Consider the following 57,671-nt stretch of genomic DNA (forward strand, 5'->3'; position numbering starts at 1 on the left):
CGTCCTCGGTGAGGGCGGTGGTCAGGCGATCGCGAAGCGACTCAATGGATTCCGGTGTCGCGGGGGGTGCTTGTTGTGGCTGTTCGGTGGTCAAGAAGTAGAGATCGAAGAGTTGGTCGAAGACGGCGCGTTGGCCGTTGCGGCGCAGGAGGCATGCGGCCAGCCCGGAGCGTAGGCGATTTCGGTCGGATAGACCGAGGGCGAGCATTGTTTCGGCGGCGTCGATGGTTTCGCTGGGGCCTGCGGTGATTCCGTGGTCGCGGAGTAGGCCGACGAATTCGACGAGGCGGTCGGTGATCGTGTCAGGGGGCTGGTGGGCAACAGAGGAGCGGCGCGCAGGTGTCATGCCGCAGTCTCCTTTGGGGGCAGGGTGTTCGGCTCGGATAGCAAGAGGTCCTCGGTGACCATGGCGAAAAGCTCTTGCGGAGCAGTCGGGTCACAGCGCATCGACGTCATGCCGCTGTCCCCTGCCTGGCCGAGGTATTCGGAGCGGACAGCACGCGGCGGTCGGCGATCGTGTCGGATGGATGCGGTGGCGGCGTCGAGCTGCTAAGCGTCGGCGTCATGCCGCTGTCCCGTCCCGGGCCATGGCGTGCTGAACGGAGAACACGAGGTGGTCGCTGATCGTGTCGAAAGTTGTGGCGAAGCAGTTGAGCCACGACGCGTGGGTGGCACGCCGGTGCTTCTTCCCGTGCCGCAGAAGTCAGCATGGAACGCTGAGGCGGCAGACAGGCGCCTCCCCGACAAGGGCGACGCCCACAACCCGACGCCAGGGATCCAAGCCGAACCCGGTGATTCACTGATGCCCCGGTAGAGCGACGGATGTGCGCATAACCATGCAGATCCACGAGGCGGAGGGCGGGCCGCGGGACACGCCGGCCGTTCACTTCGCTGGCCCTTCGTCGGCATCCAAAGACAGACGCTCAGCCGCAATGCGATGGTCCGCTTGATATTTCAGCAGTACGCCGAGAGTGGAGCGGACAACACCGCCGGTCAGGGAGCGAGTGCCCAGCGCAACGAGAGTTCTTGCCCAGTCGACGGTTTCGGCGATGGACGGTGGCTTACGAAGGGACAGTTCGCGTAACGCGCCCACCACGCGGACCACGGGTTCGCCCAACGCCTCGTCCAGCTCCGGGACCCTCATGCGCACGATGGCACGCTCCAATTCGGCTGTGGGGTAGTCGATGTGGAGGTAGAGGCAGCGGCGCTTCAGGGCGTCGGAGAGGTCGCGGCTGGCGTTGGAGGTGACGAGGACGAACGGTTCGCGGGCGGCGGTGATGGTGCCGAGTTCGGGGATGCTGACCTGGTAGTCGCCGAGCACCTCGAGCAGTAGACCTTCCAGCTCCACGTCGGCCTTGTCGAGTTCGTCGATGAGCAGCACGGTGGGGTTGGGGTTGCGGATGGCGGCCAGGAGGGGGCGGGCGAGGAGGAACTCCTCGGTGAAGACGTGGTCGCGGGTGCTGTCCCAGCCTTCGCGCTCGGAGGTGATGCGGAGCAGTTGTTTGGCGTGGTTCCACTCGTAGAGGGCGCGGGCCTCGTCGATGCCTTCGTAGCACTGCAGCCGGACCAGGTCGGCGGTGGTCGCGGTGGCGACGGCTTTGGCGAGCTCGGTTTTGCCGACGCCGGCCGGCCCCTCGATCAGGAGGGGCTTGCCGAGGTGCCCGGCGAGGAAGACGGCGGTGGCGATATCGAGGGACGGGAGGTACCCGGCCTCGGTGAGCCGCTGCGTGACTTCGTCGACGGAGCCGAAGAACTTACTCATCAGTAGACAGTGTAGATCGCCCGGCTACCAGGCCCTCGTCTCGCGACCCGCCGGCGCGACTTGAACTGCACCGCACTCGAGGTTTTATGGTCTGCTCATGATCTTCACCGACGTCGAACGCGCTTACCTCAACGGCCAGGGGCTCGCCCGGCTTGCCACCGTATCCCCCAGCGGTGCACCGCAACTCGTCCCGCTGGCTTTTCGCCTCAACCCGGACGACACGATCGATATCAGCGGGCCGAATCACGCGGCGACACAGCGCTATCGGAACATCTTGAAGAACCCGAAGGTGAGCCTGCTGATCGACGACATGACGCCGGACGAACCCGGGGCGGTCAAACCAGGCTGGGGCCGCGGCGTCGAGATCCGCGGCGTGGTGGAGACGCTTACGTTGGACTCTCCACCGGTGGCCGAGTGGTTCTCCAACGATGTCATCCGGATCCACCCGCGCCGCATCAAAAGCTGGCACATCGACCCGGCAAACCCTGACGGCAGCACCCGCACCGTCGAGTAGCGGCCGAGCTCGGCCAACCCTGATGGTGGCCCGCGAAGCAGCGAGGCTCCCCCCGTACGGAAGGCGGCACCCGCACCGCCAAGTAGCAGCAAGGTTCGACCAATCCTGTTGGCCGCACCCACATCGCCGAGTCGCAGCAAGACTCGGCCAACCTAGTGGCGCACCCGCACCGTCGGGTAGCGGCAAGACTCGGCCAACCTCGCGGCGGCACCCACACCATCGGGTAGCGGCAAGACTCGGCCAACCTCGCGGCGGCACCCACACCATCGGGTAGCAACGAGGCTCCGCCAGCCTCGTCGTGGCATCCACACCACCGGATAACGGCGGGACTCCCCTGACCTCGCGCCGACACCCCATACCTCCGGGTACCGCCGAGACTCCGCCAACCTCATGGTGACACCCGCACCATCGCTAGCGGCAACGCGACAAGGCGGCCCTTGTCGCGTTGATCATGAACTCCTGAGCTGAACCGCCCACGACGCGTCGCCCCGAGTAAGCTCTCCGTTTGCTGTCAGCATGCCGGACAGCAATACATGGAGTTCGAGGGCCACCAGGGCTGTCCGAATCGGGAGACTCATGTTCACTGCGATCGCCGCGACGATGACAGTCATCCTGGTGTGGTCGTGCCTGTCGCGATCGATGGCGCGCTGGAAGGTGACCGCCCCGCTGGCCATGGTCGTGGTGGGCGCGCTGGTCAGCTGGGGCAGCGACCATTGGCTGGCCAACGCGGTCAACACCGACGCGGCGCAGCGGATCGTCGAATTCATCTTGGCGCTGTTCCTTTTCACCGACGCGACCGAGGTGCGCGACGGGCTGTCCGGTCGTCGGCACACGGGCATCTTCCGGCTGCTGTTCATCGCCTTCCCGCTGAGCCTCGCCGCCGCCTATCTGCTGGGATTCGCGCTGCTGCCGGGCGTTTCGTGGGCGGTGCTGCTGTTGATCGCATGCATCGTGATACCCATCGATCTGGTGCCCGCCCAGGCGATCGTGCGGGATCTGCGTGTGCCGGAACGGGTTCGGCATGCGCTCAATGTGGAGAGCGGGTTCAACGACGGGCTCGTCGCGCCGATCTTCCTGTTCGCGCTGGCGGCGGCGGAGGCAAGCGCCGAGTCGGATCAGGCGGTGCACGCGCTCGGGCAGGCGGTGCCCGCGGTGCTGAAATCGATAGTGATCGGCCTGGCGGTGGGCGCGTTGGCCGGGTACTGCATGTCGTTCGCCATCCGTAAACGGTGGACCGACGCGCGGGCGGTGCGCATCGGCACGATCGCGATCCCCGTGCTCACCTACAGCGTCGCGGTGTGGGTGGACGGCAACGGATTCGTTGCGGCGTTCCTCGCGGGCATCGCCTACAGCACCACCCGGCGCGAATTGCCTGGTGAGCCGCTGCAATCGACCGAGGACGTCGCCGAATTCTGTGGTCTGGCGATGTGGTTCGTGGTCGGCAATGTCGCGGCGGCCAGCTTCGGCTGGCTCAGTTGGCAAGTGTTCGTCTACGGTCTGCTCGCGTTGACGGTGGTGCGGTGCGTTCCGGTAGCGATCTCGTTGCTGGGCTCGCCTTTCACGCAGCGCGAACGGCTCATGCTTGGTCTGCTCGGGCCGCGAGGCGTGGCGTCGATCGTGTTCGCGCTGCTCGCCTTCAACGGACTGCACAAGGACGACGATGCGTACCTTGTGATCGGCGTGACCCTGGTGGTCGTCGTCGGCAGCGTCGTCCTGCACGGCATCGGCGCGCCGCTCACCGCGGAATACCTCGGAAAACGCCGCCGCGATAAAGCCATAGGCGACGTTTAGCATCTGTCGAAACTGCTGCCACCAGCACTCGGGCGCCGTTGTGTCAGTGGGGGTTAACCCCTAGTACCAAGGGTGGAAATCTTCGGCAGACCTGCCAACACCCGTGACCTTTCGGGCGAAATGCGTAAGAGTGAGACCGTGCAGTCGGTGCTGCGCCGGGCGGGTGCCCGCAAAGCAGCGGCGACACAGTCGATCCCGACCTGCCGACGAGGTGCGCTACGCCGCGTGGGCAGACCACAGCGGGGGATGGTGAACGAGCAGTTCACCGCAGAGTGAAAGGATCCACGTTGTTCTCCACAACCAAGTCCACGACTTCGCGCCGCATGCTGGCCCGAGTGGCTGTCGCCGGTGCGATCGTCGCGGTTCCGTTGACCGCCTTGGCCATTCCCGCATCGGCAGGCCCGAGCGTCGGCGTGCCCGGCGTCACCGACGTCCGGCATCCACACCACGATCGCAACTGCGACTTCGGCCCGTTCAAGAACTGGAGCTGCAACAACGGCCCGTTCGACCGCGGCCACCACGACGATCCGTTCTGGCAGTTCCGGCAGAACCGGCCGCACGGACTCTTCGGCAGCAGCTAACGCAGCGCGCCCGGCATCGCTGTGGTGCCGGGCCGTTCCCTACCCACCGGCAGCCGCACACTTCCTGACCTCCCGCGCCGGCAACCGCATGCGATTTCGTATGCGTGACATCAGAAGGTTGACGCGGTGGCCATGCGAACTGCAACTCGGACCGCGTGGACGATCGCAACGCCGAGCCTGCGGCACCTACCGACGACAGCGGTCCGGCACCAACGGGTGCCGGACCGCTGTCGGTTGAAACTCAGGCGGTTTCGGTGATCGGCCGGTCGACCCAGCTCATCAGCCCGCGCAGCTTGGCGCCGGTGACCTCGATCGGGTGCTCGGCGTTGGCCTTGCGCAGACCCTCGAGCTCCTTGTTGCCACCCTCGACGTTGGCGACGAGTCGCTTGACGAAGCTGCCGTCCTGGATGTCCTTGAGGATGTCCTGCATGCGCTTCTTGGTGTCGGCGTCGATGACCCGCGGGCCCGACAGGTAGCCACCGAATTCGGCGGTGTCGGAGACCGAGTAGTTCATCCGGGCGATGCCACCCTCGTACATCAGGTCGACGATGAGCTTGAGCTCGTGCAGCACCTCGAAGTACGCCATCTCGGGCGCGTAGCCCGCCTCGACCATGACCTCGAAGCCGGTCTTGACCAGCTCTTCGGTACCGCCGCAGAGCACGGCCTGCTCGCCGAACAGGTCGGTCTCGGTCTCTTCCTTGAAGGTGGTCTTGATGACGCCGGCGCGGGCACCACCGATCGCCTTCGCGTAGGACAGGGCGAGCGCCTGGCCCTCACCCTTCGGGTCCTGGTCGACGGCGATCAGGGCGGGCACGCCCTTGCCGTCGACGAACTGACGGCGCACCAGGTGGCCGGGGCCCTTCGGGGCGACCATCGCGACGGTGATGAACTCCGGCGCCTTGATCAGGCCGAAGTGGATGTTGAGGCCGTGGCCGAAGAACAGCGCGTCGCCGTCCTTCAGGTTGGGCTCGATGTCGTTGGTGAAGATCGACGCCTGCGCGGTGTCGGGGGCCAGCACCATGATCACGTCGGCCCAGGCCGAAACCTCGGCCGGGGTGCCGACGGTCAGGCCCGCCTCTTCGGCCTTCGGCCGCGACTTCGAACCCTCCGCGAGGCCGACCCTGACCTCGACGCCGGAGTCGCGCAGGCTCAGCGAGTGCGCGTGGCCCTGGCTGCCGTAGCCGATGACAGCGACCTTGCGGCCCTGGATGATCGACAGGTCGGCGTCGTCGTCGTAGAACATCTCGACTGCCACTTGGTTGGTTCCCTTCTGGATTCTTCTGTGTAGGTCTGAAAGTCGCGTCCTGCCCCGGTTTTCACCAAAACGATGCGGCGCGATCCTCGCGTCGCGCCCACATCGGTTGCGGGCGCACGCTATTCAACTGTTCTGCTGCGGTCGGCCCTGGCCGGCGCTACCGCGTTGCCGTGATCGACTTCGGTCCGCGACCGACGGCCACCACACCGGACTGCACGATCTCCCGGATTCCGTACGGCTCCAGCATGCGCAGCAACGCGTCGAGCTTGGACCGGGTTCCGGTCGCCTCGACGGTGAGCGCGTCCGGCGAGACGTCGATCACTTTCGCACGGAAGAGCGTAACCGCCTCGATCACCTGGGTCCGCACGCTGGCGTCGGCGCGGACCTTCACCAGGATCAGTTCGCGGGCCACCGAGGTGTCGGAATCCTGCTCCACGATCTTGATGACGTTCACCAGCTTGTTGAGCTGCTTGGTGACCTGCTCGAGCGGCAGATCCTCGACGGTGACGACGATGGTCATCCGGGAGATCTCGGGAATCTCGGTGCCGCCGACCGCGAGCGACTCGATATTGAAGCCGCGGCGGGAGAACAGCGCCGCGACCCGCGCCAGCACGCCAGGCTTGTCCTCGACAAGCACGCTGAGCGTGTGCGTAGTACTCATTCCGTCACCTTGTTCTTCTCATGAGACATCGCTTCGTGGATGACGGCGGGCTCGGCGGCCTGCTCGTCGTCGTCGAACAGCGGGCGGATGCCGTGGGCGGCCATGATCTCGTCGTTGCTGGTGCCCGCGGCGACCATCGGCCACACCTGGGCGTCCTTGCCGACGATGAAGTCGATCACCACCGGCCGGTCGTTGATGGCCTGCGCCTCGCGGATCGCGGCCTCCACGTCTTCCTCGCGCTCGACCCGGATGCCGTGGCAGCCGAGGGCCTCGGCGAGCTTGACGAAGTCGGGGATGCGCAGGGTGTGCGTGCCGAGATCGGTGTTGGAGTAGCGCTCCTCGTAGAACAGCGTCTGCCACTGGCGGACCATGCCGAGGTTGCCGTTGTTGATCAGCGCGACCTTGATCGGCACGCCTTCCACGGCGCAGGTGGCCAACTCCTGGTTGGTCATCTGGAAGCAGCCGTCACCGTCGACCGCCCACACCTCTTTGTCCGGCGCGCCCATCTTGGCGCCCATGGCGGCCGGGACGGCGTAGCCCATGGTGCCGAGACCGCCGGAGTTCAGCCAGGTCCGCGGCTTCTCGTACTTGATGAACTGCGCGGCCCACATCTGGTGCTGGCCGACGCCCGCACAGTAGATGGCGTCGGGTCCGGCCAGGCGGCCGAGCGCGTCGATGACGAACTCGGGCGAGAGCGAGCCGTCGCTGGGGGCGGTCCAGCCGAGCGGGTAGCTCTTGCGGACACCGTCCAGGTACTTCCACCACTCGGTGAGGTCGAGCAGCGGGGACTTGGCGGCGGGATCGGCCTTGAGGGTCTCGATCAGCTCGATGATCACCTCGCGGCAGTCGCCCACGATCGGGACGTCCGCGTGCCGGTTCTTGCCGATCTCGGCCGGGTCGATGTCGGCGTGGATCACCCTGGCGTCGGGGGCGAACGAGTCGAGCTGGCCGGTCACCCGGTCGTCGAAGCGGGCGCCGAGGGTGATCAGCAGATCCGAGCGCTGCAGTGCCGCAACGGCTCCGACGGTGCCGTGCATGCCGGGCATGCCCATGTTCAGCTGGTGGCTGTCGGGGAACGCGCCGCGCGCCATCAGCGTGGTGACCACGGGGATGCCGGTCATCTCGGCCAGCTCGAGCAGCTCGGGCGAGGCGTCGGCCTTGATCACGCCGCCGCCGACGTAGAGCACGGGCGACTTGGCTTCCAAGATCATCCGGGCGGCCTCGCGCACCTGCTTGCCATGCGGCTTGGTCACCGGGCGGTAGCCGGGCAGGCGCATCTCCGGCGGCCAGCTGAAGGTCGTCTGCATCTGCAGCACGTCCTTCGGGATGTCGACCAGCACGGCGCCCGGCCGGCCGCTGGCGGCCAGGTAGAACGCCTCGGCGATGATGCGCGGGATGTCGACGCCCTCGGTGATGAGGAAGTTGTGCTTGGTGATCGGCATGGTGATGCCGGAGATGTCCGCCTCTTGGAAGGCGTCCGTGCCGATCAGTCCGCGGCCGACCTGGCCGGTGATCGCGACGATCGGCACCGAGTCCATCTGCGCGTCGGCGATCGGCGTGACGAGGTTGGTCGCGCCGGGACCCGAGGTGGCCATGCACACGCCGACCTTGCCGGTGGCCTGCGCGTAGCCGGTCGCGGCGTGCCCCGCGCCCTGCTCGTGGCGGACCAGCACGTGGCGCACCTTGGTCGAGTCGAACAGCGGGTCGTAGACCGGGAGAATCGCGCCGCCGGGAATGCCGAATACCGTGTCGACGCCGAGCTCCTCGAGCGACCGGACGACCGACTGCGCGCCGGTGACCCGCTCGGGCGGGACCTGGCGGCGGTTGGCCGACGTCGTCGAGCTGCCAGTGCTCGGCTGATTAGCCGAAGGCGCTGGCCTGCGGGCCGATGGCCCGGGCCGTGCGGTAGGTGCACTCACCGTCTTCGTTCCTAACTGCTTGTCGTTCTGACCCCGGATTTGTGTCTGACATGCGGTGTCTTGCGACTCGCCCATGCCGGACATTCGTCCGAACACAAAAAAGCCCCCGTCAGCCCATGGCTGATCGAGGGTGGCGCGTCGCAACGCGAGCTGACGTATTCGACTCAGATAGTCAGGCTCAACGCTGGACGCGCCGGCCGATTACGAGAAGCTCGTTTCGATTCACGCGCATGACGGTATGTGTGCGTGAGCCGAAGAGTCAAACAGGTCCCATTATGTGGGATAGTGCGGCTGCTTGGGTCCTTCACCAGGATGCGAGGATGGTGGTGTGTCATCACCGCATCAGTCCGTGCCACCGGCTAAATCGTCCCACACCGCGCCCGAGGGATCGGACACGGGTGGCGGCTCGGCCGCCACTGTGATCCGCATCCCACGCCTGGCCTTCCTAGGTGTGTTCATCCTGTTCATGTGCGTGTTCTTCATGTTCGTCGGCTGGCCCGCCGGGCTGTGGTGGATGCTGCTGATTCCCGTGGCGGTGACCGTGTGGGTGCTGCGGACGCAGACGACGGTCTCCGAGGGTGGGCTGGATTTGCGGACCGTGTTCGGTTCGCGGCATCTGGACTGGTCTCAGTTGAAGGGGGTGCGTATCCCGAAGCGTGGATACGTGCGGGCCGATCTGGTCGACGGGACCGAGGTGAAACTTCCTGCGGTCAGCTACGACCGGGTGCGGGATCTGGCGATCGCGTCGCAGGGGCGGATTCCGGATCCGTATGCGGTGCCGCCGGCCGATGCCGGTGCGGCGAAATCGGGCGACGCGAGTGCAGCGGACTCCGAGGCGGTAGGCGCGACGGAGACGGGCGATGCGGACGCAACCATCGCCGGTGCGGGTTCGGCGAAGACGAGCGACGCGGCGACCGCCGACTCGGGAGCGCCCCAGAATGATGACGCACACACAACCACCGCCGACGCGACGGTGACGGAGCCCGGCACCCAGGGCACGACGGACGAGGCCGGGGCAGACCGCGACAACGGCGAAGCGTCCAGCAACTCTGCCGATGACACTCGTGGCAAGGACAGCGGCAAGCAGTAGTCGTACACACAAGAGCAGGAACAATCGCCGACGCTAGGATGTTGTCGGCGATGTGTCGGCAGACCGATCGCCGACTCACACAGCGCGGCCCGACGCCTCCGGCAACTCCGGTGACACCGTCAGCGTCGACGAGAACCACTCGCGGCGACATCGGCACGCGGCACGGACTGACACCGAGAACGGACCGGGACGACGGCCACGAGCCGCGCTGACCGGCAGGTCGGCCGATACCCACGCGAGAGTACCGTGGAGCGGCCGCCGAGCTGACTCTGCGCAGTCGCATCCCAGCCCCCCGCGACCAGACCGAGGACCATCAATGCCACCGCTTCGTTCACGCACCACCACCATCGGCCGCAATGCCGCAGGCGCCCGCGCACTCTGGCGCGCCACCGGCATGACCGACTCCGACTTCGGCAAGCCGATCGTCGCCATCTCGAACTCGTACACCCAGTTCGTGCCGGGCCACGTGCACTTGAAGAACGTCGGTGACATCGTCGCCGACGCGGTGCGCGCCGCGGGTGGTGTGCCGCGCGAGTTCCACACCATCGCCGTCGACGACGGCATCGCGATGGGTCACGGCGGGATGCTCTACTCGCTGCCGTCGCGCGAGATCATCGCCGACTCCGTGGAATACATGGTGAACGCGCACACCGCCGACGCGCTGGTGTGTATCTCCAACTGCGACAAGATCACCCCCGGCATGCTGAATGCCGCTATGCGACTGAACATTCCGACGGTGTTCGTCTCCGGCGGGCCGATGGAGGCCGGTAAGGCCGTGGTCGTCGGCGGTGTCGCGCAGGCGCCGACCGACCTGATCACCGCGATCTCGGCGAGCGCGAATCAGGCTGTGTCCGAAGAGGGTTTGAGCGAGGTCGAGCGGTCCGCCTGCCCGACGTGCGGCTCCTGCTCGGGCATGTTCACCGCGAACTCGATGAACTGTCTCACCGAGGCGCTGGGACTCGCGTTGCCGGGCAACGGTTCCACGCTGGCCACCCACGCCGCGCGCCGGGCGCTGTTCGAGCGCGCGGGCACCGTGGTCGTCGACATCGCCAACCGCTGGTACCGCGAGGACGACGCGTCGGTGCTGCCCCGTAATGTCGCCAACGCCAAGGCTTTCCGCAATGCGATGGCGCTCGACGTGGCAATGGGCGGGTCGACCAATACGGTTCTGCACACCCTCGCCGCCGCGCAGGAAGGCGAGATCGACTTCGATCTGCACACCATCGAGGAGACCAGCCGCCGGGTGCCGACCCTGTCGAAGGTGTCGCCGAACTCCGATTACCACATGGAGGACGTGCACCGGGCCGGTGGCATCCCCGCCATCCTCGGCGAGCTGCGCCGCGCAGGCCTGCTGGAGACCGACGTGAGCACCGTGCACACGCGCAGCTTCGACGAGTGGCTCGACACCTGGGATATCCGCTCCGGCAAGGCCTCCGAGGAGGCGATCGAGTTGTTCCACGCCGCGCCGGGCGGGGTGCGCACGGTCGAGCCGTTCTCCACCGAGAACCGCTGGTCCTCGCTCGACACTGATGCCGCCGGTGGTTGCATTCGCGATTTCGAGCACGCCTACACCCGCGAGGGCGGGCTGGTCGTGTTGCGCGGCAACATCGCTCCCGACGGCGCCGTGCTCAAGACCGCGGGCATCGACGAGGAGCTGTTCACCTTCCAGGGGCCAGCGCTCGTCGTGGAATCCCAGGAGGAAGCCGTGTCGGCCATCCTCAATAAGCAGATCAAGCCGGGTGACGTGCTCGTTGTCCGCTACGAGGGTCCGGCGGGCGGGCCGGGCATGCAGGAAATGTTGCACCCCACCGCCTTCCTGAAGGGCGCCGGTCTGGGCAAGCAGTGCGCGCTGATCACCGACGGCCGCTTCTCCGGTGGCACCTCGGGCCTGTCCATCGGCCACATCTCCCCCGAGGCGGCCAGCGGCGGCACCATCGGCCTCATCGAAAACGGCGACCAGATCCGCATCGACGTCAGCACCCGTGCCCTCGAGGTCCTCGTCGACGACGCCGTCCTCGCCGAACGCCGCGCCAAAATGGAAGCCTCCGAACGCCCCTGGCAACCTGTCAACCGCGACCGCCCCGTCACCACCGCCCTGCGCGCCTACGCCGCCCTCGCCACCTCGGCCGACAAGGGTGCGGTCCGCTACGTGCCGTAGTGGTCGCGGTTCGCCCAATCAGCTGACCAGCCAACCCAAGCCGCACTTTTCACAGGGCACCTATCCGTCGTCAGCCGCCGCCACGTCCCGTTCGACGCGCCCAACCACCCACACCTAGCGCCGAACGGGACATCACGGCGCCCCCACACGACACTCGCCGCCACCACGTCCCATTCCACCCCTCAGGTAGCGCCGAGCGGGACATGACGGCACCCCTACTCAACATTCGCCGCCACCGTGTCCCACTCGAACCCCACTCAGCGGCACACGGGACATGGCGGCACGCCCACTCGACACCTGGCGCAACCGCGTCCTGTTCGGTAGCGCACGACAAGACTGCGCCCCTCGGAAGTCCGAGGGACGCAGGGGGTTTGGGTTAGTCGAAGGGGCCGATGCCGGTCAAGGGGTTGCCGCCGTGCAGGTACCAGTAGGTGAGGGCGGCGGCGGCTACGGCCAGCAGCAGGACTACGAAGGAGCCGGCGAAGGGGCGAGTGGCCCAGCCGCGGTTACGGTCGAGAGCCCAGCGGCCGGGGCCGGTGAGGATGATGACTGCGGATACACCGGCGAGGATGCTTTCCATTTCGACGCCGGTAGGGACGGAGGCCTTGTATTGGAAGCCGGGGATCATGCCTTGCTTCCAGGCCCAGGCGTCGAGGATGACAGCGAGGACGGCGCCTGCGGCGAGCGGGGTGGCGAAGCCGAGGACCAAAAGTGCACCGCCTCCGACTTCGCCGATGGTGACCAGGATGGCCGACACGGTCGGGTGGTCCCAGCCGCCTTTCTCCATCATGTCGCGGGTGCCGTCGAGGCCAGGGCCGTGGAACCAGCCGGTCAGCTTCTGCAGGCCGTGGTAGATGAAGGTGCCGCCGACGATCAGGCGCAGCAGGAACAGGCCGAAATCCAGGGTGCCGCGGCGGTTCTCGCCGTTGCGGCGGCGCAGCCTGCCGGTGTCGGTCGGCGCGTTCGCTGCGGGCGGGATGCTGGCGTAGGCATAGGCGGGCGGCGCGTCCGGCGCGGTGCCGCCTGCGCCGACCGACGGAACATCGGGGTCGAGGCCGAGCTCGTCGTCGGTGCGCGGCACGTCCTTGGACAACCGGGGGAACTGCTCGGTCGGCGAATCGAACGGACTGCTGACGCCTCGACCGGTGGACGACACCGCCGACTGCTCGGCCGAGGACGGCGCGGAACGCTGGGCCGCCGAGGGGTCGGATGTGTCTTTCGGCTTCTCGGTCACGGCCAATACCCTATGCTGCGCCGCCCAACAGCGGGCACCAAACACTATTGGCGTGTCAGTTCCCGACAAAATACAGGTCTGCGGCCAGAATTCGGGGGCGCACCGGACCCGGGAGCGGCGGTGTCGGACGGTTTTCCGTAACGTCTGAGCTATGAGGTTGGTTGTCGTGGGTCGCGTTGCGGCGAGCGTGATGCTCGGGTCCGTGCTGGTGTCCGGCTGCGCGCGGTTCGATGATTCGGCGTCGAGCCCGTTCACGCCGGAGCCGACGCTGCACGGAGCGAACATCGACCCGAAGAAACCGGGACAGGAGCAGACGTCGACGACGCGGCCCAGCGGGCCGTGCATCGACCCGGACCCCGCCGTCGTGGCCACCTGCCTGGACACCACGGGCGGACTGGTCGCGCTCGGCGACGGCGCACTGGTCGCCGAGCGGCGCACCGGGCGCATCCTGAAGGTCGCGCCGGAAACGCCGCCGAGCGAGTACGCGCGGGTGGAGGTGGACGGCTCCAGCGACGGCGGTCTCAGCGACCTCGTACTCTCCCCGACGTTCCGGGAAGACGGCCTGATCTACGCCTACATCACCACGCCCAGCGACAACCGGGTAGTCCGCATCGCCCAGGGCGGCGGCCCACCGAAGGACATCCTGACCGGAATCCCCAAGGGCGCCACCGGAAATCACGGCGCCATCGATTTCGTCACCCCCACCCAGATGCTGGTGCTGACCGGTGACGCGGGCAACCCGGGCGCCGCGAACTCGCCGTCCTCGCTGGCGGGCAAGCTGCTGCGCGTCAACTCCCCCGCGCCGGGCGCCACGGCGGAGATCGCGGTGTCCGGCATCGGGATCGCCGGCGATATCTGCCGGGACAGCAAGGACAGCGTCTGGATCACCGATCGCACCCCCGTCGAGGACCGGTTGCAGCGGCTCGGCGGCGACGGCGCGGTCACCACCGCGTGGACCTGGCCGGACCGCCCCGGCGTCGCGGGCTGCGCCGCCGCGACCGACGGCGTCGCGATCGCGCTGACCAAGGCCAAGGCGCTCGCCATCGCGGCGGCCGACGCCAACACCCACGAGGTCACCTCGGCGCCGACGCTGATCGCGCAGGACAAGTACGGGCAGCTCGGCGGCGCGACCGTCGGTGTGGACGGCGCCATCTGGGTGGGCACCGTCAACAAGACCGACGGCCAGCCCGGCCCGAACGACGATCGGGTAGTACGCATTCCGCCGCCGCAGGCCGGTGGGAACGGACCGGACTAACCCCTCCGGCGAACGGTAAACGGGCCGACTTCACGGAGTCGGCCCGTTTCGTTGCGAAGGTGGTTCAGCTGCAGGCCGCCAGCACGAGCTCACGCACACGCGCCGCATCGGCTTGCCCGCGAGTCGCTTTCATCACGTCGCCGACGATCTTGCCCGCGGCCTGAACCTTGCCGGAGCGGATCTTCTCGGCGATATCCGGGTTCGCCGCGAGCGCCTTCTCCACCTCGGCCTGCAGAGCGCTGTCGTCGCTGACCATGCCGAGCCCCTTGGACTCGACGATCTGGGCGGGTTCGCCCTCGCCGGCCAGCACGAAGTCGACGACCTGCTTGGCGACCTTGTTGTTCACCGTCTTGGCCTCGACCAGGTTGATCACCTCGGCGACCTGGGTGGGGGTGATCGGCAGGTCCTCCAGCGCGACCTCGCGCTCCTTGGCCTTCTCGGTCAGGTAGGCGACCCACCAGGAGCGCGCTTCGTTGGCGGGTGCGCCAGCGTCGACGGTGGCGATGATGAGGTCGAGCGCGCCCGCGTTGACGAGGTCGCGCATCACCTCGTCGGACAGGCCCCAGTCGGACTGGATGCGGGCCCGGCGCAGCCACGGGTACTCCGGGATCGTGTCGCGCAGCCGCTCGACCCATTCCGCCTCGGGCGCAACGGGTTCCAGGTCGGGCTCGGGGAAGTAGCGGTAGTCCTCGGAGGTTTCCTTGACCCGGCCCGGCGAGGTGGTGCCGTCGGTCTCGTGGAAGTGCCTGGTCTCCTGCACGATGGTGCCGCCACCGGCCAGCACGGCGGCCTGGCGGCGCATCTCGAAGCGGACGGCGACCTCGACGCTGCGCAGCGAGTTCACGTTCTTGGTCTCGGTGCGGGTGCCGAATTCCTTGGCGCCGATCGGCATCAGCGACACGTTGGCGTCGCAGCGCAGCGAACCCTGCTCCATCTTGACGTCGGAGACGTTGAGCGACCGGAGCACCTCACGCAGCGCGGTGACGTACGCGCGGGCCACCTCGGGTGCCCGCTCCCCCGCGCCGGTGATCGGCTTGGTGACGATCTCGACCAGCGGCACACCGGCCCGGTTGTAGTCGAGCAGCGAATGGCTGGCGCCGTGGATCCGACCGGTCGCACCGCCGACGTGGGTCGACTTGCCGGTGTCTTCTTCCATGTGCGCGCGCTCGATCTCCACCCGGAAGGTGCTGCCGTCGTCGAGCAGCACGTCGAGGTAGCCGTCGGTGGCGATCGGCTCGTCGTACTGGCTGATCTGATAGTTCTTCGGCTGATCCGGGTAGAAGTAGTTCTTGCGCGCGAACCGGCCCCACGGGGTGATCGAACAGTTCAACGCGAGCCCGATCCGGATCGCCGACTCGACGGCCTTCTCGTTCACCACCGGCAGCGAGCCGGGCAGACCGAGGCACACCGGGCACACCTGGGTGTTCGGGCCCGCACCGAATTCGGTCGGGCACCCGCAGAACATCTTGGTCGCGGTGGACAGCTCGACGTGGACCTCCATGCCGAGCACCGGCTCGAACCGGGCAATGACATCGGAGTAGTCCATCAAGTCGAGTGTGGGTGTACTCATGGCTGACATTCTATGTAAGCCTTCGCGCGACAACGCACGGGCTCACACCACGCCTACTTCGGTTGGACCCGCTGCGTCAACCAGCCGGTGACGTAGTTGAGCACCTCCGGCGAGACGGTCGTCTCGATCTCGCTGTACTCGTCGGGACGCCCGGTCTCGGTGGGTTGCATCAGGTGGTTGAGGCCGGGGAACACATGGACGGTCGCATCGGGGTTGGCGGCGAGGGCGGCTCGCATCGCGGGCTCGCTCTGGCTCGGCGGCACCTGCAGGTCCTTCTCGCCGAAGAACGCGAGCACCGGAACGCGCAGCGCCGACAACGCCGGAGCCGGGTCGTAGGCGACCAGCGCGGCCAGGTACGGCGTGATCCCGGCGGTGACCTCGGATTCCGGGGCACGCTGTTCGGCGGGCTTGGCCTCGTTCTGCTTGCGCACCAAGTCCTTTGCCCCCGCCAGGTCGCCAGCTTTCAACAGTGCCGCCAGCTCGGCGGTTTCCCGGACCTGTTTGTCGACGGCGTCGGCGGGTGCGCCGGTCGCGGTGGTGATCAGCCGGGTTTGCTCGACGAGCACGTCGGCGCCCGAGACGCCAGGTCCGGCCATCAGGATGACGAAGGCGACACCGCTGTCCGGCCGCGCGGCGACCATCGGCGCCAGGTAGCCGCCTTCGCTGTGCCCGAACAAACCGACGCGGGCCGGATCGATGTCCGGGCGACCGCGCAGGAAGCCGACGCCTGCCGCGGCGTCATTGGACAGGTCGGTGTAGTTCGCGTCGTCCAGCTTGCCGCCGGTACCGCCGACGCCGCGGTCGTCGACCCGGAGGACGGCGTACCCCGCCCTGGTCAACGTGTCCGCGATCAGCAGGAAAGGCTTGTGGCCGAGCAGTTCTTCGTCGCGGTCCTGTGGTCCGCTGCCGGTGATCAACAGGACCGCGGGGAACGGTCCGGTGCCCTCCGGCTTGGTCAGGGTGCCCGCAATCGTGAGGTCACCGTTGCGGTAGGTGACGTCTTCGGCCCGGTACGGGAACGGCGGCTTCGGCTCCTGCGGGCGGACCGGCGGTGGCAGTTTGCCGCGGTCAAGCACGAGCCGGAACGTCTCGCCGCCCTGGCGGAAATCGCCGGTGATCTGATCGGCGTCTTTTTCGTACTTGCCATCGAACTTCGGGTCGCCCGGGACATCCGCGATCGCGAAGGACACCGCGTTCCGATCGCTCGTGACATCCTTCAGCTCCACCGCCTTGACCCCCTGCGTCGGGATGTCGATGGTGGCGGTGCCCTTGTCGGTGAACGTCACGCCGATCTGGGTCGGCCGCCCCGGCACCTCGATCGCGCCGTGCCAGTCGCCCGTTGTCGGTTCGGGTGGATTCGAGTCCGATCCCGATGAGCAGCCTGCAACCAACACCGCAATTACGAACAGTGCCAATGCGATCAGTCGCCCAGTGCGCATGTCCCAACAGTACCGACCGGCGGTGACACCTTCGGCGTGGCGCGGGCCGACGACCAGACCCGCGCCAAGTCCAGCAGCTGCCGCAGTTCGGTGTCGAAATCCTGGGCGGGCGGAAAGGGTTGCTGCACAAGGCCTGTGTTGGATGGCGTGGCTCCGGCTTGCCGTGCACCGGCCGCCTGCGCGAGGCGGTGCGCGTAGTCCCGCAGCTGCGGCTCCGATACGTCCTGGCGAGGCGCCGGAGACCCGGTGTGCGTGGGAGGCAGGTACGGTCCGAGATGCAGTAGCGCGTCACGTATCTCGACGGTCATCCGTAAGAGACGGGCGGTCGTGTCGCGCCGGGTCAGCCCGTCACCGGCGGGGAACATCACGATCTCCGGCACGGCCGCGGTGACGTCGCGCCACAGCGGACGCAGGCGACGGCAGATCCGTCCGTCCCGATCCACACCGGCGAATTCCAGCAGATGCCCGACCACCGGACCTGCGACGAGTGCGGTGGCGAGGACGGCCGCGAAGGTGAAGGCGATCTCCGCCCGGCCGACCGGTGAATACCCCACCTCCCACCCCAGGACCGTTTCGCCGACCATGAGCACCAGCGCCACATAGGTGGGCACATAGGCCAGCAGCATGAGCGAACCGACTACCTTCGCAAGCGGTCTCCGGTTTTCCCGGCGTAGTTCTCGAAGAGCCAAACGGGTCTGCACCAGGGTTGCCGCCGCCACGGGAGTGCCCTGTGCGGCCCAGACGACGAGCCCACCCCAGTTGGGGTTCGGGTCGGGCAGTCGTTCGGCACCAGCGGCGGCCGGCCCGGCGATCAGGGTCAGCACCGCCGCTACCACGCCGACCGCACTGTAGATCCGCTGCCGCCGCCAGGCCACCGCCGGGTCGGCACCGGGTTCCCACAATCGTGCGAGCCCGTAGAGGTGCATGACGAACATGACGATGCAGCCCAGCGCGAGCTGGTTCGCCACACTGCCGATGCTCGTGGTCTGCGTGCAGCGAAACAACACCAAGCCGCTCAGCCCCCACAGGAGCGACCGATTGACCAGCTGGTCGGAGATCGTATTCCTGGTGAAAAGCAGCCTGCCCACGCCGACGATGGCGACATAGCCGATCACCGGCCACGCGATCAGCCCGGAGATCGGCGACGTCAACACTGCCCCTTACTGACCGACCAGTCCGTCGGGGGCGGAGTCTACCTATCGGGTCCGTACGGCGTCGACCGTTCGGAACGCGTCACTCCCCGCGCGCGTAGCGGACCGAGGCGGCGACGGCGTCCATGTCCAGGTTCAGGCTCGGGTCGCGATCCTGGGCTTCGCGGAACTCGAGCATGACGTCGTCGAAGGTGCTCCGGCGCGCGGACGTGATCAGCGACTGGCGGACGTAGTCGCTGAGGGGCAGGCCGGTGGCGTAGGCGCGGCGACCGAAGATGCCGAGGGCATCGGCGGGCAGGTCGTAGACGTCGATGAGGGCGACGGCGGCCGCATCGATCTCCGGAATGAGCTCGCGGCCTTCGGACTCCAGGAACTCCACGACCGTGTCGTCCGCGATGCGCTTGCGGGCCAGCGCGATGAGCTCCTCGCGCACATAACCCAGCAGCGGCAGTCCGGCGGCGTCGGCCCGACGCCGCAGCACGGCGACGTCGGCGTCCGGCAGGTCGTTCACGTGTAAGTCGGCCATGCCCGCCAGCGTAACCCGGCGGCCGCTACCGCACCGCCGAGCATCCGCTGATCGGCTGTGCGCCCGGCGAATTCGGGTCAGCCGAAGAACGCTTCGGCCTCGCGATAACGCTCGTCCGGCACCCGCTTGAGCTGCTTGGTGGCCTCGGCCAGCGGCACGAGCTCGATGGTGCTGCCGTGCAACGCCACCATCTGCCCGAACTGCCCGGCGTGCACGGCCTCGGCGGCGTGCAGGCCGAATCGCGTGGCCAGCACCCGGTCGTACGGGGTGGGGCTGCCGCCGCGCTGCACGTGGCCGAGCACCGTGGTGCGGACCTCCTTGCCGATGCGGCGTTCGATCTCCGCGCCGAGCTGCTGAGCGACACCGGTGAACCGTTCGTGCCCGAATTCGTCGATACCGCCCGCCCGCAAGGCGAAACCGGACTCCTCGGCGGGGTGCGAGCCTTCGGCGACGACGCAGATGAAGTGCTTGTCACCGCGCTGGAAGCGGCGCTTGATCATGGCGCACACCTCGTCCACGTCGAAGGGCACCTCGGGCACCAGGGTCAGGTGTGCGCCCGCCGCCATGCCCGCGTTGACCGCGATCCAGCCCGCGTGCCGCCCCATTACCTCGACCAGCATCACGCGCTGGTGCGACTCCGCGGTGGTGTGCAGCCGGTCGATCGCCTCGCTGGCGATGCTCAGCGCGGTGTCGTGGCCGAAGGTGACGTCGGTGCAGTCGATGTCGTTGTCGATGGTCTTCGGGACGCCGACGACCGGCACCCCTTCGTCGGCCAGCCAGCTGGCCGCGGTGAGCGTGCCCTCGCCGCCGATCGGGATGAGCGCGTCGATGCCGTTGTCGTCCAGGGTCCGTTTGATCCGGCCGAGCCCGGCGCGCAGCACGTCGGGATTGGTGCGGGCGGTGCCGAGGATGGTGCCGCCCTTGGTGAGCAGCCGGTCGGTGCGGTCGTCATTGTGGATCTGGATCTTGCGATCCTCCAATAGACCGCGCCAGCCATCCTCGAACCCGACGATCGCGTCTCCGTAACGTCCGTTCGCGGTGCGAACGACAGCACGGATGACCGCGTTCAGTCCGGGGCAGTCTCCGCCTCCGGTCAAGACTCCGATGCGCATGGCCGCTATCTTGCCCCGCCCGGCCCGGTTCGGCAGGCCGACCCCCGGGTTGGTCGGATAACGGTGATCATTCCAGGACAGTGGGCCAACCTCTTTCGCGAAACTCAGTAGATGTAGACGATCGCGTTTTCCCCGCCGGTGCAGGTGACCAGGCCGTCGCGGGTGACGCATTCCATGGTGAAGTGCTGCTGCCGGGGCGGGCTGAACGCGGTCACCTGGCGGGTGCCCGCGGCATCGGATCCCTCGCCGTAGGCCTTGCGGAGCTCCTCGGCGAACTCGCACGAGGTGACCTCGGTGCCGATCGCCGAGTAGAGGAAACGGCCGGCCGGCGGGTATTTCGTCTCGCAGCCCCGCGCGGTGGCCGGAACCGGAGCGAGCGTCACGGACGCGGGGCCGAAACCGAAGGAACCTCGACCCAGCCAGCCGACGACACCGGCCAGCGCGAGCACGACGAGGAGCGCGCCGACCACCGGCAGCCATCGACGCCGTGACCGGCGCTTGCGCGGCGGCGCGGCTTTCGCCGGGGCCACCACGGGTTTCGGGCCGGTATCCACGTCGGTGCTCGGCGGAAGGACTCGATGTGGTTCGCGCAGCACGACTTCGCCGCGCGGGCCCTGCCCCGGGTTCGGTGCAGGCCGGATGATCCGGTCGGCACCGAGTCGGCCGTTGACCGGCGGCCGCGCGATCGCGTCCGTCGGCACGGCGTTCGCACTCCGCTGTTCGGGGCCGACGTTCGGAAACACCACGGTGGGAGGCGCTTTCGGCAATACGGCGCCCATCTGGTCGGTCGGCAACTCGGTGACCGCGACGACCGGCCGTCCGGTGAGCGCCGACTTCGCCGCCGACGCCAGCCCGCCCGCGGTCGAGTACCGGTCCGTCGGCCGCTTGGCCATCCCCCGCGCGATCACCTCGTCCAAGGCGGCGGGCACCCCCGCCCGGACCGCACTCGGACGCGGCGGCGGCATCGAGAGATGTGAGTGGATCAGCACACTCATCGCCTCGGCCCGGAACGGTGTTGTGCCGGTGAGGCATTCGTAGAGCACGCAGGCCAGCGAGTAGACGTCGGCGGTGCCGGTGACCGGACCGTTCTCGAAGCGTTCCGGCGAGATGTAGCTGTAGGAACCGACCGCGGCCTCGCCGGTGCCGGTCATGTTGGGGTCGTTGGCGGACCTGGCGATGCCGAAATCGGCCAGATAGGCGAAGTCCGAGGCGGTGACGAGAATGTTGGCCGGCTTGACATCCCGGTGCACCAGCCCCTCCGCGTGCGCGGCGTCCAGCGCGGCGGCGATCTGCTCGATGATGTTGATCGCGCGTGCCGGCGTCAGCGGTCCTTCACCGCGCAGCACCGAGCGCAGATCATGGCCGCGCACCAGCCGCATGTCGATGTAGAGCACGCCGTCGATCTCGCCCCAGTCGTGGATCGGGATGACGTGCGGCTCGGCCACCCGCGCGGCCGCCTGCGATTCCCGGCGGAACCGCTGCTGGAACATCGGATCTTGCGCGAGCTCGGTCGGCAACAGCTTGACCGCGACGACCCGGTCCTTCACCGTGTCGTAGGCCTCGTACACCTCGCCCATGCCCCCGCGGCCAAGCAGCGAGCGCAGCTCGTAAGGACCGAATCGAGTCCCGATTCTGGCCCGCGGTCCGTCCACCCGTCACCTCCACCTCACATGCGCGCCCGGCGCACCGCAGGCCGGCGGCCTACATCCGATACGTCGGGATTTTCCGGGGTTGCCGTTACCCGGTCGAGCTCGGCTGATCAGGCAGGACATCGACCGCCGGACAGCTCGTCCAAGTGCTGGGAGATCACGGTGGACAGCTTGTCCAGCATCGTCATCCCGTCGGAGAACGCACCCGAATCCGGCTGTGCCGCGAACGCGATCGCGATCTGCCCCGACGGCGTCGAGATCAAGCCGAACTGCCGCACCAGGTACGCGCCCGAGGCGTCCGGACCCCAGCCACCCTTGAACTCGGCGCCGCTGAACGCGCCGAGACCCCAGCGCTGGGCCGATTGGACCTGCTCCATCAGATTGATCACGGTCGCCGACTGCGGCAGGCAGGGCAGCCGCGAGGCGAACCGAACCTGTTCGGCCAGTGACCACTCCGCCTGACCGAAGGCCGAATGCTCGGACCTGGCCCGGGTGGCCGGCACGGTGGTCTTGGTGTCGCCGCCCTCGCGCAGCACCGACTGCACCGCCTGTGCCGCTTCCTGATTCGAGCCGAGCGATTGCCACAGCGTGTCGGCGGCGGCGTTGTCGGAGGCGGTGATGGCGGCCGACACGGCGTAGGTGGCGTTACCCGGGTTGCGCCGCAGCGCGGCAATGGTCAACGGCACCTTCATGGTCGACCAGGCGGGGCCGGTGGTCCAGTCGCCGAAGCTGACCACTTGGTCGCCGCCGACCGGCATGATCGCCAAGCCGAGTCGTCCGCGCACCCCGGCCTGTAGTTCCGCGACGCTCGCGGCCAGGGTGCCGGGAACGGTGATGGACAGGCCCTTTTGGTCCGCGTGCGACGCGGCCGCGGTAATGCTGGTCTCGTCCGCGTCCGAACGGTCGGTGCCCGATCCGCATCCGGCCACCAGGAACACGGCTAATGCCGCACAGCTCAATGCTTTTCGAGTACGAGCCGCGCGGGATCGATCAATAGACATACACCACCGCATTTTCGCCGCCACTGCACGTGACGAGCTGGCCTTCGCTGAGGCAATTCATCGTGTAGGTCCGGCCGGTCACCGGGCTGGTCGCCACCACGGTGCGCGGTGCGTTCCGCGAGGCGGTGCTCCCCGGGCCTGCCTGGGCATACGCCCGCCGGACTTCCTCGGCGAACGCGCACGTCGTCGCGGCGGACCCGGTGGCGGACTTGGTGAACGCGCCCGAGCCCGAATCACCTTGGGTGCACGGCTTGGCACCGGCGGGCAGGGGTACCGCGGTGGTCGTCTTGGCCGGGGTGGACGAGGTGACCGGCGGTGCCGACGGACTGACCGGCGCTTGTGGTTGCGGGCTTGCCGTCGGGACCGGAGCGCCAGCCTGCTGGTCAGGCGGTGTCGCCACATTGTTGGCGGTGAACACCTGCCAGCCCACCGCGCCGACAACCGCAACCACGACGATCATCACCACCCCGATCAGGATGGGCAGCACGACTGATCGGCGCTTGCCGGTCGAGTAGGGCTCCTCCTCGGGGTCGTAGTCGTCGTATTCCGGTGCGTAGCCCTGATCCGGGTACTCGCCGCGGCTCGCGTAGTTGCTCTGCGGCGGATAGTCGGCGCGCGCGTGACCGCCGTGCTCGGAAAACCTGGCGGGGTCGTAGTAATCGTCCGGTGCGGAATAGGCTTCCGGCGGCGTGTACCCGCCCGGTGCCGCATAGACCTCGGTGGGCTGGTGATCGGAGGGATATCGGTCGGCGCCCGGAGGTCGCCCGAAGCCGGGTTCATCAGGGAAGCGCGTCGTCTCGTATTGCTGGGCAGCCGAGTAGGCTTGACCACCCACGAAGGGCTGGTCCTCCGAATACGCCTGCGCACCAGGGTGTTCCGCATAGGGCTGGCCGGGCTCGGCCGAATAGGCCTGCGCGCCTGGGTGCCCCGGATACGGCTGTCCCTGGCGATGCGCATACGGCTGATCGCCGGGCTGTTCCGTATGCGGCCCGTCATCGGCGCGATGCGGGTACTGCGGTCCATCGAACTTATCCGCGTACGCGGGCCCGGCAGAGTGATCCGAATATGCTTGTCCGCCAGGTCGATCCGAGTACGGCTCGCCGGGCTGCTCCGAATACGGCCGCCGCTCCTGCTGACCCGCGTACCCGGGCTCCTCGGAAGGAGCCGAGAAAGGCCGGTCGCCCGGCTGATCCGAGTATGGCGGACCCTCGGGTCGATCCGAGTACGACGGCCCCTCGGGCTGATCCGAATACGGTGGCCGGCCGGGCTCGGCTGAGTACCTCTGCCCCTCGGCCGGATCCGAATACGGCGACCCGCCGGGCCGACCCGAATACGGCTCTGCGCCGAGTGACTCCGAATGATTCTGCCCGGACTGTGCCGAGTACGGCTGTCCCCCAGGTTGATCCGAGTACTGCGGCCCACCGGGCGGCTCCGAGTACGCCGGTCCCCCGGCTTGCCCCTGATACGGTCCCTCGCCCTGCCCCGGATACGGCTGTTCGGGCTGATCCGGATACGGCGGTCCCCCACCATGCTCCGAATACGCCTGTCCCCCGGACTCCTCCGAGTACAGATGCGCGTCCGGGAACGGCCGCACCGGCGGCAGCCCCTGATCGGGTGTCCACCGCGGCGTCGGCCCGAGCGGCGGCACGAGTTCCTGCGCTGACGAGAGTGTGGTGAACTGGATTTCGGTCGGCCGCACCACGGTCGGCGCGCTGGGCAGGATCACGGCGGAGATCTCCCCCGTCGACTCCGGCGGCACCCCGCCCGCGCCGGGCGCGCGAACCACCAGCATCGGACCGGTCGGCGGCGGCACGTTGGGCGCCCCGACCGGCGGCGACACCTTCGGCGCGCCCGCCGAATTCGCGCCCGTCGACGGCGCGCTCGCCTGCGGCAGGCCGGTCGAGGGTGCGGTGCTGAGCGCGGCCCGCGCCGCCAAGGCCATGGCGGAAGCGGTCGGCCATCGATCGGCCGGATCCTTGGCCATGCCGCGGCTGATCACCGCGTCGAGTCCGGCCGGGATGCCCGCCTGCTGGGAGCTCGGCCGCGGCGGCGTCTCGGAGAGATGCGACCGGATCAGCACGTTCATGCTGGCGGCCGGGAAAGGCGAAGCCCCCGTCAGGCACTCGTGCAGCACGCAGGACAGCGAATAGACGTCGGCCCGGCCGGTCACCTGACCGACGTCGAATCGTTCCGGCGCCATGTAGATGTAGGAGCCGACGGCCATGCCGACCATCGTGACGGCGCTGTCGCCCTCGGTGTGCGCGATGCCGAAGTCGGCGAGGTAGGCGTGATCGGCCGCGGTGACCAGGATGTTGGCGGGTTTGACGTCGCGGTGCACCAGTCCGCCCGCGTGCGCGGCGTCCAGCGCCGAGGCGATCTGTTCGACGATGCCCACCGCGCGAGCCGGACTCAGCGGTCCTTCCTTGCGCAGCAGGGTGCGCAGATCGACGCCGGGCACCAACTGCATGTCGATGAACAGCACGCCGTCGATGACGCCCCAGTCGTGGATGGGCACGATGTGTGGCTCGGTGACCCGCGCGGCCGCCTGTGATTCACGCCGGAACCGCACCTGGTACGCGGGGTCACCGGCGAGTTCCTCGTGCAGCAGCTTGACCGCCACCACTCGGTCTTTCACCGTGTCATAGGCCTCGTAGACCTCGCCCATGCCCCCCTTGCCCAGCAGTGACCGCAAATCGTACGGCCCGAACCGTGTACCGGTTCTGGGCCCAGGTGCCTCCACCCCGTCAATCCTCCACATCCCGGGCCGGATGTGCACGCATAACTCTCGCAACACCGGCCCGTCAAAGAGTGGATTCTCCGGGTGTCACCACCCCGTGGTCAAACGCAAAGACGATCGCGGCGGCCCGATCCCGCAGCTCGAGCTTGCCGAATATGTGTCCGACATGGCTTTTCACGGTCACTTCCGAGATACCCAGTTCGCGAGCGATCTCCGCGTTCACCCGCCCGCGCCCGATCAGTTCGAGCACCTCGTACTCGCGTGCTGTGAGATCGGACAACCTGGCGCTCGTGCGTGTCGCGCTCGGCCGCACGGTGCGATACGCCGACAGCACCCGTTCGGTGACCGACGGGTCCAGCCAGGCGCCACCGCCTGCGACCATCCGCACCGCGCGAATCAGGTCCTCGGCGGGCGAATCCTTGAGAATGAACCCGGCCGCGCCCGCGCGCAGCGCACCGGACAGCAGCTGATCGTCGTCGAAGGTGGTCAGCACCAGCACCGGCGGTGCGCCGTCGCGCGAGCGAAGCAGGCGGGTGGCGTCGATGCCGCCGACGCGTTTCATCCGCAGGTCCATCAGCACCACGTCGGGTCGCGCGGCCGCGACCGCGGCGAGCACCTCGTCGCCGTCGGCGCACTCGTTGACGATGAATCCGTCCCGGCGGCGCAGGATGCGGCGCAGCCCGCCGCGAACCAGCTCCTGGTCGTCCACTACCAGGACGGTCACCGCGTCCTCGGCGCCCGCGGGTGATGCGGCTGTCACAGAGCCTCCCGTGCGTCGCGGGGAGCGCACCCCGTCTGCGAAGGGTGAACGGTCGTCATCCCGCCTCCCGGCTTTCCGCCGCGCCACCGAGCGGAAGGCCCGACAGGACACACGCACCGCGGACCGGAGCCAGCGGGATGGATGCGCGGACCGACCAGCCGCCGCCGTCCGGGCCTGCGCTGATGCGGCCGCCGAGCAGTTCGGCCCGCTGCACCATCCCGGACAGGCCCATCCCGGTGCCCGGTTGCGCGGGCAGGCCGGCGGGCAGCGTGTTGTGCACCGTCAGTGTCACCGCGGCCGCGTCCACAGTCACCTGCATCAGCGCGGACCCGCCCGGCGCGTGCTTTGCGACATTGGCCAGCGACTCCTGCCCGATCCGATACAGCGCGAGCCCGACCGCGGGCGAGACCGCGCGCAGGTCCTCGGCGCACACGTAGCGCACCTCCAGCCCGGCCCGGACAAAGCCGCCGACCAACGCCGCGATGTCCTCCACGCCCGGTTCCGGCGCGTGTTTCGACGGTCGCGCGTCGAGCAGCCCGACGGTGCGCCGGATATCGGCCATCGCCTGGCGGCCGAGTTGCTCGGCCTCGGTGAGCGACTCCACCGCCTCATCGACCTCGCGGTCGGTCTGCAGCGCGTGCCGCGCCGCGGTGAGATGCAGCAGCGTGACGCTCAGCGAGTGCGCGATCACGTCGTGCACCTCGCGGGCGATCCGGCGGCGCTCCTCGTCGGCGGCCTGGGCGGTGCGGATGTCTTGGTAGCCGCGCTCCTGATAGAGGAAGCGCCGCTGATATTGCAGCAGCAAACCGACCATCCACCCGAACGCGACGGTGACGAGATAGGTCGGCAAGCCCTCCGACAGATTCCCGTAGATGTCGAACAGGACCAGCTCGATCATCATCGCGGCGGCCACCGGCACGCTGATCCGCTTGGTGGCGATCGCCGACACCTCACCCGCCGCGGCGACGAGCACGAACGGCGCGAGATCCGGCCACACCGGCTGGACCAGGAACAGCGCCTCGGCCGCCATCGCGAACAGCCCGAGCGTCACCGGCCGTGGCATCACCCCGAGGAAGGCGTACATCGGACCGAACGCGGAGGCCAGCAGCACGGCCAGGATCGGGAGGGCTGTCGGAAAGTAGCTGTGCCGCTGGATCGCCGCGCCGATGGCGACGATGACCAACGTCAGATCGACCACGATGATCACCGACGGCGGATAGTCGAAGGGCAGTTCCTCGACCCGGCGCTGGAACGCGGCCACCGGTTGTCTGGCGAACTCGGCGATCCGTTCCCCGCAGCGGCGCAGACCGACGACCACGCGCCGGACCACGCGGGTCACCAGCCTCGGCTCGCCGGCCGGGGCGGAGACGCCGATCAGACCCATGCGGCAAGGCTAACCGCCCAGTCGTGGCCCGTACATCGTTCCTGGAGCGGGTCGCTTCTCCTACCGTGGGCGGAGAACGATTCGGGTCCACAGCACGAAGACAGGCCGACCGGCTCGTCCGTAAGGTGAGGCGCGGCGAGAAACTGACCGACCGAACAGAGTGGGGGCAGCGATGCCGGATCCGGCCATGCTCGAATTGTCCGAGGTGACCAAGGAATACCGGGTCGGCGGCCAGACGGTCCGCGCGCTGGACGGGATCGATCTGCGCATCGAGCCGGGCGAGTTCACCTCGATCGTCGGGCCGTCCGGGTCCGGCAAGAGCACGCTGCTGCATCTGCTCGGCGCGCTGGACACGCCGGACGCGGGCTCGATCCTGTTCCAGGGCACCGAGATCGGCGGGATGGACGACGAGCGTCAGTCCGAGTTCCGGCGCCATCGGGTCGGTTTCATCTTCCAGTTCTTCAACCTGTTGCCGACGCTGTCCGCGTGGGAGAACGTCGCGGTCCCGAAGCTGCTGGACGGCACCGGGTTACGCAAGGCCAAGCCGCGCGCGATGGAGCTGCTCGATCGCGTCGGGCTCGGCGATCGGGCGAGTCATCGGCCTGCCGAGCTGTCCGGCGGTCAGATGCAGCGGGTCGCGGTGGCCCGGGCGATGATCATGGATCCGCCGTTGATCCTGGCCGACGAGCCCACCGGCAACCTGGATTCCAAGACCGGCGCATCGATCCTGGAGCTGCTCGGGGAGATCGCCGGATCGGGTAATTCGGTGGTGATGGTGACCCACGATATGGGCGCGGTGAACTACTGCGACCGGGTGATCACGTTGCGCGACGGCCGGATCGGATCCAACGACGCCGCCGAGCGGTCGGTCAGCGCATGATCGGCGCCGCTTGGGATCGCTTGCGGCTGTTCAATATCGGGGAACTCCTCGCCCATCGCGGGCGTACCGTTCTTTCCCTGCTGGTGATGGGGGTATCGGCGGGGCTGCTCGTCGCGGTGCTGAGCATCTCCGGCTCGGTCACCGGGTCGGTGGACCGGCTCACACACAGCCTCGGCGGCCGGGCCGCGCTCGAGGTCACCGGCGTCACCGACGCGGGCTTCGATCAGCAACTGCTGCAACGCGTTGCGGGCACGCCCGGCGTGGACAAGGCGGTGCCGATGGTGCGCGCGCAGATCGGCGCGGGCGCGGACCGGGCGCTGCTGATCGGGGCCGACCAGCACATCGGCGCGCTGGGTGGCGAACTGGCCGCGCCGATGACCGCGCAGGTCGGCAAGCTGCTCACCGTGCCCAACGGCGTCCTGGTCGGTGCCGCCATGGGACATGCGGAGGGTGCCCGGTTCGCCCTTGGCTCCGGAACCGTCACCGTCGCAGGCGTTCTCGACGAGGAGACGTCGAAACAGCTCAACGGCGGCCATATCGTCGCCGCTCCGCTCGGGCTCGCGCAGCGGGTGACCGGACGGATCGGCCGATTGGATTCCATTCAGGTCATTGCCGCGCCGGGTGTTTCGGTCGAGGCCTTACGCGCCCGACTCACCGAGGCCGTCGATGGTCGCGCGGTCGTCGCCGACCCGAGCCTGCGCACCGCCCAGGCAGGCAGTGCGGTCCAGCTGGTGCGGTACTCCACCATGATGGCTTCGGCTGCGGCGCTGATCGTTTCGGCCTTCCTCATCTACAACGCCATGAGCATGGCGATCGCCCAGCGCCGACCGATGCTCTCGCTGTTGCGGGCCATCGGCGGCAAGCGCGGGCCGATGGTGCGGGATCTGCTCGCGGAGGCCGCGCTGCTCGGCCTGCTCGGCGGCGCCGTCGGCGCGGTGCTCGGCATCTTCATGGGGCGCCTCGCGATCGACCAGCTGCCGGCCGCCATCCTGTCGTCGGTGGAGGCGCGCACCGAGTATCTGGTGCCCGGCTACGCGATCCCGGTCGCCATTGTCGCCTGCGTGGTCGCCAGCGTGTCCGCCGCCGGGTTGGCCGCCCGCGCGGTGTACAAGGTCGAGCCCATCGAGGCGTTGGTCCCGGTCGGTGTGAACAGTGCGGATGCGACCAGCCCGTTGTTGCGCTGGGCCGCGATCGTCGCGGGTCTCGGGCTCGCCGCGCTGGCGGTCACGATCGCCGCGGTGGACCTCGGCCGCTACTCGTTGGGCGCCATCTCGACCGCGTTCGTCGCGGCCATCGCGCTCTGTTTCGCCGCGACCGGTCCGCTCGTCCGCGCTGCGGCGGCCATCGCGCGCGTGTTCGGCGCACCCGGTGCGCTCGGCGCGACCACGCTGGAACGCGCACCACGCCGGGTGTGGGCGACGGCGATGACCGTCATGATCGGTGTCGCGGCGACCGTCGCGATGAGCGGGGCGTCGAAGAACATGGTGGATTCGGCCACCGCCACATTCGACGACCTGGCCAGGACCGATCTGTACGTCAGCCCCGCGTCGATGGCACAGTTCCCGACCGGCCCGCTGCTGCCCGCCGGACTGGCCGACCGGATCGCGGCGGTTCCCGGCGTTGCCGAGATCAGCCCGGCCCAAATGGCTTTCGCCACCCTCGGCAGCGGACGGGTGATGGTGCAGGGTTTCCCGCCCAACGCACGGCAGACCAGGATGCGGATGCTGGAGGACGCGGCCGCCGCTGGGCTGTCCGCCGGTGCGGGCGTGGTGATCTCGCGGGACGTGGCGAAGTCGCTCGGCGTCGGCGTCGGCGCCCAGCTGACGCTGCCTACCCCTACGGGCCCGCGCACCGTGACTGTGCTGCAAGTGATTCCGTACTTCTCGGCGATCGCCGGCGTGGTGATGATGGATCTCGACCTGCTGCGCACCTGGTACGAGCGACCCGGCGAAACGATCATCGCGGTGAATATCGCACCCGGCGCGGACCCGGCGGCCGTGCAGGCAGCGATCCGGCAGCTGGTACCGCCCGAGATGCACGTGGACACCGGGGCCGCAACGGTCGTCGCGGCCACCTCCAGCATCGAACAGGGCTCGGCGATGAGCAACGCCATCCTCTGGATCGTGGTGCTGGTAGCCACGGTGGCCCTGCTGAACACGTTGATGTTGTCGGTGCTCGAACGCCGCAGGGAACTCGGCGTGCTGCGGGCCATGGGCACCAGCCGCACCTTTCTGACGCGTTCGGTGCTCGCCGAGGCGGCGGGCATCGGATTGATCGGCGCGGCACTCGGTCTCGTCGTCGGCATCGCCGTGCAGTACCTGGCCACCCTGGCCATGGCGCACGCGCTCACCATCGACGTCGTCTACCAGCCGAGCCCGATGCTGCTGGTCTACGGGTCCATCGCGCTCGCGCTCGCGCTGCTCGGTTCGATCCCGCCCGCACTGCGGGCGGGACGGCTGCCGATCGTGGCGGCGCTGGCGGTCGACTGAATACCGTTGGCTACAGCGGCAATCCGGTGAACCAGGCCTTGAACTTCTGCTGGGTCATGCCGAATCCGGATTCCGGCTGGCTGTCGGTGAGCGTCACCTTGGCGAAGAACAGGTAGTTCGACCGCGTCGGATCGGACTCGAAACTCACCACCAGGAACCCGTCCGGGAATCCGCTGTCGGTCTTCTGCCACCGATAGGTCGTGTAGGACTTGCCGCCGTTGCGTTCGGTCGCCTTGGTGTTGGACGGCAGGTCACGCACCGCGGCCTTGGCGTCCTCGGGCGTCTTGAACGCGACCACGATGAAGTCCGGTTCGGCGATCGGAACGCCCCAGCAGTTCCAGCCCGTCTCCCACTTCGGGAAGGCGGGCACGTCGTCGTCGCTGGAGATCTTCTCGCCCGCCTTGGCGGTGTCGAGGAAGCAGGTCTTGTCGTGATAGCCCTTGCCGGTGCCGATTCCGTACTGGGTGTCGACGCCCTGCGGGAGAATCTTCGGGAAGGCCTTGGCGACGAGCGATGGATCGGCGGACGTGTCCGCCGCGGGGGGCTTACCGACGTCCACCGGGGCCGCCGAGTCCGAATCCATCAGGTTCACCAGCACGAACCCGGCGACCACCAGCACGACCACGACGCCAAGGGCCAGCACCGCGATCAGACCGGTGTTCGAGCGCCGGGGCTGCGGGACGGGGTAGCCAGGGGCGGCACCCGACGGGCCGTAACCCATCGGCGGGAAGGCTTGCCCTGCACCGGCATTGGGCGGATAGCCACCACCGGCCTGGCCCGGAGGCGGAAAAGACTGTCCGGCAGCGGATTCAGGCGACGAGTAACCGACGCCGACCGGGGTGTACGGCTGCCCGGCCATGGAATTCTGCGGCGGCGCCGGATAGCCCGTGCTTGCGGACGGGAACTGCTGCCCGACACCAGAGCCCGACGTGTACTGCGGCGCTGCGTAGGTCGGCGCCGAGTACGAGGGCGGTACCGCCTGGTACGAACCCTGGCTCGGCGGCTGCGCGAGCACCGTCGGGGCGGGCGGCGCGGTGTACTGCACCGCGGTGGGCAACTGCGGCAACTGCCCGGCGAGCGCTTGCCGTGCGGCGGTCGCGAAGTCGAGACAGGACGCGAATCGTTGGTCTGGACGTTTCGCCATCGCCACCGCGATGACCGCGTCCAGCGCGGGCGGCAGGCCGGCCCGCAGCGCGGACGCGGACGGCGGCGGTAACTGCAGGTGCCCGCGGATGATGTCGGCCGGGGCGGGCGCGTCGAACGGCGCCACCCCGGTCAGCAACCAGTACAGCGCGCACGCCAGCGAGTACTGGTCGGAGCGGTGGTCCAGGTGCGCGCCGGTCATCTGCTCCGGCGAGGCGTAGGCCAGGGTCGCGGTGAACATGCCGGTCTGCGTCAGGTGTGTGGAGTCCTCACGCAGCCGGGCGATGCCGAAGTCGGTGAGGAACACCCGCTCGCGATGGCCGCCGCTGGACCGGGCCAGCATGATGTTGGCCGGCTTCACGTCGCGGTGCAGCACACCCATGCCGTGCGCGTAATCCAGTGCCCCGGCGACGCCTTCGATGATCTGCACCGCCCGCTCCGGCGGCAGCTTCTGCGGCGTCACCGTCGCCGCGTCGACGCCGTCGACGTACTGCATGGAGATCCACAGCTGGTCGTCCTCGGTGCCGCGGTCGTACACCGCGACGATATTCGGATGATCGAGCTGCGCGGCCAGATCGGCTTCCCGCTCGAACCGGGCCCGCACCTCGGTATCGGTGAACAGCTCACGGTTGAGCAGCTTCAGCGCGGTCTGCCGGGGCAGCCTGGGATGGCGGGCCAGATACACCGAGCCCATGCCGCCCTGCCCGAGCAGCTTCTCGATGGTGAACCCGGCGAAAACCTCACCGCTGGTCAGCAACACGTTCCCTTCAGGTCGACCGCGGCCCCCGGATGTCACGTCCGAGCGCGTCACACAGAGCTTGGAGCATAACCGGTAACCCCGTGGCCATGCCGTTTCGAATTCTTAGGGGAAATCGGTGAAACTATGGTGGAGACATCATGGTCACGTCAACGATCTATGACGCGTTCATGATGACCTCACGCCCGGTTACCGATCGGGTCGACCGGATGAGCTAATTTTTGCACCGCCGACTGACAGCGATGACACGCAAAGCGGGTGGTGGGGAGGACGCGTGGTGAAGTCGACGGGAACCGGATCCGCGCTGCGCGGATTCCTGCGCGGCGCCGCCCTGGTCACCTTGCTCGCCTCGACCTCCTGTGCCCTGCTTCCCGGCGACCGCAACCACAACGATCGCCCCGCCGTGGTCGTCGACACCGCCGGATCCTTCCGGCCCGGCCTCTCGGTGTCCATCCCCGATTCGCTGGCCGCCGACTTCACCCAGCTGCAACCGAGCCTCGGCGGGCAGGTCGGCCTGGCGATCATGCCGGTCGGCGGCGGCCGGATGACCATCTTCGGCGACTGGACCAGCGGCATCGCCTGGTCGACCATCAAGGTCCCGCTGGCCATCGCGGCCCTGCGGCACGACTCGGACCGCCGCATCCTCGAAGACGCCGAGGCCGCCATCACCGTCTCCGACAACGATGCGGCCGAGCAACTCTGGCAATCGCTCGGCGACGGCCTGGAGGCCGCCCAGGCGGTGCAGGACGTGATCGACGAGGGCGGCGACTCCACGACCGGGGTGGCCGGGCCGCGAACCAGGTTGGACTACACGGCTTTCGGGCAGACCGAGTGGACACTGGCGAACCAGGTGCGGTTCGCGTCGCGGCTGCCGTGCCTGCCGCAGACGTCCGAGGTGACCGAGCTCATGTCGGAGATCACGCCCGAACAGTCCTGGGGGCTCGGCACTTTGCCGGGTGCGGCGTTCAAGGGCGGCTGGGGTCCCGATGACGACACCGGCATCTACACGGTCCGGCAATTCGGTGTGGTGCCGACGGAGTCCGGGATGGTCGCGGTAGCCCTTGCGGCGCAGGCCGATTCGGGGACCTACGACGACGCCACCGCCATGCTGAGCCGACTGGCCGTACTGCTCGGACGGCACCTGAACGAGCTGCGCGGCGGCAGCTGCACGCCATGACCGTCAGCCGGGCGTGACCAGTCCGGATTCGTAGGCCAGCACCACGGCCTGTGCGCGGTCACGCAGGTTGAGCTTCGAGAAGACCTTGGAGACATGCGTTTTCACGGTCTGCTCGGCGACGAACAGCGACTCCGCGATCTCGGTGTTGGACATGCCCTTCGCGATCAGCTCCAGCACCTCGCGCTCGCGCGGCGTCAGCGAGCTCAGCGCGGGCGCCGGCTTCGCGCGGGCAGCGGAGCGGCGGCGGGTGACGTCGGCGATGAGCCGCCGAGTAACCGTCGGCGCCAGCAGGGCCTGGCCGTCGGCGACCACCCGGACCGCGCGCACCAGCTCTTCGGCGGGCGCGTCCTTGAGCAGGAAGCCGCTCGCGCCGATGCTCAGCGCCTCGTACACGTAGTCGTCGATGTCGAACGTGGTGAGCATCAGCACCCGCACCGGCGGCTCGAACCCGGCGGCCAGGATGAGCCGCGCCGCGTCCAGTCCGTTCATCTCCGGCATGCGCACGTCCATGAGCACCACGTCGGGGCGCAGCCGCTTGGCCTCGGCCACCGCGATCTTCCCGTCCTGCGCGTCCCCCACCACGCTGATGTCGGGCTGGGCCGCGAGCAGCGCACCGAAGCCCTGCCGCACCATTGCCTGGTCATCAGCGATCAACACCGTTATTGCCACCGCCCTACCCTAAGGGGACCTAGTGCTCGACAGCGAGACGGTTCAGTTGGCGGCTTGCTCGACCAGGACCGGGTCCAGGGTGGTCGTCGGATTGCGCGGAATCCGGGCGTGCACCTCGAAGCCGCCGTCGGGGCGCGGGCCAGCGGTCAAGTCGCCACCGACCGCGAGCGCCCTGGCCTGCATGCCCGCGATGCCGTGGCCGCCGTTGCCGACGGGGCGCGCGACGGTGGCGGTGGGGCCGTTGCCGACGGTGAGCTCCACGATCGGGCCGACGCTCAGGTGCACCTGGACCGGCGCCTCCGGTGCGTGCCGTGACGCATTCGACAGCGACTCCTGGGTAATCCGATACAGCGCCAGGCCCGCGCCGTCGGGGACGGTTTCGAGCTGGCCGTCGATCGTCCACGCGATCCGCACACCGGCGCGCAGCGCGCCCTCGAACAGGCTCGGCACATCGGTGGCCTTCGGCTGCGGGGTGTGCTCGGGCGCCTGGCCGTCGCTGCGCAGCACGCCGAGCATGCCGCGGATCTCGTTGAGCGCCTCGCGGGCGGTGGCACCGATGGACTCGAATTCGGCACGGGCGGCCGGCGTTACCCCCTCCACCCGGTACGGCGCGGTCTGCGCCTGCACCACCACCAGCGACATGTGGTGGGCGACCACGTCGTGCAGGTCGCGAGCGATGCGCGCCTTCTCCTCCAGGATCGCCCGGCGGGCCCGCTCGACCTCGTTCTCCTCTTCCTGACGCACCAACTGCTTGCGCGACTGCACCAGCCACCGCACCAGCAGGCCGAACAGCACCACCGCGCCGAGCGCGATCGGCCAGCCCCATACCGAGCTCGCCACCCCGCTCTCGTTCGACATCGTGGTGCCGAGCAGCAGCGACGTCGCGACCCAGGCGACGCCGATGATCGGCACCGTCGTCCGCACCGCCACCGCGAACAGCAGGACGAACAGCGACAGGATGTGCACGACCTGCATCGGCATGTCGTTGTTCGGCTGGTGCGGGATCGCCAGAGCGATGAGCATGCCGGAGCCCGCCGAGATCGCCCAGCCCAGCGCCGGATTGATCCGGACGAGCAGTACCGGGAACGCGGCGAGCGCCGCCATGAACGGCTGCACCGCCTCCGGCACCGCATGGGTGAGGTGCAGGGTCGGCCACGCCACCGTGAAGAAGATGAGGGCGACGACCACGGTGGTGAAGTCGAACCACATCTGGGCACTCATTTGCCGGACCCGGGCACGGCTCTGCTGCTTCATAGTGACGACCCTAGAAAGTCCAGCGTGCTACCACGTCATACCCCCGGGTGATTTCGCACCCCGTACCCAGGTGGGAGGCCATGACCGGGCTCCCCCGAGGGCACGGCCCCGGAAACCGGTCCTCGGCGTGAGGCCCGCCAGCGGGTCGGATTCCTAGCGTCTAGCTCATGAGCACACCGACCACCGCAGGGCCCGCAACGGCGCGGTCCGCACAGGCCGCAGGCGCCCCCCGTTCTTCCTCCGCCGCAACCGGTTCCGCGACGCGACGGGCGGCGGCCCTGACCGCCGCGGCACTGACCACCATGGCCGCGGCCGTGTTCCTGGCGCCCGCACCGCAAGCCGCGGCGGCGAGCGTGTCCGTACCGGTCGAAAACGCGGCGGCGGGCGCGGCGGTGGCCGACCTGACCTCGGGCGGTCCCGGCTCCCTCGCCGCCATGCCGGACGACTTCGCCGCACGGTTCGGGTATCGGCCGAGCACCGTCGACGGATTGCTGGCGAACCCGCAGGGTGACTGCTCGTCGCCGGTGACGTTGCCGGTGGAGTTCGAGAACCCGTGCAAGGCGCACGACCTGGGGTACGACCTGCTGCGCTATGCCGAGCAGCGCGGTGAACCGCTCGGGCCGTGGGCGCGGCAGGCGTTGGACAGCACGCTCGATCGGCACATGCACGAGTCGTGCGATAGCCGGGTCGATCCGTTCTCGCGGACCAGGTGCAACGCCATGGCCGCCATCGCGAGCACGTTCGTCGATCTGAATTCGCGTCGGCAGGGTTATGGGGCGCCGGTGGTGGAGTCGGCTTTCGGTGCGGCCGAGCCTGATTCGGCGACGAACTGGCAGTTGCTCGGGCTGGCCGGCGCCGGGGTGGCCGGGCTGGGCGCGGTGCTCACGGTGCGGCGGGCGACGCGGAGTGCCGGTGCTCCTCGGGTAATGAAAGCTACTGCGGTACTGGGGGTTCAGCGATGACCAGCACACTGTCGAGATCTGTCGACACCGATGATGCGCTTGCCGGTGGGGCGGTGCTCGGCTTCGACGATCTGCGGGTACGTAGCCGGCACGGCGCTGTCCGGCGGAGGTTGGGCACCGCGCTATCGACTGCGGCACAGAAGTTCTCGGTACCGCGCGCCGGGACCACGGTGGCGATCGGCGTGGGCACACTGGCCTCCCTCGCTCCGGGACTGCTGCCGCGGACGCCTGGGGCGCAGGCGATATTGACCGGATTGCTCGTGGCGCTTTCGTTGGGTGTTGCAGGGCTTGTTCGGTTCGCGGTGCGGCGCTGGGGTTTCGACGCTGATCGCAAGTCGGCGCGGGCTCGGTTGCCGTTGCTGATCGGGACCGCCGTGCTGGTTGTCGGCGCGGTCGCACTGGCCGGGGATTGGCAGAATTCGTTGCGGGCGGCCATGAGTGCGGCGCCGATCGGCGCGGGCTACTGGCTGCGGTGGCTGATCGAGTCGGTGCTGATCGTCGGCGTGCTGCTGGGAATCACCCGTGCGGTCGGGTGGGTACTACGCAAACTCGGTTGGGCGCGTGGGGTTTCGCTGGCCGTGGCCCTAGCGGCGTTCCTGTATCTCGTCGCGGTGCCCGCGGCGGTGGGCTGGCGGCAGGCGGCTTATGCCGGTGCCAACGCCGAGCTGGATCCGGCTCTGGTGCAGCCGGTCTCGGACGCCAGGTCCGGCAGTGCGGCGTCGGCGGTGAGCTGGTCGTCGCTCGGTGCCGAAGGGCGCAAGTTCGTCAGCGGTGCGCCTGCCGGGCCGCCGCGGGTGTACATCGGGGTGGAGTCGGCACCGGACCTGGATACTCGTGTCGCGCTGGCCGTTCGGGAGTTGGAACGCTCCGGCGGTTTCGAGCGGTCGAACCTGGTGGTACTGGTGCCGACCGGTTCGGGCTGGATCGACAGCAACGCGGTACGCGGCTTCGACCAACGCTTCGGCGGCGACGTCGCCCTCGTCGGCTTGCAGTACTCGTACGCACCCAGCTGGGTGACCTTCGTCTTCGGCCGCGACGATGCCGTCGACGCCGCGCGGGCATTGTTCACCGCCGTGGAGGACCGGATCCGCACGCTCGAGCACAAGCCCAACCTCTACCTGTACGGCCAGAGCCTCGGCGCGGTCGGCGGCAGCTCGGTCTTCGCCGACGACGCCGAGCAGGACGGTCGCACCTGCGCCGCGCTCTGGGCCGGACCGCCCGCCGGGCAGGTGCACCGGGCCGGCGCGACCGTGCTGGCCAACACCTCCGACCCGGTGGTCCATTGGTCACCGGCCTTGCTGTGGCGCGCACCCGACCTGACCGGCGCACGACTGGATGCGCCACTGCCCCGGTGGCTTCCCGTGGTCAGCTTCGTGCAGGCGACCGCCGACCTGCTCGCCGCCCTCGACGCCCCCGCCGGGCATGGTCACCGCTACGGCGTCGATCAAGGCACTGCGATGGGCAGTTGCTGACATAGAACGTGTTCTAATTGTCGGCATGGCCTTTGTCATCGACGCCACCGTGGACATCGACGCGCCCGCCGAGCTCGTCTGGCAGGTGATCACCGACTTCCCGCGCTACGGCGAGTGGAACCCCTTCGTCAGCGAATGCCGCAGCTCGCTGGTGCCCGGTGAGCCGATCGACATGGTCGTCCACCTCGGTCCGCGACCGCGTCGGCAGCGCGAATGGATCCGCTCGCACACCCCCGGACACGAGCTGAGCTACTCGATGAAGCCGGTGCCGCTCGGCACGCTCAACAGCCTCCGCTCGCACACGATCACGCCGATCGACGGAGAGCACACCCGGTACGAGTCCCACTTCGAGCTCAACGGCTGGTTGCGGCCGGTGGTGGTGGCGTTGCTCGGCAAGCACCTCCAGCGCGGTTTCGCCGGTATGACCGCGGGCATCAAAGAACGGGCAGAGTCCCTGCGCGCCAGCTGATCCCACCCGTCACGGCAACATGAGGGCGTTTTGCTCCGCGCCGAGGCCGCGCGCCCCGCAGAGAGCCCGCGAGTAAGCCCAGCGCTCGGCCCGGTCAGGCGCGGAGGTGGGCCATGGCCGCGGCGAGGGCGGCGTCGGCGTAGGACTCGGTGAGGCCGCCGAGGCCTAGGGACCAGCGGCTTTGGATCGGGCCGAGCAGGAGGTCGGTGGCCAGGTCGAGGTCGAGGTCGGGGCGGAGCTCGCCGGATTGCACGCCGGCGGCGAGGCGGTCGGCGATGGCGGCGCGCTGGGGAAGGAGGAGGCGTTCGCGGTAGGCGGCGCCTATCTCCGGGTCCTGCTGGATCTCGATGTACATCGCGCGGAGGAAGGATTCGAAGCCGGGGTCGGCGAGGGCGGCGATCGAGCCGTGCAGCAGGGCGCGCAGGTCGGCGCCGATGTCGCCGGTGTTCGGGAGGGCGAGACCGTCCGGGCCCGCGTCGAGTTCGAGCATCGCGTCGAAGACGACCGCGCCTTTGGACGGCCACCAGCGGTAGATGGTCTGCTTGCCGACGCCCGCGCGGGCCGCGATCGCCTCGACGGTGAGCTTCGCGTAGGGCACTTCGCGAATGAGCTCGGTGGCGGCGGCGATGATCGCGGCCCGAGCGCGTTCACTGCGGCGGGTGGCGCTGGGGGTTTCCGGCATGTGGGCAGACTAACACGGACGAGACGATACGTCTCGTATTGACAACGGCGAATCGGCGGTGCATTCTCTTCAAACGAGACGGAGCGTCTCGCGACGAAAGGATCACCTCCATGACCAGAACATGGCTCATCACCGGCGCCAACCGCGGACTCGGCCGGGCCTTCACGCTGGCCGCGCTCGCCGAGGGTGACCGCGTCGTCGCGACCGCTCGCGACCCGCGGTCCATGGCCGACCTGGCCCAGGATCGGCTCACCGTACTGCCGTTGGACGTGCGCGGTCGCGATGACGTAAACGCCACCGTGGACAAGGCTTTCGCGCTGATGGGCACGGTCGACGTGATCGTGAACAACGCGGGCTACGGCCTGGTCGGCGCGATCGAGGAGCTGAGCGAGGCGCAGATCCGCGATCAGATGGACACCAATTTCTATGGCGCCCTGTGGGTTTCCCAAGCGGCCGTCCCGCACCTGCGTGCCCAAGGTTCCGGCCACATCGTGCAGATCTCGACGGTCGGCGCGGTCGGCAGCCTGCCGCTGTTCGGCATGTACAACGCGAGCAAGTGGGCACTGGAAGGATTCAGCGCGTCACTCGCCGACGAGCTGCGACCTTTCGGCATCGCCGTAACCCTCGCGCAGATGGGTGGTTTCGACACCGACTGGGCGAAGACGAGCATGCGGTTCGGTGCCGCGCTACCCGCCTACGCGCAGGTACGCACCGCGATCCTCGGCATGCCGGACTACCCGGACCCGAGTGCCCCACCGCAGGCCACCGACGAGGAATCCGAATGGCAGGAGGCCGCACCGGAAGTCGGCGCGGCGGGGCTCATCGCACTGGTGAACATGCCCAACCCGCCGGTCCGGAAAATCATCGGGCCCGGGGCGCATCAGATGGTCTCGATGGCGTTGGATCAGCGCCGTCAGGACTATCTGACGGATCCCGAATTCACCTGGCCGGTTTAGCGTCTCGGGTTCACCGAGTACCGACAGTGCGGTTGGGCTCGAGCACCTTCCCAGGGCATCGCGCGAAGACTTCGCACACACGGCAGTTGGCCGTGTGTGCGAAGTCTTACGCGTTCGCGAAATCGGTCAGGCGATGGCGCCGCGAGCGGCTTCGTACGCGGCACCGACCCGGTACAACCGGTCGTCGGCGAGCGCGGGAGCCATGATCTGCAGGCCGACCGGCATGCCGTCGTCCTTGCTCAGCCCGGACGGCACCGACATGGCGGGGTGGCCCGCCAGGTTGGTGGGCAGGGTGCACAGGTCGGACAGGTACATGGCCAGCGGATCGTCGACCTTCTCACCCAGCTTCCACGGGGTGAACGGGCTCGTCGGGGAGACCAGGACGTCGACCTGCTCGTAGGCCTTGTCGAAGTCACGCGCGATGAGCGTGCGGACCTTGAGCGCCTGTCCGTAGTAGGCGTCGTAGTAACCCGCGGACAGCGCGTAGGTGCCGATCATGATGCGGCGCTTGACTTCCGGGCCGAACCCGGCGGCGCGCGTCGCCGCCATCACCTGCTCGGCACTGTGCTGCCCGTCGTCGTCGACCCGCATGCCGTAGCGCATCGCGTCGAACCGCGCGAGGTTCGACGACACCTCCGACGGCATCACCAGGTAGTAGGCCGACAGCGCGTACTCGAAGTTCGGGCACGACACCTCGATCACCTCGGCGCCGAGTTCTTTCAGGACCGCAACGGCGGCGTCGAACGATTCGAGCACGCCCGGCTGGTAGCTGTCGGAGTGAAGTTCCTTCACCACACCGACTTTCAGGCCACTCAGGTCGCCCTTGGCGCCCTCGCGAGCGGCGGCGACCACCCCGGGCACCGGCACGTCGCGCGAGGTGGAGTCGCGCGGATCGTGTCCCGCGATCACCTCGTGCAGCAGCGCCGTGTCCAGCACCGTGCGCCCGCAGGGGCCACCCTGGTCCAGCGAGGACGCGCACGCGACCAGGCCGTACCGGGACACCGTGCCGTAGGTCGGCTTCGTACCGACCGTGGCGGTCACCGCGGCGGGCTGCCGGATCGACCCGCCGGTGTCGGTGCCGATCGCCAACGGTGCCTGATGCGAGGCCAGCGCGGCCGCCGAACCACCACCCGAACCACCCGGAATACGGGTGACGTCCCACGGGTTGCGGGTCGGGCCGTAGGCGGAGTTCTCGGTGGACGAACCCATCGCGAACTCGTCCATGTTGGTCTTACCGAGGATCGGGATGCCCGCCGCGCGCAACCGGGTGGTCAGCGTCGCGTCGTAGGGCGAAACCCAGCCCTCCAGGATCTTCGACCCGCAGGTGGTCGGCATGTCGGTCGTGGTGAAAACGTCCTTGAGCGCCAACGGAACTCCGGCCAGCGGCGAGGCGGGCGCGGAGCCGGAGCTGATCGCGGAATCCACGGCCGCCGCGGCTTCGAGCGCCTGCTCCCCCGCCACATGCAGGAACGCGTGGTACTCGCCGTCGACCTCGGCGATCCGATCCAGGTGCGCCTGCGTGACCGCCACCGAGGACACCTCGCCGCCGTGGATCTTGTCGGCCAGTTCGGCGGCCGACAACGTAGTCAAGTCGGACCCACCCGATGCTGAACTCATTCGGCCTCTCCCAAGATCTGCGGAACCACGAACTTCTGCTCCTCCGCCGCGGGCGCACCGGACAGCGCCTCCTGCGGGGTCAGGCAGGGCACGACCACGTCGGGACGGGTCACGTTGGTCGTCGGGTTCGGCGACGCGGTGGCCGGGACATCGGCGGCGGCGACCTCGGAAATGGTCCGCACGTGGCTCAGGATCGAATCCAGCTGACCGGCGAACTGATCCAGTTCGGCTTCGGACAGCGCGAGCCGGGACAGCCGGGCGAGGTGTGCTACCTCGTCACGGGAGATGGCGGGCACCGCGGGACCCCTTTCGGCTTCGGTTTCAACAGTTCACATTGCGTTGCAGTGACGCAATCGCGTATCGGCAACGGAACCTGTACAGCTTAGAGGAGGCGGACATCGACCCACCCTCCGGCAACGCGACCGCACACCGGTCAACCCCTGTCGGAGCCCGGCGGTAGGCTGGTCGCGTCGCCCACGGCGCTGGTATCGCACGATCCGATCCGTCGACACGGTTTCCCAACTAGCTCGACACGCCGTATTGTCACGAAATCGCCGCGTGGCGTACATCACTGGCCGCACTTCCAGTCGATTACTGGGGCGCCAGGGTGTAAGGATTGCGTGACCCGGGTATCCGTTCAGAGCCTCGGCCGCTTTAGGAAAGGAACGCACGTGTCGTATCTGCTCCGCGTGCAACTTCCGGATCGACCGGGAAGCCTCGGCGCTCTCGCGCTCGCACTCGGCTCCGTCGGCGCCGACATTCTCTCGCTGGATGTGGTCGAGCGCGGCGCCGGTTTCGCCGTCGACGACCTCGTCGTCGAGGTGCCGCAGGGCGCGCTGCCCGACACCCTCATCACCGCCGCCGAGTCGATCGGCGATGTGCGGGTCGACTCCATCCGCCCGTACTCCGGCGTGCTCGACACCCACCGCGAACTCGAACTCATCGACCAGGTGGCCAGCGCCAAGGACGACCGGCTCCAGGTGCTCGTCGACGGCGTGCCGCGAGTGCTGCGCGTCGGCTGGAGCACCATCATCGACATGGGTCCGCAGGGTGCTTACCGCGTGGTCGGCAGCCCGAGTGCGCCGGAGACGCAAGCAGGTTCGGCGCCATGGATGCCGCTGGAGAAGCCCGCCATCCTCGATCCTGAATCCGAGTGGGTCCCGGAGATCTGGCGCGACATGGACACCAAACTCGCCGCCGCTCCCCTCGGCAACACCGGCAAGGTTCTGCTCCTCGGCCGCCCCGGCGGACCCGACTTCCGCCCCTCCGAGGTGGCCCGCCTCGGCTACCTCGCCGGCATCGTCGCCACCGTGCTGGGGTAGCTGCCGCGAGTTGTCAGGGCCGCAGGTCCAGGCGGAGGACGTTGAGAAGCTCGCCTGCTCCGGTGTGCCAGTCGCGGTCGGGGGTGGGGACGAAGCCGAAACGGTCGTAGATGCGGCGGGCATCGGACATGGCGGCCATGGTGGTGAGGGCGACGGCGTGGAAACCTTCCGCCTTGGCAATGTCGATCACGGTGCGTACCAAGGCGGTTCCCGCACCGAGGCCACGGGCCGACTTCGACACCGCGAGCATCCGGAACTCGAGTTCGCCGGGGCGGGCGATCTCCGCGTACGGCGTGCCGGGACGCGCGACGGTGAGCGATCCGACGATGCGGCCGGCGTGAATCGCAACCAGAATCTGCGCTGAGGCGCCGCGATGCGCGGTGTCCGCCAGGTCCGCCGCGTACGGACTCCCTTCTTGCACAAAGCCTTCGCCGACGTAGACATCCACGGTCAGCGCGCCGATCGCCGCGTACTCGTCCGGCTCGGCCGTCCGGATGACCAATCCCGTGTCCTTCGCATCCATACCCGGCATCGTGCCATTCGCCGTAGAACGGTCTACGTCACACATGCCGTGCGTACGTGCGCGATGAAGGAAACCGCTGTTCGAGACTTACCGGAGACGGAAGCGCATCACCAGAACCGAGGGCCGAAACCAGCCCGCTGCACCGAGGACCGACCCTCGCGGTCCGCCGGAGCGTCGGCGCGCAGCGTCAGGAACCGAGACCGGGACGGGCGCCGGGGTGCGCGATCTGCCAGCGTTCCGGCTTGCCCGACGGGTAGACGACGGTGATGGGATCACCGATGGACGGCCATGCGTTCACATCCCAGGCGAACCGGCCGTAGACGACGGTGCCTGGCTCCGTCGGGCCGGTCAGGTTGCCGGTGATGGTCACGTACTGTTCGCCGACGGCACCGTCGGGTGGCGGGCTCACACCCGTGACGTAAAGCGTGCCGGTTTCGCCCTGGGCGGGGCTGATCTTGCCGCGCCCGCGCAGATAGACCATGGCGAGGCCGACGGCGGCGACGATCATGATCAGCAGCATTCCGAACTCCAGCATGGCCCCATGCTATTGCGCCGGGCGGACAAACCAGGACCTACACGGTGGCGAGCTCGCTGGTGCCGTGTTCGGTTCGGCGGATCTGCCAGACCGCGCTGCGGGTGCGCGACGACCGCCCGTTACCGCGATCGATCAGGGCACGGTTGTTGGTGGTGTAGATCAGCTGAGCGCCACGGGAATTGGTTTCCGGGTTCTGGAACAGTTGGATGAGCCGGTCGGTCTCCTCGGCGGGCAGGTGCGCCCCGATGTCGTCGACGGCGAGGACACGGCCCGAGTCGAGGGCATCGAGCATGGTCGGCAGAACACGCAGCAGCGACTGTGTCGCGGTGGACTCGTCGGTGATGTCGAACGGGTTGGCGATGCCGTCGTGGACCAGGCCGAGCCCGACACCGCGCCGGGCCACCATCCGCGTGTACAGGGTGTCCCTGGCGGCTTTCAGGTTGGTCAGCTCGCGTTCCAGCAGCATCGGGGTGAAGCCGTTCTCCTGCAACAACCGATCGGCGAAGCCGGGCGAGGTGGCGCACAGGTCGATCTGCTTGCCGAGTGCGGCGATGTCGGCGTCCAGGTCGCGCAGATAGTCGGCGTACATCGGATCGTTCTCGGCGAGCAGAAGATCGGTGATGCCGAGGCCCGCGGTGCGCAACAGCAGGAGCAGCCGCCCGGCGTTGTCCGACGACCGGGAGAGGTGACTGCCGAGCCGGTGCGCGATGGCGGCCGGATCGGCCGGGCCGAGTTGCACCTCCAGCATCGACTCGAACCAGCGGTAGGCCGGCACCAGCGCGTCGGCGTACATCTGCCCGGCGAGGCTGAGCAGCAACGCATTCGGTCGCACCAGCGGCACCAGCGCGGCGATCCCGTAGCGCGCGGCCTCGAACATCGGACCGATCTTGATCTGGTCGCCGTTGCGCTCGAACACGATTCGCTTGCGCGAGCGCGGCTGGGTGTACAGCCACTCGGCCGTGACGTCGGCGTTGTCGAGCCGGAAGCCATAGGTGTAGGGCACGCCCTCGGCCACGAAGCCGACGACGAACTCCGAAGGGCGGTCGGGGAATCCGAGGTGTGGCGCGCGGACCGGTCCGGCGTAAGGATCCCAGCCGGTCACCGAATGCAGCACCGCGTCGCGCAGCTGCGCGAGCGCGTCGACCAGGTTCGTCTTGCCCGCCGCGGCGGCACCGTGGATCGCGGTCACCGGCACGGCCACCGGTCCACTCCCCTTGGTCAACCGTAGTTCCTGCCCCTCGGCCAGCGATCTGTGATTCGTCACCTGAAAACTGCGCAGCATCCCGCCATCCTTTCGTCCCGGCCGCCACACCGCGACAGCAGGGCTTATCGGGGTACCGAGCAGGACGGAAACAATTCATAGCCGATACGCATAGCGCGTGCGTCGGCCGGTGCCGCCCGCCGATCGCCCGACAACGACGCTGGTTACGGGTTAGCATGCTGGGCGCCACGACTTGTTCGTGTGCCGTTATTGCTGGAAACGTTCGAAACTGATGGGTAACGATAGGTATGACGGTTCGTCGTATTGCAGTCCGAAGCTCCGTCGCCGCCGCCATCGCCTTGGGGTCGATCGTGGTCGTCGCGCCACAGGCCGCCGCCGAGACGTGCGCCGACGGCTCCGCTCGCATCTTTTTCTCCAACAGCGAGCCCTCGTGTCAGACGGGCAGCGCGAGTTACCGCGAGCAGACGGTCGCGAAGGTGTGCTCGATGGCGGGCGCCGACGTGGTCGCCGAGGCCACCTACCTGAACACCAGGAAGAAGACCGTTACCCAGCGGCTCGAACTGAGCAATGGGCGCTGCGGGCGCTTCGAGATCGCCGGCCAGCAAAGCGCCACCGTCTCCGTCACCCCGAACTGACATACCAGACCTGACGTGCGGCTCAGGTCGGGCACGCAGTAACGGCCGGGCCGTTGAACCAACGAATCCCGTTGGCTCGCTTACTCTTCCGCGTCGTCGTCCGCGCTCGCCGTCGCCGGAGCCACCGCCTCGGGTCCCGATTCCAGCAGCAAGCGAAAGCCTGCTTCGTCGAGAATCGGCACGCCGAGCTCCTCCGCCTTCGCCGCCTTCGTCCCCGGCGAATCACCGATCACCACGAACGCGGTCTTCTTCGACACCGATCCTGCGGCCTTCCCGCCGCGCATCAAGATCGCCTCTTTGGCACCGTCGCGCGAGAAACCCTCCAGCGACCCGGTCACCACGATCGACAGACCTTCGAGCGTGCGCTCGATGGACTCGTCGCGTTCGTCGGCCATCCGCACGCCCGCGGCGCGCCACTTGTCCACAATCGCGCGGTGCCAGTCGACGGTAAACCACTCCGCCACCGCGGCCGCGATGGTGGGGCCTACCCCGTCGGCGGCGGCCAATTCCTCGGCGGAGGCGTCTTGGATCCGGTCGAGGCTGCCGAATTCGCGGGCGAGAACCCGGGCGGCGGTGGGGCCGACGTGCCGGATGGACAGCGCGACGAGCACCCGCCACAACGGCCGATTCTTGGCCGTCGCCAGGTTCTCCAACAAACGTTTGCCATTCGCCGACAGCCCGCCGTCCTTGTTGACGAACAGCGTGGTGGTGAGCAGCGTCGCCTCGTCGAGGTCGAACAGGTCACCCTCGTCGGTGATCGCGCCCGACTTCAGCAGATCGTTCGCGGCCTCGTAGCCGAGTGACTCGATATCGAAGGCACCGCGGCCCGCGACGTGATAGACCCGCTCCCGCAGCTGCGCGGGGCAGTACTGCTGGTTGGGGCAGCGGATGTCGGCGTCGCCCTCCTTCTGCGGTGCCAACTCGGTGCCGCATTCCGGACAGTGCGTCGGCATCACGAATTCGTGTTCGTCGCCGGTGCGGGCGTCGACCACCGGGCCGAGCACCTCCGGGATCACGTCGCCCGCCTTGCGGATGGTGACCGTGTCGCCGATCAGCACGCCCTTTCGTTTGACCTCCGAGGCGTTGTGCAGCGTGGCCATCGAGACCGTCGAGCCCGCGACGGAGACCGGCTCCATCACCGCGAACGGGGTGACCCGGCCGGTGCGGCCGACGTTCACCGCGATGTTCAGCAGTTTGGTCGTCGCCTCCTCGGGCGGGTACTTGTAGGCGATCGCCCAGCGCGGCGCCCGTGAGGTGGAGCCGAGGCGACGCTGCAACGCCATCTCGTCGATCTTGATCACCTGGCCGTCGATCTCGTGCTCGATATCGTGGCGGTGCTCACCCCAGTATTCGACGCGCTCGATGACGGCGTCGATGCCCTGCACCAGCTTGGTGTGCTCGGACACCGGCAGACCCCACGCGGCGAGCGCGCGGTAGGCCTCGTGCTGCGAGGACGGGGTGTAGCCCTCGATGCGGCCGAAACCGTGGCAGATCATCCGCAGCCTGCGGCGCGCGGTGACCGACGGGTCCTTCTGCCGCAGCGAGCCCGCCGCGGTGTTGCGTGGGTTGGCGTACGGCGGTTTGCCCTCGGCCACGATCGACGCGTTGAGCGTCTCGAAGTCCTCGAGCCGCATGTACGCCTCGCCGCGCACCTCGAGCAGCGTCGGGAGCGGAAACTCGTCGGTGGGGGTCAGTTCACCGGGGATGTCCTCGATGGTGCGCGCGTTGAGGGTGACGTCCTCGCCGGTGCGGCCGTCGCCGCGGGTGGCGCCCCGCACCAGCCGCCCGTTCTCGTAGACCAGGTTCAGCGCGACACCGTCGATCTTCACCTCGCACAGGTAGTGCAGGTTCGGCCCGGTCTCCGCCTCCACCCGGCTCGCCCAGGTGCGCAGCTCGTCGAAGTCGAACACGTTGTCCAGCGACAACATCCGCTCGAGGTGATCGACAGCGGTGAAATCGGTCGCGAACCCGCCGCCGACGAGCTGGGTCGGCGAATCCGGCGTCAGCAGATCGGGATGCTCCTCCTCCATCGCCTGCAACCGCCGCAGCAACGCATCGAACTCCCCATCGGAGATGATCGGTGCGTCCCGCACGTAGTAGCGGAACTGATGCTCGCGCACCTCGTCCGCCAGCCGCTGCCACTCGACGCGCTGCTCCGCCGTCGCCGGAGTTGCCTCGTTACCTACCGCACCGCTCTCACTCACCCAACGCACATTAGCGCAGCCGACCGACATCTCCCGGCACTGTTCCCGCACGTCGCCGCACCAAACGCCGCGTAGTAGGTGAGGTGGTGAAGAAAGGGGTCAGGCGGTGCTGGAGGGTTTCTCGAAGGTGAGGGATTCGGGGTCTTCGGCGTAGGCGCGGGCCACCTCGGTGGCGAGGGTGAGGGCTTTGCGGGCCCAGGTGAGGGGGGTGTTGCCGAGGCCGCAGGCGGGGGCGACGAGGACCTGGGTGGCGAGGGTGGTGCGGGGGAAGCCGAGGCGGTCGATGAGGCGGACGCCGGGTTCGGCGATGTCGCGCCAGGTGGGTGGGGTGGCGGGGGCGGTGGTGGGGACGAGGCCTAGTACCAGATGTTTGCCTGCGTCGAGGATTTCGCCGATGCTGTCGAGTTCGCGGGTGCCGATGGTGGTGATGTCGAAGCCGATGGCTGCTGCGGTGCTGCCGCGGAGGAAGGCCAGGGCGGGTGGGGCGGCGCAGCTGTGGATCAGCACCGGTGCGGACTGGCTCGCGATCACGGTGTCGAGCACGGTGAGTGCTTCGGGTTCGGGCAGCGCGCGGACGCTGTCGAGCATGCTGACCGCGTTCAGCGAACCTTCGAGCACCGCCGACAGGGACGGTTCGTCCAGTTGCAGAACGACTTCCGCGCCGAGGCGCTTACGTACTTCGGCGACGTGGTTGCGTAACCCCTCGGCGAGGGACTCCGAAAGGTCGCGCAGCGCACCGGCATCGGTGAGCGCGAGATGACCGCTGGGCAGCTCGACCTGTGCGGCGAGCGTCAGCGGACCGGCCACCTGCAGCTTGATCGGGCGGCCGGTGCCTGCCGAACCCGCTGTCTCCCAGGCTTCTTCGAGCGTGTCGAGGTCCGCGCGGAGCAGATCACGGGCCCGCCGGGACACGGCGCCGGGGCGTGCGGCGAGCCGGTATCCCCGCGTGGTGGTGTCGAATCGCATGTCGACCAGCAGCGCCGACATCCGGCCGATCAGATCCGCGCCGACGCCACGGCCGGGCAGCTCCACCAGGTGCGGCAGATCGGGCAGCTCACCGAGGATGGTCGCGGCGGACTCCCGCGGATCGGTGCCGGGCCACGAGCCGACCGCGGTCGCGGTACCACCGCGCAATAGGTCGCTGTTGTCCGTGACGACGAGATCTTTGTCCACTGTGCCGTCTTGTTTCACCGTAGTCCGCTCCGTTGGTCGATCGTCGTGCGCACCAACTGCCCGGCTGCGCGCTGACCACTATGCGCACCAGGCAGATTCACCGAGCCGGCGGAATCCGACCCGGATCACCGCGTCCGGACCGAATCGGTCCGGCTCACCCTCCCACACCGGTATCCCGGCGCGACTCACCGCGTGCCGGAACCCGCGTCGCTGGCCACCGGGGTGCTGTCGACGCCGCCGGTACCGGAGATGGTTCCGCTGCCGATCACCTCGTCCCCCAACGGATCCGGGCGATACAGCACGACCGCCTGGCCGCGCGCGACACCGGTCAGCGGCTCGCGCAGGCGAACCGCGAGCCCGTCGCCGACCGCCTCGGCGACCGCGGGAGCGGTGCCGCCGTGCGCCCGCACCTGCGCGACACACTCGATCGGCCCGTCCGGCGCGGCGCCGGATGTCCAGATCGCGCGCTCCGCTAGAACGGTCCACACCTGCAAGTCTTCGACCGAGCCGACCCGGACGGTGCCGGAGTCGGGATCGATCCCGGTCACATAGCGCGGCTTACCGTCGGCGGCGGGTCCGGGCAGCCCGAGCCCCTTGCGCTGACCGATCGTGAACCCGTGCACGCCTTCGTGATCCGCGAGCTTCCTGCCGTCGGCGTCGACCACCGCACCCGGCCGGATGCCGATCTTCGCGCCGAGGAAGGCCTGGGTGTCGCCGGACGGGATGAAGCAGATGTCGTGGCTGTCCGGCTTGTTCGCGACGGCAAGCCCACGCTCGGCGGCCTCCTCGCGAATCCGCGGCTTCGGGGTGTCGCCGACCGGGAACATGGCGCGGGAGAGCTGCTCGGCGTTCAACACGGCGAGCACGTAGGACTGGTCCTTGTCGGCGTCGACGGCCCGGCGCAGCACGCCGTCGTCGAGCCGCGCGTAATGACCGGTGACCACGGCGTCGAAGCCGAGGGCGAGGGCGCGGTCGGCGAGGGCGGAGAACTTGATCTTCTCGTTGCAGCGCAGGCAGGGGTTCGGCGTCTCACCGGCCGCGTAGGCGGCGACGAAATCGTCGATCACGTCTTCCTTGAAGCGATCGGCGAAATCCCAGACGTAGAACGGGATACCGAGCACATCGGCGGCCCGCCGGGCGTCGCCCGCGTCCTCCTTCGAGCAGCAGCCACGCGACCCGGTACGCAATGTGCCCGGCGACGCGGACAGCGCCAGATGCACGCCTACCACCTCGTGACCAGCGTCGACAGCACGTGCCGCCGCTACCGCCGAATCAACACCACCGCTCATCGCGGCAAGTACTCGCATCAAACACCTCCCTTCGCACCGGCCAGACCCGCGGCCCTGGCCCGATCAACCACCTGCGGCAAGACACCCAACAGCGCGTCCACATCGGCGCGAGTCGAGGTGTGCCCCAACGAAAATCGCAGCGACCCGCGGGCCTGCCACTGCTCGACACCCATCGCGATCAGTACGTGACTCGGCGACGCGACGCCCGCGGTGCAGGCCGACCCGGTCGAACACTCGATCCCCGCCGCGTCCAGCAGCATCAGCAGCGAATCTCCTTCGCAGCCTGGGAAAGTGAAGTGCACGTTGCCGGGGAGCCGCCGCTCGCCGGGCGCGCCGTTGAGCACGGCGTCCGGTTCGATGGCCAGCACGCCGTCGATCAGCGCGTCCCGTAACGCGGTCAATTCGGGGGTGCGCGTTGGCAATTCGGTCACCGTCTGGTGCAGCGCGGTGGCCAGGCCGACCGCCGCCGCCGTGTCCGAGGTCCCCGAACGCAGGTCGCGCTCGTGTCCGCCGCCGTGCAGCAGCGGCACGCACGGCACCTGCCTGCCCAGTAGCAGCACACCGACCCCGTGCGGCCCGCCGACCTTGTGCCCGGCGAAACTGGCCGCGGACAACCCACTCGCGGCGAAGTCGATCGGCAGCTGCGCCGCGGCCTGGACGGCGTCGCTGTGCATCGGCACACCGAATTCCTGTGCCACGGCGGCCAGTTCACCGATCGGCTGGACGGTGCCGACCTCGTTGTTGGCCCACATGACGGTCACCAGCGCGACATCGTCGGGGTTCGCCGACAGCGCGGAGCGCAGCGTGCGCGACGAGACGGTGCCCTCGGCGTCCACCGGCAACCAGGTCACCCTGGCACCCTCGTGCCGCTCCAGCCACTCGACCGCGTCGATCACCGCGTGATGCTCGACCGAGCTGGCGATGATCCTGGTCCGGCGCGGCTCGGCGTCGCGGCGCGCCCAGTAGATGCCCTTGATCGCCAGGTTGTCGCTCTCGGTCCCGCCGGAGGTGAAGATGACCTCCGAGGGCCGGGCGCCCAGATCGGCGGCGATCGACTCGCGCGCCTCCTCCAGCGTCCGCCGGGCGGCGCGACCCGACCCGTGCAGCGACGACGCGTTCCCCACGATGCCAAGCGCAGCCGTCATCGCCTCGATGGCGGCCGGGAACATCGGGGTGGTAGCCGCATGATCGAGGTAGACCGTATGGGCCGCCGCACCGTGGACCGGACCCGCAAAAGCCGCCTTCATGACCGATAAAGCCTATCCCACCGTTGACCTGCGCTTCTTTGGGGTAGCCCCCCGGTTTCTGCGAATTTTCCAGAACTTCGCTTACGAGTCGTAACTCGCTGAGCGCAGCGCGGTATTCCCGCAGCGGGGTATCGGTCGGATCAGTGTGGCGGGTAGGTCACCACCGGGGGCATTGCAACGGCCCGGATGAATTCGGCTGTGCAGGGAATTCGGCTGTGCGGGTCGTCGCGCAGTGTTCGTCGCCGGGCAGCAGGTCCCCGGCGCGTGCCGTTACGCGGGCGTCGACTTCCGGAGTACCTCGATCAGCGCCGTGATGCTGTGCTCCCGATGCCCCGCCGCGACCGCGCGCCGCAACAGGTCGTCCATCGGTGCGTGCCAGGACATGTCGACCCCGGTTTCCGCACCGAGTTCGGCTTCATTCCCGATGGCCTCGTGGAACAGACCGACCGACGACCCGAGCTTCGTGTAGTCGCCGGTGTCGATCTCGTCGGCCAAGATCGGCAGCAGCGACTCGATCATCTGCAACCATTTGGTCGCGTAGGGCACCATCGACCCGGCGGTCATGCCGCGCGCGGTCAGCACGGCGGCGCCCTCGAAGAAGCCGAGCAGGGCGGGGAGCAGCGTGGCTCCGACCGCCGACTCGTACAGTGCGGCGAGGTCGGGTTCCGGACCGAGGTGGACCGTGTCACCGCCGAGGACGCGCAGGGTCTCCAGGTGCTCGTCGAAGGTGGTCCGATCCCCGCCGTAGTAGAGCAGGGTGTCCGGCTTTCCAACGGCCGCAGGCACGTTCTTGATCGCGCCGGCGAGGTAGCGGGCGCCGTGCCCAGTGATCCACTTGGCGAATTCTCTTGCCGCCGTCGGGGTTCCGCTGTTCAACGTCACCACTGTCCGCCCGGACAACGCCGCGCCCGCCGATGCCAAGGCCGCCTGTGTGGCGGTGAATGTGGTCAAGCAGGAGATGACGAGCGGACTTTCGCGCACCGCGTCCTCGATCGCGGGCCGGTGGATCGCGCCCGCAGCAACCAAAGGTGCTGCTTTGTCCGGGCTCCGGTTCCACACCGTGGTCGGATGCCCGGCCGCCAGAAACGCTTCGGCCAGTGCCCGCCCCATGGATCCCAATCCCAGAACGGTCACCGGTACTCGTGTGCCATCGGTCATCGTGGCTGCCTTTCCTCGTTCGTCCCTGCGCGGTACAAGCCTCGGCGGCGCCCGAACAGCCAGCAAGTACGCACTTTTCGGTCGAATACGCACGTCGAGGTAAGCAACCAGCTCGTCCGCCGACCACTGCCGCGCCGCATGATCAGCGTCACTCCCGTATGCGTTGCCCGCAGGGGATGTCACACCCGCACCTGCTGCGTCGTCCATCAGGCGAACGGGCAGAAAGCCTGATGCGGAAAGGAATTCCAATGAACGTCGCCTACTACATCGTCGGTGTGCTGGCTGCCTTGTGGATCGGGTTCTCCGGGTACTCGCTGTTCTCCCAGCAGCAGTTCGTGGTCGAACCGCTCGAGCAGTACGGGGTGCCACGGTCGTGGTGGAACTGGCTGGCACTGGCCAAATCGGCTGGAGCGTCGGGTTTGATCGTCGGCTTCTTCGTACCCGCCATCGGCGTCGCGGCGGCGGTGGGCCTGATCCTGTACTTCGTCGGCGCTTCGGCTACCGCCATTCGGGCACGCTCGTACCAAACTGCAGTATTCCCGGTGTTGTACCTGGTCCCGGCGGCGGCCACGCTCGCGCTGCAATGGGCCAGCTAGTCATCGAACGACAGAGCAGCCGCAGACCACTGGCCTGCGGCTGCTCGCGTCTAGAAGGTCAGGCGCTGCTACCCGCCGATGGCATCGACCTTGCGACCGCGACCACGCAGCACGGGCCGCAGACGCCGAGACGGTCTGCGAACTTCCGGTGCGTCCGCGGTCACCGTCGGATCCTGCACCCGCGTCCGGCCTGCCTCGATCCACACCGTGGCATCGCGCACGCCGTGCCGCGACAGTTCGGTGCCACGCACCGCGTCCGCACAGCGACGCGCGAGATCCCGGCGATCGGTGCCCGGCTGCTGTACCTCTTCCAGCACGATCTCCGCGACCATGCCGCGCGAGCGGAGCACCCGGCGAGCGGACGAGCCGAACGAGTCCTCCCCGACGAACCCCGGCACTGTGCACTGAGCCCCGTGCCGATCCAAGTAACGCAACCGCACCGGCTGCACCGGCGTCGCGGTGTCGATCGCCGCTTGGAACAGCGCGGGTCGCATGCTGCCGTAGGCGCGGCCACACCACGTGGTGCCCTCCGGGAACACCGCGATCCGATCGCCCGCCGACAGCCTGGCACCCACCTGCGCCACCACGCCGGGTAGCGCGCGCAACTTCTCCCGCTCGATCGGGATGACCCGCATCAGCGTCGCCAGCTTGCCGAGCACCGGCCAGTCGACCATGTCCGCGCGGGCGACGAAGCCGAGCGGCTGCACCGCGGCGAGCGCGACGATATCGGTCCAGCCGATGTGCCCGACGACGACCATCACACCGTCTCCGGGCGCCCCGTAAACGGCGCGCGCGGTGCCGCCCTCACCGACAGCACCGCGCGTGTTCTGGTCGATCCGGCGATCGACGATCCGCAATTCCATTCCTAGACAACTCAACAACGTGCGCGCGTAGCCGCGCTGCACACTCTCCCGCTTACTCGGCGGCGTCACCAGATTCACCATCGGAAAGCTGATCAGCAGCCCGGCGACGCCGAGCAGCCTGCCGAGCATCCGGCCGGTGCCGACCTCGTCGATCGACTCGATGCAGCCGGCCCCACACGGGCTCGACGGCATCCACGCGTGTGCGGTGGCCCGTGCGGGCGGCGCGTCGAAGACCACGGTCCTCACCGTCCCCCGTCGAAGGTCGCTGCGGCGTCTTGTAATCGGTTCAGGTAGCGGGTGTTGATGGTGTCCAGGCCGAGGATGGCGACGAAGTCGGCGACCCCGAAGTCCGGATCGTGCGCGGGTTCGCCGCAGATCTCGGCGCCCAGGCGCAGGTAACCGCGCAGCAGCGGGGGCAGCTTGGGGCGCGCGGGCGGGGTCATGTCGTCGAGGGTCTTGCCGTCGACCACCACCGGGCGCAGCGGGTGCACCCGCTGTTCGGGATCCGAGGCGTGCCTGCCGAGCAGCATGTCGCGCACGCCGCGCACGTTCACGCCGGGTTCGTCGGCCGGGCTGTCCTGCATCGGCACCGAGACACAGCCCATCACCCAGTCGTAGCCGGTGAGCTGGATGTAGTGCAGGATGCCCGCCCACATCAGCGTCAGCACCGAACCGTTGCGATGATCGGGCACCACGCAGGCGCGGCCCATCTCGACGATCCGGCGGCCCGCCGGATCCAGCTGGGTCAGATCGAATTCCGTGGCCGTGTAGTAGCCGCCCGCCGCGGCGACCTTGTCCGGCGGCAGCATGCGGTAGCAGCCGACGAAGTCTTCGGTCAGGTCGTCGCGGACCAGCAGGTGGTCGCAGTGGTCGTCGAATCGGTCGGCATCGAGGCCGGTGCCGTTGTCGGGGATGTGGAATCCGGGCTCGCCGGCGAACACGCCGTAGCGCAGTCGTTGCGCCGCCGCGCGGTGCTCTGCGTCGGACGAGACGACCAGCGAGTACCGTGACCGTTCCACCCCGGAGTCCGTCGAGCGCGCCGGGGCTGTCAACACGGACGTAATAGTCATATTGCTGATGAAGCCAGCCCGAGACTGCGCTGGAGCAACCTCGAAGTGTCTCGATGATGCCGACTCGGTGAACGAGATAGCAGTCACACCGAGCGTTCATCAGACCGTCGCGACCTGTTCGCGCGGTCGCGCCGAAACCGCGTTCTTCGGCTGATCAACCTTCTCGGCGAACGTCTTTCGAGCCCATGCGACAGCGCGAAAGCCGCGTCACGAGGTTACGCGACGCGGCTTTCAGCGGACGAACGGGCGTTAAGCGGCCGTGCGTTCGGACACCGGCGAAGGCTTTGCGACCTTGTCCACCTCGGCGAACCCGGGCCGCCCGGTGCCGATGAAGGCGACCAGCCAGGACGCCACCGCGGCGAAGCGGTTACGGAACCCGACCAGGTAGAACAGGTGCACCGCGAGCCACATGACCCAGGCGATCAGGCCACGGAAGGTGATCTTGTCGTTCAGCTTGGTCACCGCGCTGAACCGGCTGATCACCGCCATGCTGCCCTTGTCCCAGTACTTGAACGCGGTGCCCGCCTGCTTCTTTCGGCGAATGATGTCGGCGGCGTGCCTGCCCTCCTGCATGGCCACCGGCGACTGGCCCGGGTAGCCGTTCAGCGAGGTCATATCGCCGATCGCGTAGATGTCGGCGTAGCCGCCGACGGTCAGGTCCGGATTGATCAACAGCCGTCCGGCCCGGTCGGTCTCGACGCCGGTGGCCTCGGCAAGCACCTTGGCGAACCCGCCCACCTGCACGCCCGCCGACCAGACGATGGTCTCAGCCGCGATGCCGCGCTCGACGCCGCTCTTGTCCTTGACGGTGACCTTGCCGTGCTCGATGTCGGTGACGAAGGTGCCGAGCAGCACGTCGACGCCGGTGCGGGTCAACGACTTCTTCGCGTACTCCGACAGCCCGCCGCCGAACGGGGGCAGCACCTCACCGGCACCCTCGACCAGGGTGACCGAAACTTCTTGGTGGTAGTACCTTTTCGCCAGTTCCTTCAGCTGACCGGCCACCTCGACGCCGGTCGCGCCCGCCCCGACGACCACGAAGCTCAGCAGCCTGCGCCTGGTCTCCTCGTCGGCGCCCGCGGCCTCGGCGAAGACCCGTTGGATCTGCGCGCGAAGCAGTTTCGCATCGTCGATGGTCTTGAGCGAGAAGGTCTTCTCGGCGAAATCGTCACGGCCGAAGTAGGACTGGCTGGCGCCGGTGGCGGCGATCAGTGAGCCGTACCGGATGCGGCGCTGCTCGCCGTCGTGCTCATAAGTGACGATCGCCTTGTCGGGATCGATGGCCACAACCTTGCCGAGTCGCACATCGGCCTCGCGGTGCCGGCGCAGAATGGAGGCGATCGGCGGCGCGATCTCCTCCGATGCCAGCACACCGGTCGCTACCTGGTACAACAACGGTTGGAACAGGTGCTCCGGCGTGCTGGAGATCAGCACGTAATCGATACCCGACTTGGCAAGTTGCTTGGCGGCGGAGAGTCCGCCGAACCCCGATCCGACGATGACGACACCCGCGGTTTCGATTCCCGCATCCACGTACTGCATGACAGCCTCCTTCTCTCATTACCAACCGTCATCGGGAAGCGAGATATTTCAGGTGTTAGGGCGCATAATGCAGATGACTCTTATCTCGATCCGTCATTAATCGGAGGCGCTGTGGAACTTCGGCAGCTCACCTACTTCGTCGCCGTCTGCGAGGAGCTCAGCTTCAGCGGTGCCGCCGCACGGTGCTTTATCTCACAGTCGGCGATCAGTCATCAA

50 protein-coding genes (2 of these 50 cut by a window edge) are annotated in these 57,671 nt (G+C 68.5%); 17 read left to right on the forward strand and 33 right to left on the reverse strand.

The features are described 5' to 3' along the window. Both ACIHA7_RS35430 and ACIHA7_RS35435 read right to left on the reverse strand, forming a co-directional pair. Positions 1–346, reverse strand: the 5' portion of a protein-coding gene (locus ACIHA7_RS35430) for a VWA domain-containing protein (protein ID WP_397295780.1). The gene continues 1,073 nt to the left of window position 1, outside the view; the window shows 346 of its 1,419 coding nt (coding positions 1–346); the start codon lies at positions 344–346; the stop codon falls past the left edge of the window. A gap of 537 nt (positions 347–883) precedes the next feature. Continuing rightward, positions 884–1,762, reverse strand: a complete 879-nt coding sequence (locus ACIHA7_RS35435) for an AAA family ATPase (protein WP_397295781.1) — start codon at positions 1,760–1,762, stop codon at positions 884–886. A 97-nt stretch (positions 1,763–1,859) separates the two neighbouring features. Between ACIHA7_RS35435 and ACIHA7_RS35440 the strand changes: the two genes are divergently transcribed. From ACIHA7_RS35440 to ACIHA7_RS35450, 3 genes are all read left to right on the forward strand, one after another. Beyond that, complete coding sequence (locus tag ACIHA7_RS35440) at positions 1,860–2,276, forward strand: PPOX class F420-dependent oxidoreductase (RefSeq protein WP_397295782.1); 417 nt, start codon at positions 1,860–1,862, stop codon at positions 2,274–2,276. A 576-nt stretch (positions 2,277–2,852) separates the two neighbouring features. Continuing rightward, complete coding sequence (locus tag ACIHA7_RS35445) at positions 2,853–4,067, forward strand: cation:proton antiporter (protein WP_397295784.1); 1,215 nt, start codon at positions 2,853–2,855, stop codon at positions 4,065–4,067. Positions 4,068–4,354: 287 nt separating this feature from the next. After that, a complete protein-coding gene (locus ACIHA7_RS35450; protein ID WP_135232572.1) occupies positions 4,355–4,648 on the forward strand; it encodes a hypothetical protein in 294 nt (97 codons plus the stop codon). Positions 4,649–4,889: 241 nt separating this feature from the next. Here ACIHA7_RS35450 and ilvC read toward each other — a convergent pair whose 3' ends face one another. Genes ilvC through ACIHA7_RS35465 form a run of 3 tightly spaced genes read right to left on the reverse strand, consistent with a single transcriptional unit; the run spans position 4,890 to position 8,483 of the window. Continuing rightward, on the reverse strand, positions 4,890–6,026 hold the full coding sequence (gene ilvC / locus ACIHA7_RS35455) for a ketol-acid reductoisomerase (RefSeq protein ID WP_397295964.1): 1,137 nt from the start codon (positions 6,024–6,026) through the stop codon (positions 4,890–4,892). Positions 6,027–6,060: 34 nt separating this feature from the next. After that, positions 6,061–6,564, reverse strand: coding sequence for an acetolactate synthase small subunit (gene ilvN, locus ACIHA7_RS35460; protein ID WP_107658505.1), 504 nt, complete (start codon positions 6,562–6,564; stop codon positions 6,061–6,063). Then, complete coding sequence (locus tag ACIHA7_RS35465) at positions 6,561–8,483, reverse strand: acetolactate synthase large subunit (RefSeq protein ID WP_397295786.1); 1,923 nt, start codon at positions 8,481–8,483, stop codon at positions 6,561–6,563. Before ACIHA7_RS35465 ends, ilvN begins: the two co-directional genes overlap by 4 nt. 328 nt (positions 8,484–8,811) lie before the next feature. Between ACIHA7_RS35465 and ACIHA7_RS35470 the strand changes: the two genes are divergently transcribed. Both ACIHA7_RS35470 and ilvD read left to right on the forward strand, forming a co-directional pair. Further along, positions 8,812–9,573, forward strand: a complete 762-nt coding sequence (locus tag ACIHA7_RS35470; RefSeq protein ID WP_397295787.1) for a PH domain-containing protein — start codon at positions 8,812–8,814, stop codon at positions 9,571–9,573. Between the two features lie 316 nt (positions 9,574–9,889). After that, positions 9,890–11,731: a dihydroxy-acid dehydratase gene (ilvD, locus tag ACIHA7_RS35475; protein WP_397295788.1), complete on the forward strand. Its 1,842-nt coding sequence runs from the start codon at positions 9,890–9,892 to the stop codon at positions 11,729–11,731. A 376-nt stretch (positions 11,732–12,107) separates the two neighbouring features. Here ilvD and ACIHA7_RS35480 read toward each other — a convergent pair whose 3' ends face one another. Next, the gene (locus tag ACIHA7_RS35480; protein WP_397295790.1) at positions 12,108–12,965 is read right to left on the reverse strand and encodes a DoxX family protein; all 858 of its coding nucleotides are present in this window, start codon (positions 12,963–12,965) and stop codon (positions 12,108–12,110) included. A gap of 151 nt (positions 12,966–13,116) precedes the next feature. Here ACIHA7_RS35480 and ACIHA7_RS35485 point away from each other — a divergent pair, with 151 nt between their 5' ends. After that, entirely contained in the window at positions 13,117–14,220 is a 1,104-nt protein-coding gene (locus tag ACIHA7_RS35485) for a PQQ-dependent sugar dehydrogenase (protein ID WP_397295792.1), read from the forward strand. Positions 14,221–14,284: 64 nt separating this feature from the next. Here ACIHA7_RS35485 and gatB read toward each other — a convergent pair whose 3' ends face one another. The 10 genes from gatB to ACIHA7_RS35535 form a co-directional block, all read right to left on the reverse strand. Continuing rightward, positions 14,285–15,790: an Asp-tRNA(Asn)/Glu-tRNA(Gln) amidotransferase subunit GatB gene (gene gatB, locus ACIHA7_RS35490; RefSeq protein WP_397295793.1), complete on the reverse strand. Its 1,506-nt coding sequence runs from the start codon at positions 15,788–15,790 to the stop codon at positions 14,285–14,287. A gap of 53 nt (positions 15,791–15,843) precedes the next feature. After that, on the reverse strand, positions 15,844–17,229 hold the full coding sequence (locus ACIHA7_RS35495) for an alpha/beta hydrolase family protein (protein WP_397295795.1): 1,386 nt from the start codon (positions 17,227–17,229) through the stop codon (positions 15,844–15,846). Beyond that, positions 17,211–18,380, reverse strand: coding sequence for an MAB_1171c family putative transporter (locus ACIHA7_RS35500; RefSeq protein WP_397295797.1), 1,170 nt, complete (start codon positions 18,378–18,380; stop codon positions 17,211–17,213). Before ACIHA7_RS35500 ends, ACIHA7_RS35495 begins: the two co-directional genes overlap by 19 nt. Before the next feature lie 82 nt (positions 18,381–18,462). Next, positions 18,463–18,906 (reverse strand): hypothetical protein, encoded by a 444-nt coding sequence (locus ACIHA7_RS35505; protein WP_397295799.1) that lies wholly within the window; start codon positions 18,904–18,906, stop codon positions 18,463–18,465. Positions 18,907–18,983: 77 nt separating this feature from the next. After that, positions 18,984–20,018, reverse strand: a complete 1,035-nt coding sequence (locus tag ACIHA7_RS35510) for an ATP-dependent 6-phosphofructokinase (protein ID WP_397295800.1) — start codon at positions 20,016–20,018, stop codon at positions 18,984–18,986. A 104-nt stretch (positions 20,019–20,122) separates the two neighbouring features. Beyond that, positions 20,123–21,670, reverse strand: a complete 1,548-nt coding sequence (locus tag ACIHA7_RS35515; RefSeq protein ID WP_397295802.1) for a protein kinase — start codon at positions 21,668–21,670, stop codon at positions 20,123–20,125. A gap of 107 nt (positions 21,671–21,777) precedes the next feature. Further along, positions 21,778–22,668 carry a hypothetical protein gene (locus ACIHA7_RS35520; protein ID WP_397295803.1) on the reverse strand — a complete coding sequence of 297 codons (891 nt, stop codon included), beginning with the start codon at positions 22,666–22,668 and terminating at the stop codon, positions 21,778–21,780. Then, complete coding sequence (locus ACIHA7_RS35525) at positions 22,658–25,426, reverse strand: protein kinase (protein ID WP_397295805.1); 2,769 nt, start codon at positions 25,424–25,426, stop codon at positions 22,658–22,660. The genes ACIHA7_RS35520 and ACIHA7_RS35525 overlap by 11 nt, the downstream gene beginning before the upstream one ends. Before the next feature lie 43 nt (positions 25,427–25,469). Next, positions 25,470–26,165: a response regulator gene (locus ACIHA7_RS35530; protein ID WP_397295807.1), complete on the reverse strand. Its 696-nt coding sequence runs from the start codon at positions 26,163–26,165 to the stop codon at positions 25,470–25,472. 55 nt (positions 26,166–26,220) lie between these two features. Beyond that, positions 26,221–27,549 carry a sensor histidine kinase gene (locus ACIHA7_RS35535; RefSeq protein WP_397295808.1) on the reverse strand — a complete coding sequence of 443 codons (1,329 nt, stop codon included), beginning with the start codon at positions 27,547–27,549 and terminating at the stop codon, positions 26,221–26,223. A 172-nt stretch (positions 27,550–27,721) separates the two neighbouring features. On the opposite strand from ACIHA7_RS35535, the gene ACIHA7_RS35540 reads away from it, so the two are divergent. After that, positions 27,722–28,429 (forward strand): ABC transporter ATP-binding protein, encoded by a 708-nt coding sequence (locus ACIHA7_RS35540; protein WP_397295809.1) that lies wholly within the window; start codon positions 27,722–27,724, stop codon positions 28,427–28,429. Beyond that, entirely contained in the window at positions 28,426–30,918 is a 2,493-nt protein-coding gene (locus ACIHA7_RS35545; protein WP_397295811.1) for an FtsX-like permease family protein, read from the forward strand. The genes ACIHA7_RS35540 and ACIHA7_RS35545 overlap by 4 nt, the downstream gene beginning before the upstream one ends. Before the next feature lie 10 nt (positions 30,919–30,928). Here the strand turns inward: ACIHA7_RS35545 and ACIHA7_RS35550 are convergent, their stop codons facing one another. Then, the gene (locus ACIHA7_RS35550) at positions 30,929–32,821 is read right to left on the reverse strand and encodes a protein kinase (protein ID WP_397295812.1); all 1,893 of its coding nucleotides are present in this window, start codon (positions 32,819–32,821) and stop codon (positions 30,929–30,931) included. 274 nt (positions 32,822–33,095) lie between these two features. On the opposite strand from ACIHA7_RS35550, the gene ACIHA7_RS35555 reads away from it, so the two are divergent. After that, on the forward strand, positions 33,096–33,995 hold the full coding sequence (locus ACIHA7_RS35555; protein WP_397295814.1) for a hypothetical protein: 900 nt from the start codon (positions 33,096–33,098) through the stop codon (positions 33,993–33,995). A gap of 3 nt (positions 33,996–33,998) precedes the next feature. Here the strand turns inward: ACIHA7_RS35555 and ACIHA7_RS35560 are convergent, their stop codons facing one another. Together ACIHA7_RS35560 and ACIHA7_RS35565 are read right to left on the reverse strand one after the other, a co-directional pair. Continuing rightward, positions 33,999–34,664, reverse strand: a complete 666-nt coding sequence (locus ACIHA7_RS35560) for a response regulator transcription factor (protein WP_107658522.1) — start codon at positions 34,662–34,664, stop codon at positions 33,999–34,001. 42 nt (positions 34,665–34,706) lie between these two features. After that, on the reverse strand, positions 34,707–35,918 hold the full coding sequence (locus ACIHA7_RS35565; protein WP_397295816.1) for a sensor histidine kinase: 1,212 nt from the start codon (positions 35,916–35,918) through the stop codon (positions 34,707–34,709). A 167-nt stretch (positions 35,919–36,085) separates the two neighbouring features. Between ACIHA7_RS35565 and ACIHA7_RS35570 the strand changes: the two genes are divergently transcribed. From ACIHA7_RS35570 to ACIHA7_RS35580, 3 genes are read left to right on the forward strand one after another with little or no spacing between them, the layout of a single operon-like run. After that, entirely contained in the window at positions 36,086–36,880 is a 795-nt protein-coding gene (locus ACIHA7_RS35570; protein WP_397295817.1) for a hypothetical protein, read from the forward strand. Beyond that, entirely contained in the window at positions 36,877–38,352 is a 1,476-nt protein-coding gene (locus ACIHA7_RS35575) for an alpha/beta-hydrolase family protein (RefSeq protein ID WP_397295818.1), read from the forward strand. Before ACIHA7_RS35570 ends, ACIHA7_RS35575 begins: the two co-directional genes overlap by 4 nt. A gap of 25 nt (positions 38,353–38,377) precedes the next feature. Then, complete coding sequence (locus tag ACIHA7_RS35580) at positions 38,378–38,821, forward strand: SRPBCC family protein (RefSeq protein ID WP_397295820.1); 444 nt, start codon at positions 38,378–38,380, stop codon at positions 38,819–38,821. Between the two features lie 94 nt (positions 38,822–38,915). On the opposite strand, the gene ACIHA7_RS35585 is transcribed toward ACIHA7_RS35580, so the two are convergent. Next, complete coding sequence (locus ACIHA7_RS35585; protein WP_397295821.1) at positions 38,916–39,503, reverse strand: TetR/AcrR family transcriptional regulator; 588 nt, start codon at positions 39,501–39,503, stop codon at positions 38,916–38,918. Between the two features lie 110 nt (positions 39,504–39,613). On the opposite strand from ACIHA7_RS35585, the gene ACIHA7_RS35590 reads away from it, so the two are divergent. Then, positions 39,614–40,459, forward strand: a complete 846-nt coding sequence (locus ACIHA7_RS35590; protein WP_397295823.1) for an SDR family NAD(P)-dependent oxidoreductase — start codon at positions 39,614–39,616, stop codon at positions 40,457–40,459. 126 nt (positions 40,460–40,585) lie between these two features. On the opposite strand, the gene gatA is transcribed toward ACIHA7_RS35590, so the two are convergent. Then, a complete protein-coding gene (gene gatA / locus ACIHA7_RS35595; RefSeq protein ID WP_397295825.1) occupies positions 40,586–42,076 on the reverse strand; it encodes an Asp-tRNA(Asn)/Glu-tRNA(Gln) amidotransferase subunit GatA in 1,491 nt (496 codons plus the stop codon). After that, positions 42,073–42,372, reverse strand: coding sequence for an Asp-tRNA(Asn)/Glu-tRNA(Gln) amidotransferase subunit GatC (gatC, locus tag ACIHA7_RS35600; RefSeq protein ID WP_135232595.1), 300 nt, complete (start codon positions 42,370–42,372; stop codon positions 42,073–42,075). Before gatC ends, gatA begins: the two co-directional genes overlap by 4 nt. A gap of 375 nt (positions 42,373–42,747) precedes the next feature. On the opposite strand from gatC, the gene ACIHA7_RS35605 reads away from it, so the two are divergent. Continuing rightward, complete coding sequence (locus tag ACIHA7_RS35605) at positions 42,748–43,398, forward strand: amino acid-binding protein (RefSeq protein ID WP_014987212.1); 651 nt, start codon at positions 42,748–42,750, stop codon at positions 43,396–43,398. Positions 43,399–43,411: 13 nt separating this feature from the next. Here ACIHA7_RS35605 and ACIHA7_RS35610 read toward each other — a convergent pair whose 3' ends face one another. From ACIHA7_RS35610 to ACIHA7_RS35620, 3 genes are all read right to left on the reverse strand, one after another. Beyond that, positions 43,412–43,930: a GNAT family N-acetyltransferase gene (locus ACIHA7_RS35610; protein ID WP_397295826.1), complete on the reverse strand. Its 519-nt coding sequence runs from the start codon at positions 43,928–43,930 to the stop codon at positions 43,412–43,414. Between the two features lie 178 nt (positions 43,931–44,108). Further along, positions 44,109–44,456 carry a hypothetical protein gene (locus ACIHA7_RS35615; protein ID WP_397295828.1) on the reverse strand — a complete coding sequence of 116 codons (348 nt, stop codon included), beginning with the start codon at positions 44,454–44,456 and terminating at the stop codon, positions 44,109–44,111. Between the two features lie 37 nt (positions 44,457–44,493). Next, positions 44,494–45,738, reverse strand: coding sequence for an ATP/GTP-binding protein (locus ACIHA7_RS35620; protein WP_397295829.1), 1,245 nt, complete (start codon positions 45,736–45,738; stop codon positions 44,494–44,496). Between the two features lie 227 nt (positions 45,739–45,965). Between ACIHA7_RS35620 and ACIHA7_RS35625 the strand changes: the two genes are divergently transcribed. Continuing rightward, complete coding sequence (locus ACIHA7_RS35625) at positions 45,966–46,313, forward strand: hypothetical protein (protein ID WP_397295830.1); 348 nt, start codon at positions 45,966–45,968, stop codon at positions 46,311–46,313. Between the two features lie 80 nt (positions 46,314–46,393). Here the strand turns inward: ACIHA7_RS35625 and ligA are convergent, their stop codons facing one another. The 5 genes from ligA to ACIHA7_RS35650 all read right to left on the reverse strand — a co-directional run bounded on the left by ligA (position 46,394) and on the right by ACIHA7_RS35650 (position 53,384). Beyond that, positions 46,394–48,445 (reverse strand): NAD-dependent DNA ligase LigA, encoded by a 2,052-nt coding sequence (gene ligA / locus ACIHA7_RS35630; protein WP_397295966.1) that lies wholly within the window; start codon positions 48,443–48,445, stop codon positions 46,394–46,396. Between the two features lie 171 nt (positions 48,446–48,616). Next, positions 48,617–49,708 (reverse strand): methionine synthase, encoded by a 1,092-nt coding sequence (locus ACIHA7_RS35635; protein ID WP_397295831.1) that lies wholly within the window; start codon positions 49,706–49,708, stop codon positions 48,617–48,619. Positions 49,709–49,875: 167 nt separating this feature from the next. Continuing rightward, positions 49,876–50,997: a tRNA 2-thiouridine(34) synthase MnmA gene (mnmA, locus tag ACIHA7_RS35640; protein ID WP_397295833.1), complete on the reverse strand. Its 1,122-nt coding sequence runs from the start codon at positions 50,995–50,997 to the stop codon at positions 49,876–49,878. Beyond that, positions 50,997–52,226, reverse strand: coding sequence for a cysteine desulfurase family protein (locus tag ACIHA7_RS35645; RefSeq protein WP_397295834.1), 1,230 nt, complete (start codon positions 52,224–52,226; stop codon positions 50,997–50,999). The genes mnmA and ACIHA7_RS35645 overlap by 1 nt, the downstream gene beginning before the upstream one ends. Positions 52,227–52,496: 270 nt before the next feature. Next, positions 52,497–53,384, reverse strand: coding sequence for an NAD(P)-dependent oxidoreductase (locus ACIHA7_RS35650; RefSeq protein WP_397295836.1), 888 nt, complete (start codon positions 53,382–53,384; stop codon positions 52,497–52,499). 248 nt (positions 53,385–53,632) lie between these two features. Here ACIHA7_RS35650 and ACIHA7_RS35655 point away from each other — a divergent pair, with 248 nt between their 5' ends. Then, on the forward strand, positions 53,633–53,980 hold the full coding sequence (locus tag ACIHA7_RS35655) for a DoxX family protein (protein ID WP_397295838.1): 348 nt from the start codon (positions 53,633–53,635) through the stop codon (positions 53,978–53,980). Between the two features lie 68 nt (positions 53,981–54,048). Here the strand turns inward: ACIHA7_RS35655 and ACIHA7_RS35660 are convergent, their stop codons facing one another. The 3 genes from ACIHA7_RS35660 to ACIHA7_RS35670 all read right to left on the reverse strand — a co-directional run bounded on the left by ACIHA7_RS35660 (position 54,049) and on the right by ACIHA7_RS35670 (position 57,455). Further along, on the reverse strand, positions 54,049–55,089 hold the full coding sequence (locus tag ACIHA7_RS35660; protein WP_397295840.1) for a lysophospholipid acyltransferase family protein: 1,041 nt from the start codon (positions 55,087–55,089) through the stop codon (positions 54,049–54,051). Continuing rightward, on the reverse strand, positions 55,086–55,913 hold the full coding sequence (locus ACIHA7_RS35665) for a GNAT family N-acetyltransferase (RefSeq protein WP_135232607.1): 828 nt from the start codon (positions 55,911–55,913) through the stop codon (positions 55,086–55,088). Before ACIHA7_RS35665 ends, ACIHA7_RS35660 begins: the two co-directional genes overlap by 4 nt. Positions 55,914–56,162: 249 nt before the next feature. Beyond that, positions 56,163–57,455 carry an NAD(P)/FAD-dependent oxidoreductase gene (locus tag ACIHA7_RS35670; RefSeq protein ID WP_397295842.1) on the reverse strand — a complete coding sequence of 431 codons (1,293 nt, stop codon included), beginning with the start codon at positions 57,453–57,455 and terminating at the stop codon, positions 56,163–56,165. 111 nt (positions 57,456–57,566) lie between these two features. On the opposite strand from ACIHA7_RS35670, the gene ACIHA7_RS35675 reads away from it, so the two are divergent. Further along, positions 57,567–57,671, forward strand: partial view of a LysR family transcriptional regulator gene (locus ACIHA7_RS35675; RefSeq protein WP_135232609.1) — the start only. Its footprint extends 753 nt past the window's final position; only the first 105 of its 858 coding nucleotides appear in the window; it begins with the start codon at positions 57,567–57,569; its stop codon lies off the right edge, out of view.

This window comes from Nocardia sp. NPDC052316, assembly GCF_044547795.1.
Taxonomy (GTDB): domain Bacteria; phylum Actinomycetota; class Actinomycetes; order Mycobacteriales; family Mycobacteriaceae; genus Nocardia.

Coding starts and splice junctions, on each gene's coding strand:
- mnmA (WP_397295833.1), bottom strand. CDS start 50,997: ATGCGAGTACTTGCCGCGATGAGCGGTGGTGTTGATTCGGCGGTAGCG.
- ACIHA7_RS35435 (WP_397295781.1), bottom strand. CDS start 1,762: ATGAGTAAGTTCTTCGGCTCCGTCGACGAAGTCACGCAGCGGCTCACC.
- ACIHA7_RS35585 (WP_397295821.1), bottom strand. CDS start 39,503: ATGCCGGAAACCCCCAGCGCCACCCGCCGCAGTGAACGCGCTCGGGCC.
- ACIHA7_RS35610 (WP_397295826.1), bottom strand. CDS start 43,930: ATGCCGGGTATGGATGCGAAGGACACGGGATTGGTCATCCGGACGGCC.
- ACIHA7_RS35510 (WP_397295800.1), bottom strand. CDS start 20,018: ATGCGCATCGGAGTCTTGACCGGAGGCGGAGACTGCCCCGGACTGAAC.
- ACIHA7_RS35615 (WP_397295828.1), bottom strand. CDS start 44,456: ATGCTGGAGTTCGGAATGCTGCTGATCATGATCGTCGCCGCCGTCGGC.
- ACIHA7_RS35670 (WP_397295842.1), bottom strand. CDS start 57,455: ATGCAGTACGTGGATGCGGGAATCGAAACCGCGGGTGTCGTCATCGTC.
- ilvD (WP_397295788.1), top strand. CDS start 9,890: ATGCCACCGCTTCGTTCACGCACCACCACCATCGGCCGCAATGCCGCA.
- ACIHA7_RS35520 (WP_397295803.1), bottom strand. CDS start 22,668: ATGTCTATTGATCGATCCCGCGCGGCTCGTACTCGAAAAGCATTGAGC.
- ACIHA7_RS35445 (WP_397295784.1), top strand. CDS start 2,853: ATGTTCACTGCGATCGCCGCGACGATGACAGTCATCCTGGTGTGGTCG.
- gatB (WP_397295793.1), bottom strand. CDS start 15,790: ATGAGTACACCCACACTCGACTTGATGGACTACTCCGATGTCATTGCC.
- ACIHA7_RS35575 (WP_397295818.1), top strand. CDS start 36,877: ATGACCAGCACACTGTCGAGATCTGTCGACACCGATGATGCGCTTGCC.
- gatA (WP_397295825.1), bottom strand. CDS start 42,076: ATGAGTTCAGCATCGGGTGGGTCCGACTTGACTACGTTGTCGGCCGCC.
- ACIHA7_RS35655 (WP_397295838.1), top strand. CDS start 53,633: ATGAACGTCGCCTACTACATCGTCGGTGTGCTGGCTGCCTTGTGGATC.
- ACIHA7_RS35545 (WP_397295811.1), top strand. CDS start 28,426: ATGATCGGCGCCGCTTGGGATCGCTTGCGGCTGTTCAATATCGGGGAA.
- ACIHA7_RS35665 (WP_135232607.1), bottom strand. CDS start 55,913: ATGACTATTACGTCCGTGTTGACAGCCCCGGCGCGCTCGACGGACTCC.
- ACIHA7_RS35535 (WP_397295808.1), bottom strand. CDS start 27,549: ATGGGTCTGATCGGCGTCTCCGCCCCGGCCGGCGAGCCGAGGCTGGTG.
- ACIHA7_RS35580 (WP_397295820.1), top strand. CDS start 38,378: ATGGCCTTTGTCATCGACGCCACCGTGGACATCGACGCGCCCGCCGAG.
- ACIHA7_RS35650 (WP_397295836.1), bottom strand. CDS start 53,384: ATGACCGATGGCACACGAGTACCGGTGACCGTTCTGGGATTGGGATCC.
- ACIHA7_RS35620 (WP_397295829.1), bottom strand. CDS start 45,738: ATGCTGCGCAGTTTTCAGGTGACGAATCACAGATCGCTGGCCGAGGGG.
- ACIHA7_RS35570 (WP_397295817.1), top strand. CDS start 36,086: ATGAGCACACCGACCACCGCAGGGCCCGCAACGGCGCGGTCCGCACAG.
- ACIHA7_RS35565 (WP_397295816.1), bottom strand. CDS start 35,918: ATGAAGCAGCAGAGCCGTGCCCGGGTCCGGCAAATGAGTGCCCAGATG.
- ACIHA7_RS35590 (WP_397295823.1), top strand. CDS start 39,614: ATGACCAGAACATGGCTCATCACCGGCGCCAACCGCGGACTCGGCCGG.
- ACIHA7_RS35540 (WP_397295809.1), top strand. CDS start 27,722: ATGCCGGATCCGGCCATGCTCGAATTGTCCGAGGTGACCAAGGAATAC.
- ACIHA7_RS35645 (WP_397295834.1), bottom strand. CDS start 52,226: ATGAAGGCGGCTTTTGCGGGTCCGGTCCACGGTGCGGCGGCCCATACG.
- ilvN (WP_107658505.1), bottom strand. CDS start 6,564: ATGAGTACTACGCACACGCTCAGCGTGCTTGTCGAGGACAAGCCTGGC.
- ACIHA7_RS35440 (WP_397295782.1), top strand. CDS start 1,860: ATGATCTTCACCGACGTCGAACGCGCTTACCTCAACGGCCAGGGGCTC.
- ACIHA7_RS35525 (WP_397295805.1), bottom strand. CDS start 25,426: ATGTGGAGGATTGACGGGGTGGAGGCACCTGGGCCCAGAACCGGTACA.
- ACIHA7_RS35495 (WP_397295795.1), bottom strand. CDS start 17,229: ATGCGCACTGGGCGACTGATCGCATTGGCACTGTTCGTAATTGCGGTG.
- ACIHA7_RS35505 (WP_397295799.1), bottom strand. CDS start 18,906: ATGGCCGACTTACACGTGAACGACCTGCCGGACGCCGACGTCGCCGTG.
- ACIHA7_RS35625 (WP_397295830.1), top strand. CDS start 45,966: ATGACGGTTCGTCGTATTGCAGTCCGAAGCTCCGTCGCCGCCGCCATC.
- ACIHA7_RS35485 (WP_397295792.1), top strand. CDS start 13,117: ATGAGGTTGGTTGTCGTGGGTCGCGTTGCGGCGAGCGTGATGCTCGGG.